Here is a 53,942-nt window from a genome sequence, read left to right on the forward strand (position 1 = left end):
CTGGGTTTCGCTGGTCGGCCTGGTGCGCGCCGAGTTCCTGCGCGGCCGCAATTTCGAATACATCCAGGCGGCGCGCGCGCTCGGCGTCTCCAACGGCAAGATCATGTTCCGCCATCTGCTGCCGAACGCGATGGTCGCGACCATGACGTTCCTGCCCTTCATCGTCTCGTCCTCGGTGATGACGCTGACGGCGCTGGACTTCCTCGGCTTCGGCCTGCCGCCCGGCTCGCCTTCGCTCGGTGAATTGCTGTCGCAGGGCAAGGCCAATGTGCAGGCGCCGTGGCTCGGCCTCACCGGGTTCTTTTCGGTCGCGATCATGCTGTCGCTGCTGATCTTCATCGGCGAAGCCGCGCGCGACGCCTTCGATCCGCGCAAGACGTTCTCGAAGGGCTGACGCATGGACGCGACCAACCAGCCTTTGCTCGATGTCAGCGACCTCTCGGTCGCCTTCGGCCGTTCGGTTGCGGTGGACGGCATCTCGTTCTCGATCAAGCGCGGCGAGTGCGTCGCGCTGGTCGGCGAATCCGGTTCGGGAAAGTCCGTCAGCGCGCTGTCGGTGTTGAAGCTGCTGCCCTATCCGACGGCCTCGCATCCCTCGGGCGCGATCCGGTTCCGCGGCCGCGATCTTCTGGCCGCATCCGACCGGGAGATGCGCGAGGTCCGGGGCAACGACATCTCGATCATCTTCCAGGAGCCGATGACTTCGCTCAATCCGCTCCAGACCATCGAGACCCAGATCGGCGAGATCCTGTCGCTGCATAAGGGCGTCAGCGGTGCGGCGGCGCGGGCGCGGACGCTGGAATTGCTCGGCCAGGTCGGCATCCCCGAGCCGGAGACCCGGCTCAAGAGCTATCCGCACCAATTGTCCGGCGGCCAGCGCCAGCGCGTGATGATCGCGATGGCGCTCGCCAACGAGCCCGATCTGTTGATCGCCGACGAGCCGACCACGGCGCTCGACGTCACCGTGCAGGCGCAGATCCTGGCATTGCTCGCCGAGATCCGCGCCCGGCTCGGCATGAGCCTGCTGTTCATCACCCACGACCTCGGCATCGTCCGCCGCATCGCGGACACGGTCTGCGTGATGAACAACGGCAAGATCGTCGAGCAGGGCCCGGTCGAGCAGGTCTTCACCGCGCCGAAGCACGCCTATACCAAGGCGCTGCTGGCGGCCGAGCCGAAGCCCGATCCGGCGCCGCCGCAGCCGGGCGCGCCGGTCGTGATGTCGGTGGACAATCTCAAGGTCTGGTTTCCGATCAAGCGCGGGCTGCTGCGCTCGACCGTCGGCCACATCAAGGCGGTGGATGGCGTCAGCCTCGCGGTGCGCAAGGGCGAGACGCTCGGCGTCGTCGGCGAATCCGGCTCCGGCAAGACCACGCTCGGGCTGGCGCTACTCAGGCTGATTTCGTCCGATGGACCGATCGTGTTCCTCGGCAGGGACATTCAGGGCCTGCGCTTCAAGCAGATGCGGCCGTTCCGCCGCGACATGCAAATCGTGTTTCAGGACCCCTTCGGTTCGCTCAGCCCGCGCATGTCGGTGGCCGACATCATCGCCGAGGGGCTTGAGGTGCACCAGCAGCAGCTGTCGCGCGAGGAGCGCGAGGCGCGGGTGATCAAGGCGCTGAAGGACGTCGGCCTCGATCCCGACTGGCGCTTCCGCTATCCGCACGAATTCTCCGGCGGCCAGCGCCAGCGTATCTCGATCGCGCGCGCGGTCGTGCTGGAGCCGAACTTCGTGGTGCTGGACGAGCCGACCAGCGCGCTCGACATGCTGCTCCAGGCCCAGATGGTCGACCTGCTGCGCGATTTGCAGCGCAAGCGCGATCTCACTTACATGTTCATCTCGCACGATCTGCGCGTGGTCGCCTCGCTGGCGAGCCATCTGATCGTGATGAAATCCGGCAAGGTCGAGGAGGAGGGGCCGGCCTCCGAGCTGTTCAGGAATCCGAAGAGCGACTACACCCGCGCCCTGTTCGCCGCCGCGTTCCGCATCGAAGCGGATGGTGCGGGGACGGTGGCGACGTAGCCCATGCTCGTCATTCCGGGCTCGACGCTACGCGTCGCCCCCAGGTGCGCAATTGCGCACCGGGGAATGACGGATCCGTAGGATGGGTAGAGCGAAGCGAAACCCATCATGTCTCCGAGCGGTCGCAGCGTGATGGGTTTCGCTGCGCTCTACCCATCCTACGGCATCCCGCTTCTAGTCCCACGTCGTCCTGAGGTGCGAGCGGAGCGAGCCTCGAAGGATGCGTGGCCCGAGTGGGGCCGTCGATCCTTCGAGACGCGCTTCGCGCTCCTCAGGATGACGGGGATAAATTGGCTACGGCCGCTTGATCGCGAGCACGTCGCTGCCGGCGGCCTTGATCCTTGCGATCGCAGCGTGCGTGTTCTCCACCACCGTCGCCATATGATGCGCATTGGCGTGCACGATCGTCGTCGCATCGCGCGCAATTGCGACGTGGCCCTTCCAGAAGATCAGGTCGCCGCGCTGCAGATGCTTGGATTCCGCTGTAGTCAATTCGCGGCCGAGCCCTTCCTGCTGCATGTCGCTGTCCCGCGGGCAGCCGGTGCCGGCGGCCGTCAGCGCGATCTGCACCAGGCCGGAGCAGTCGATGCCGAGGCTCGACTTGCCGCCCCACAGATAGGGTGTGCCGACGAATTGCTCGGCGATGGCGACGAAGTCCTGCGCCATCGCGTCGAGCGGCGCGAGGTGCTGACGCGGCAGATGCCAGCCCTCGCGAGTCACCGCGATGGCGCCGTCCTCGCGGACGATTGCGAGCTTGCTCCCCATCGCAAGCGCCTCGACCGGCGGCAGCTTGATCGACGGTCCCGGGAACGCCAGCGTCCGCAGCGCCGTCACCTTATGCGTGGCCGCGGCACCTGGCTTGGCTAGCGCGGCCTCGGGAAGCCAGCCGACATAGCCGTCATCGGCGAGCTGGCCCCAGGCCCAGCCTTCGCCATTGCGGTCATACACCGTGACGCGCTCGCCTTTCAGCGCCTGCGTCATCTGTTCGGCATCGGCGGCCGGCGATCGCCGCAGCGGGGCGATGGCGTCAACGACCTCGAAGGTCTCGCCTTCGACGAAGCGCGCAGCCTTGACCTTGCCCTCGAGATATTTCGCCGCGACGTCGTCGCGGGCGGGAGTAAGGCGGGGGTCATCCATAGCGCTGGCTCAGCAATTTGTAGATCGCGCGCGCAGCCTGGCACTCGCCGCCTTCGGGGCGGCCGGGCTTTGCCGACGGCGTCCAGCCGTAGATGTCGACATGCAGCCAGCTCCTGGCGTGCTCGACGAAGCGCTGCAGGAACAGCGCGCAGGTGATCGAGCCCGCAAAACCGCCTGACGGCGCGTTGGTGATGTCGGCGGTCTTGGAGTCGAGCCAGGCATCGTAGGCCGGCCATAGCGGCATCCGCCACAACGGGTCGTTCTCGTCCTTTGCGTGAGCTGCGACGTCAGCGGCGAGCGCCTCGTCATTGGTGTAGAACGGCGGCAAATCGGGGCCCAGCGCCACGCGCGCCGCGCCGGTCAGCGTGCCGAGATCGATCAGGAGATCCGGCGTCTCCTCATCGGCCAGCGCCAGCGCGTCGGCCAGCACCAGCCGTCCCTCGGCGTCGGTGTTGCCGATCTCGACGGTGATGCCCTTGCGCGACTTGAAGATGTCCAGCGGGCGAAACGCGTTGCCGGCAACCGCGTTCTCGACCGCCGGGATCAGCACGCGCAGCCGCACCTTCAGCTTCGCATCCATCACCATCTGCGCCAGCGCCAGCACGTTGGCGGCGCCGCCCATGTCCTTCTTCATGATCAGCATGCCGCTCGACGGCTTGAGGTCGAGCCCACCGGTGTCGAAGCAAACACCCTTGCCGACCAGCGTCACCTTTGGATGGGCCGGATCGCCCCAGGTGAGATCGATCAGACGCGGCGCGCGCGTCGAGGCCATGCCGACGGCGTGGATCAGCGGGAAGTTCTGCGCGAGCTCGTCGCCGTCGATGCAATTGAAGGCCGCGCCGAACCGGCTTGCGAGATCGCGCGCCGCCTCGGCGAGCTCGGCTGGGCCCATGTCGTTGGACGGCGTGTTGATGAGGTCGCGCGCCAGCGCCGCGGCATCCGCGATCCGCGCGATCTCGGCGGCATCGACGCCATCGGGCGGCACCAGGCGAACCTCGGGGGCCTTGTTCTTGCGATAGCGGCCGAAGCGGTAGCAGCCGAGCGCAAAGGCGAGCGCGGCAAGCCGCGTGTCATGCGGCGCATTGGCAAAGCGGTAGACGCCCGGCGGCAACAGGCCGGGCAGGGCGCCGGCCCGGAACGGATCGCGCGCCTTGTGGTCTACGTCCTCGAGGCCGAACAGCACCTGCGCGATGCCGCCGTCGGCCGCCGGCAAGGCAAGGGATTTGCCGGGCTTGACCTCAAAGCCATTGGCCTCGGCGAACTGGCGGGCCGGCGCCGGCAACGCGCTGCGGATCGCATCCCATGTCGCCTTGGTAACGAAGGTGATCGGCGTGACGGCGGTCGTGGGTGCGGTCTCGAACACGGATGACATGCGGCTCTCGGCTGTTCTGGCGTCGTTGGTTGGCTACTACACGCCTTTCATGGCGGATGGTAGCGCGCCCGCGGTTGACGGACCTGCGGCATTGGAACCGGGTGCGCCGATCGCTGACCATGCCAGTTAACCAGACGTTAGGGTTAACAGTCTATTGCTGGCACGCTCAGTTGGATCCATTCGCCCGATTTCGTGAGTCACAGTGCCATGCGTCGACAGTCCAATTTGACCCGGCATCTCGCTTCCGCAGCCTTTGTGGCGCTTTTGGGCGCAGGGCTTGGCGGCTGCCAGACCATGTCCGACGTGACCGGATCGATCGCGTCGCGGCCGGATCCCACGCCCGACGATCCGCGTCGCGCCGTCGAGCTCTATGGCGAGCGCTATCGCAAGAACCCCAAGGATGTCGACGCGGCGATCGCCTACGGCCAGGCGTTGCGCATGAGCGGACAGCGCTCGCAGGCCTGCGCCGTGCTGGAGCAGGCCACGCTCGCCAGCCCCGGCAACAAGCCGCTGCTCGCCGCCTATGGCCGTGCGCTCGCCGACAACGGCAATTCGCAGGCCGCGTTCGACGTGTTGAGCCGCGCGCACAGTCCGGACAATCCGGACTGGCGGATTCTGTCGGTGCAGGGCACCACGCTCGACAAGTTGAACCGGCACGAGGAAGCGCGGCGCTATTACGCGAGTGCGCTGCGGCTGGCTCCGGATGAGCCGTCGGTGCTGTCCAATCTCGGCCTGTCCTACATGCTGACCAAGGAATTGCCGAAGGCGGAAGAGACGCTGCGCCAGGCCTATGCCAGCGCCCGCGCCGACACCCGCATCCGGCAGAACCTTGCGCTGGTCGTCGGCCTGCAGGGCCGCTTCGCGGAGGCCGAAACCATCGTCAAGGCCGACCTGCCGGCGGATGAGGCGGCGGCCAACGTCGCCTATCTCCGTGACATGCTGAACCGCAAGGACGGGCCGCGGACCGCATCGCGCGCCGCACCTGTCGTCGCCAAGGACGACTAGCTCTCCACTCCTATTGTGCTTGCTAGCGAAGCTCGCGGTTCGCGCAGCATCGTGCTCATGAGCACACAAAAGAAAACGCCCGGCACTGCCGGGCGTTTTCGCAGGCGCTGCTGTGCAGCTCAGTGCATCGTGGCGATCTTGATGTAGGACGGCCCGAGGATCACGATGAACAGGCAGGGCAGGAAGAACAGGATCATCGGCACGGTCAGCTTGGGCGGCAGCGCCGCGGCCTTCTTCTCGGCCTCGTTCATGCGCATGTCGCGGTTTTCCTGCGCCATCACGCGCAGGCTCTGGCCAAGCGGCGTGCCGTAGCGTTCGGATTGCTGCAAGGCCATGCAGACCGACTTCACGCCTTCGAGGCCGGTGCGGCGCGCGAGGTTCTCGTAGGCCGACTTGCGGTCCTGCAAATAGGACAATTCCGCGGTCGTCAGCGCGAACTCCTCCGACAGCGCGATCGACTGTCCGGCGATCTCGTTGGCGACCTTGCGGAACGCGACCTCGACCGACATGCCCGATTCGATGCAGATCAGCAGCAGGTCGAGCGAATCAGGGAAAGCGCGCTTGATCTGGAGCTGGCGTTTGGAGATCGCATTCTTCAGGAACAGCATCGGCGCCTGCAGGCCGGCATAGGCCGCGCCGACGCAAATGCCGATCTTGAGCGTCAGCGACCAGGTCGCGCCGGCGATGAAGAACGTGTAGATGATTGCGCCGATCAGCATCAGGATCGGCGTGACCGCGCGTGCCGCCAGGAAGTAGACATACGGCGCGTGGCCGCGATAGCCGGCCATCACGAGCTTCTCGATCGCCGCTTCCTGAGCCAGCCATTTGGTGAGGTTCAGGTCATCCACCATCTTGGAGACGGCCTGCCTCGGCGTCTGGCGCAGCGTCACCTTTTCCGACTTGGCCAGGCGTTCGCGTTCGCGCTGCCGAAGGCGTTCGCGCTCGCTGGCGACGGCCTTCATGCGCTTGTTGAGGTCGCCGCCGGCGAGCAGCGGCATCACCAGCGTGTAGACCGTCGCGCTTGCCGCGAAGAAGGCAAGCAGCATGGTCATGAACCTGACGTCGTGAAGCTTGGCGACCAGAATATCAATCATGCTGCACCGTCAGAAATCGAAGTTGATCATCTTCTTCATCACCAGCACGCCGCAGGTCATCCAGAGCGCGCAGCCAACCAGCATCAGCTGGCCCATCGAGTTCGTCCACAGCAGGGCGATGTAGTCCGGCGTCGTGAGGAACACGAGGATCATCACGATCGGCGGCAGCGAGCCGATGATGGCGGCGGAGGCTTTCGCTTCCATCGACATCGCTTGGATCTTCTCGGCCATCTTCTTGCGGTCGCGCAGCACCCGCGACAAATTGCCGAGCGCTTCCGACAGATTGCCGCCGGATTTCTGCTGGATCGCGATCACGATGCCGAAGAAATTCGCCTCCGGCAGCGGCATGCGCTCGTAGAGCCGGGCGCAGGCCTCGCCGAGCGGCATGCCGATCGCCTGGGTCTCGATGATCGCGAGGAACTCGCTGCGCAGCGGCTCAGATGCGTCGTTGACGACTGCCTTGAGCGATTCGAACAGCGGCAGGCCGGCCTTGATGCCGCGCACGATGACGTCGACGGCGTCGGGCAGCGCCTTCAGAAAGGCTTTTTCCCGCCGCTTCTTCAGAAAGCCGAGCAGCCAGCGCGGAGCGCCGAGACCCATGGCGAAGCCGATGCCGGCTGCACCGAGCAGTCCTCCGCCGACCATGAAGGCCGCGCCGAACCCGAACAGGCCGAGGGCGCCGGAGATCATCCAGAATTTCTGCTCGGACCATTCCAGTCCGGCTTGCGAGATGCGGACGCCGAGCGGGACCTTCTTGTCCTTCTGCCGCCGCGCCTCGAGTTCCTTCAGCGATCCCTCGACCTGCTCGCGGCGGGAGCGCTGCGTGCGCTCACTGCCGCGCGTCGTCGACTGCTCGTTGCGCGCCACCGATGCACGGCGCGACTCGGCCTTCTTCTCTCCCGAGAGGTACGGGTACAGGAAGACCCAGGCGATGCCGCCCACCGTGGTGGCGGCGAGGAAGGCCAGAGCAAGCGTTTGCGTTTGCATTCTGTGCTCCCCTAGACCGGCGCCGGCGAGTCGGAGGCATCCAGCGCCGCCGCAAGCCGCTTCTCTTCATTGTAGTAGCGCGCCCGCTCCCAGAAGCGGGGCCGGCCGATGCCGGTCGAGCGGTGCTTGCCGATGATCTTGCCGTTGGCGTCTTCCCCGACCACGTCGTAGAGGAAGATGTCCTGGGTGATGATGGTGTCGCCTTCCATGCCCATCACCTCGGTGATGTGGGTGATGCGGCGCGAACCGTCGCGCAGGCGCGCGGCCTGTACGATGATATCGACCGAGGCGCAGATCATCTCGCGAATGGTGCGCGAGGGAAGCGAGAAGCCGCCCATGGTGATCATGGATTCGCAGCGTGACAGCGCTTCGCGGGGATTGTTGGCGTGCAGCGTGCCCATCGAGCCGTCGTGACCGGTGTTCATCGCCTGCAACAGGTCGAACGCTTCGGGTCCGCGGACTTCGCCGACGATGATGCGCTCGGGACGCATACGCAGGCAGTTGCGGACCAGTTCGCGCATCGTGACCTGGCCCTCGCCCTCGATGTTCGGCGGCCGGGTTTCCAGCCGCACCACATGCGGCTGCTGCAGCTGAAGTTCGGCGGCGTCTTCGCAGGTGATGATGCGTTCGTCGTGCTCGATATAGTTGGTCAGGCAGTTCAGCAGCGTGGTCTTGCCCGAGCCGGTGCCGCCTGAGATGATCACGTTGCAGCGGACCCGGCCGATGATCTGCAGGATGGTCGCCCCTTCCGGCGTGATCGCGCCGAACTTGACGAGCTGCTCCAGCGTCAGCTTGTCCTTCTTGAATTTGCGGATGGTGAGCGCGGGCCCGTCGATCGCCAGCGGCGGCACGATGGCGTTGACGCGCGAGCCGTCGGCGAGGCGGGCGTCGCAGATCGGCGAGGATTCGTCGACGCGCCGGCCGACCTGGCTGACGATGCGCTGGCAGATGTTGAGCAGCTGCTGGTTGTCGCGAAAGCGGATGCCGGTGCGCTGGATCTTGCCGGCGACTTCGATGAACACCGTGCCCGCGCCGTTGACCATGATGTCGGCGATATCGTCGCGCGACAGCAGGGGCTCGAGCGGTCCGTAGCCGAGCACGTCGTTGCAGATGTCGTCGAGCAGCTCTTCCTGCTCGGCGATCGACATCACGATGTTCTTGATCGCGATGATCTCGTTGACGATGTCGCGGATTTCCTCGCGCGCCGACTCGCTGTCCAGCTTGGCAAGCTGGGCAAGGTCGATCGCCTCGATCAGGGCGCCGAAGATCGTCGCCTTGACCTGATAGTAATTGTCCGAGCGGCGGGCTTCGACGGCGGGAGCGGGCGGCGGCTTGGCCGGGGCCAGCGGCGGCGACGATATCGTCGGGGCGGCGGACTCGCGCGCCATCGGCGACGAGCCGGCGGGCTCCGGCGTCTGAAAAGCGGGCTTGGGTGCCCGCACGTCCCCATCGTTTCCGCTACGCTTACCAAACACGACGTCTTGACTCCACGCGGACCACTATTTGGACCGCAGCTTTTCGAGCAGGGGCGACAGGAAGGACCCCCTCGGCTTCTTGGTTTCGCCGCGGCCTGTCAGCCGCTGCGCCATCTGCAGAAACATCTCGACTGCGCGGTGATTGGCGGAGATTTCCGCGATCATCTGGCCGTTATTGGCGGCCGAACCGAAGATCTGCGGATCGAACGGGATGGCGGCGATCGGCTGACTTTCGATCGCCTTGGCGAATTCGCCGGCCGCGATCTCCGGACGCTTCGGCACGCCGACCTGGTTCAGGCAGTACAACGGCGCGCGGTCGTTCGGCCGTGACGCCTTCAGGAGGTCGAACATGTTCTTGGCGTTGCGCAGATTGGCGAGGTCGGGCGCCGCCACGATCAGGATGTCGTCGGCTGCGATCAGCGCACGCTTGGTCCAGCCGGACCATTGATGCGGCACGTCGAGCACGATGCAGGGCATCGTGGTGCGCAGCGTATCGAAGATCGCATCGAACGCTTCGGCGCCGAAATCGTAGACCTTGTCGAGCGTGGCCGGCGCCGCCAGCAGGCTGAGATGGTCGGTGCATTTCGACAGCAGGCGGTCGACGAAGGCGGTATCGACGCGGTCCGGCGAGAACACGGCATCCGCGATGCCCTGCGCCGGATCCTGGTTGTAGTTGAGCCCGGCGGTGCCGAACGCAAGGTCGAGATCGGCGACCACGGAATCGAGCGCCAGATCGCGGGCGATCGCCCAGGCGACATTGTGCGCGATCGTCGAGGCGCCGACGCCGCCCTTGGCGCCGACGATGGCGACGACGCGGCCGACCGCCTTGGCTTCCGGCGCCGAGAACAGGTTGCAGACCGCGCGCACCACGTCGATCGCATGCGCCGGCGCAATCACGTAGTCGCTGACGCCGCGGCGCACCAGCTCGCGGTACAGCGTGACGTCGTTGACCCGGCCGATCACGACAACCCTTGTGCCGGCGTCGCACACCGTGGCGAGCTGGTCGAGGCCGGCCAGAATGTCGCTGCGGCCCTCCGTCTCGAGGATGATGACGTTGGGCGTCGGCGCCGAGCGATAGGCCTCGATGGCGGCCGCCATGCCGCCCATCTGGATCTTGAGGTGAGCCTTGGCCAGCCGGCGATCCTCGCCCGCCGACTGCACGGCGGCGGCGGTCTCGACCGTTTCGCAGAACGCCTGAACCGAAACCCGTGGCGCCGGAGCAATATGGTCGTCCACGGCCTGCGGCGGGGCGTCCGTCTGCTCTTCGGAGTTTTGCTGCGCGTAGGTGATCATTTTCCTGTGTCGCTTAGCTTGGCCCTGTCGGCCTCGGGATAGGTCGTGGCAGTGGTGGTGCCCTTGCGATACTTGTCGAAGGCGATGTTGCGGCGCGACGTGTAGGCAGGGGTCTCCGCGCGCGGCTGCACGAGGTCAGTCGGGTCTTCGACCATGGCGGCAAGGTTGCGCTGATTGGCGCAGCCGAAATTGTAGTACTGCTTGTTCTGGATGTAGGACCCGTTGTGCATCGACGGGCCGAGATCCTCCGGCCAGAGGCCGCACGGCCCAGCCTCCGCCTTCATCTTTGGATAGTTGACGCGGATCGCAGGCATCAGGCGCGGATTCTCGGGATGATACTTGCGAACCAGGATCCCGCGCGGCGGCACGCCGGCCGCGGCAAAGGTCGCCTGAATCTCGCGCAACGATTCCTGTGCAGGCCGGGCGTTCGGCGTGTCGACGGGAACGTCGATGGTGACGGCGCCGGTGCCTTCGCGCATCCAGTCCTGCGCCATTCCCATCACCTCGGCGCGCTGCTCCGCGGTCAGGCCGCCGCGGCTGCGGCCGACGAAGACCACGATCGAGCGGTCGGCCTCGGTAACGGCGATCGGATGCCGCAGGCGATAGTCGGCCGGTGAGTCCACCATCGCGAAACTGTTGTCGGCGGCGTGCTGGCAGGCGCCGAGCGTCATGGCAAGGCCGACGAGCGCTCCGGCGAGACTGACGGTGCGCTTGTGGTCGGCGGATGGTCTGGGTGTGGTCTGTGTCATCGTCCGCCTCAGTCGGTAATGAAGCCGTAGGTGCCGCGGTAATTCCGCGCCGGCTCGGTGCGGCCCGGCACGCCGTAGATGCGATTGAGGCTGCCCAGCAGGTCGGCCTGCGGATCGGACGCGTTGGCGAAGCCGTCATCCGGACGCGACAGGTCCTTCTGGGCCACCGCGCGAACGACATAGGGCGTCACCAGGACCATCAGTTCGGTCTGGTTGTTGACGAAGTCGCGGCTGCGGAACAGCGTGCCGAGCACCGGCAGCGACGCCAGCCCCGGCAGGCCGTTGATCGCCTGCTTGGTCTGGTCCTGGATCAGGCCCGCCATGGCCATCGAGCCGCCCGAGGGAATCTCCAGCGTGGTCTCGGCGCGGCGGGTCTTGATCGAGGGGATCGTCGTTCCACCTGCGCCGCCCGTCAATGCGTTCTCGGTCGAGACTTCCGACACTTCGGTCATCACGCGCAGGCTGATCCGCCCTTCGGTCAGCACCACCGGGGTGAAGTTGAGCGAAATGCCGAATTTCTTGAAGCTGACGGTCTGGACGCAATTCCCGATCGTGCCGGTCGACGAAGTCTGACAGGTCACGCCGGTCGGAATTGGAAACTCGCCGCCCGAGATGAAGGTCGCCGATTCGCCCGATATCGCGGTCAGGTTCGGCTCGGCGAGCGTCCGCACCACGCCGGCGCTCTCCATGGCGCGGAGCGTCGCCGTCACCGACGATCCGAACTGTGTCGTGAGATTGTTGCCCGAGACCAGCGGTCCGCTGTTCGCGGTGAACGGGTTGCTGTTGGCGAATTTCACCACGGTCGTGCCGTAGTTGAGGTTTGCGGTGAGGTCGATGCCGAGCTGCTTGATCAGGCTGCGCGAGACTTCGGCAACCGTGACTTTCAGCATCACCTGGTCGCGGCCGCGAACCGCGATGGAGTTCACGACCTTGTCGGGTCCGCCGACCAGCCGGGTGGCGATCTCGCCGGCCTGCTGCGCGTCGATCGGGCTCGCCGCGCTGCCGGTCAGCATCACGCCGTCGCCGACGCCCTCGATCTGGATATCGGAATTCGGCAGCGCCGCGCGCAGCGCCTGACGGACGCCGTTGAGGTCGCGCTTGACGGCGATGTCGTAGGCAGCGATCTGCTGTCCGGCGGCGTCGAAGAACACGATGTTGGTCTGACCGACCGTCGCGCCGATGATGTAGGCGCGTTGCGCCGAGCGGACCACGGCGTTGGCGATCTTGGGATCGGCCACCAGCACGTCCTTGATGTCCCTGGGCAGGTCGATCACGATCGATTTGCCGACGCCGAGCGAGAGGAAACGGGCATTCATCTGGCCGCCGTCGGCCGACGCGGCAGGAGCAGACGCGGCGCGATAATCGCTCGCCACCACCGGCGTCAGCGCCGGGTTGAGCGAGAGCGCCGTGACGGCCGAGAACGACAATGCGCGGACCATGAAGGCCCGCATCGTCCGTTGAGTTGCCCCGCCCTTCATCACGTGTATCCTCATGGTCACTTCTGCATCGTTGCCTGGTTGGCAACGCCGAAGCGGATGACGTTGATCGTCTCACCGCGCCTCGGGTGGTTGTCGTCGGTCTTGGTTTCCGGCGCGTTGTTGTCGGCGATGCTGCGCAGCGCCAGCGACAGGACGCCGCTCTGGCGCGCGCGCGCCAGCGTTTCGGTCTGTTCGGGCTTCAGCTCCAGCGTCACCGTCTTGCCGATCAGTGCGTTGGTGCCGTCCTTCTCCTTCGGCGCCTGGTCGATCGCAAGCACGCGGATATTGGTCAGGATCACCTCGGAATTGATGAGGTCGGCGCCGTTGCGATCCGGGTTCTTGTCGCGCTTCGACAGCAGGACGTCGACCCGGTCATTCGGCAGGATGAAGCCGCCGGCGCCGGTCTCGGGCGAGATTTCCGTCGATACCGCGCGCATGCCGGTCGGCAGGATCGCGGCCATGAAGCCGCTTCCGTCGGCCTTGACGAGCTTCTGCTCGCGAATCGGCTCGCCCTGGATGAAGGGCGCGCGGGCGATCGAACCGGTGACATCCTTGATCGCTTCGGCGTTGCTGTCCCTGCGCATGAAGCTGGCGCTGGCGGTTGCCGCCGGCCAGGTCTGCCACTGCAGATCTTCGGGCTTCACGGCCTGGCCGAGGCCGATGTCGGTTTTCGCGACCAGGATGTCGACCGTGGGCAGCTGCGCGACCGGCGGAGGCGGCGCCGGCTTGTCGTCGCTTCCACTTGCCAAATAGAGCGCCGCTAGGCCGGCGCAGCCTGCAATTGCCAGGACCAGAATGCGGGCCTTATCCATTACGCTTCACTTTCCACATGACGCCGCGACGCTGCCGCCGCCGTGATGGGAGTTGACCAGCTATTCGTCAAAGCATGGTTAATGAGGCGTATCTAAATCGCCTTAACGAGCGGTTACTGCTGCTTTCTCAGCGCAAGGCGAGGTGCGCGAGATCGATCGTCTTGATCCAGTCCGTCTCCGGATAGATCAGCAGGGCGCCGAGGGCGAGTGCGATGCCGTAGGGAATGCCGGTCTGCTTGTCGTGCAGGCGGCTGAGCCAGGCCTGGGACGCGAGCGGGTAGGGCAGCGGCCATTGCCGGAGCTGCAGCAGCAGCACGGTCAGCGCGCCGCCGAACAGCGAGGCAAAGACCAGATAGGGGAGCAGATGCTCGAAGCCGAACCACAATCCGGCTGCAGCGGCGACCTTGGCGTCTCCGCCGCCGACCCAGCCCATCGCGAACATGCTGAACGCCACCACAAGAACCAGCGCGCCCGCGCCGGCATGGCTGAGGATGTCGTGGACGCCCATCCCGGTCAGCGGCGCGAGGACGAAGAAGCCGGCCACCAGCGCCAGCGAGATCCGGTTCGGGATCGTCATGGTCAACAGATCGCTCGCCGCCGCAAAGGCCATCAGGGCCGGAAACAGCATCAAGCGTGCGATGTCGAGGATCATGGATTCATGCCGTCAAGCTGGAGCTGCGGTCGAGACCCGACGCTAGCGGCCAATGGTGAACAATCGGGAAAGCACTGCCGGCGCCGTGACGGAGGCCGCCGGGCGGCTCCCGTCAAATAGCAAAGGTCCCGGGGTTGCCGGGACCTTTGATGCGAGTTCGTCGGAACCGGCTTACTTCAGCGAACCGGCGATCGTGCTGAAGGTGCCCGAGAGCTTGGTGCCGACGCCGTTGACAGCAGCGATGATCGCGATGGCGATACCGGTGGCGATCAGGCCGTATTCGATGGCGGTCGCGCCCGACTCGTCCTTCACGAAGCGCGAAACGAGGTTCTTCATAAGTAACTCCTGTGTACACGTGGCTGGTCGAACTAGATTTGGTCTCGCCGGCGTTCTCAGCACCGTGACCATTGCCGCACCCTACGGTTCGACAATTTCGGTGCAGTTAATTTGATCGCACAAACACAGCGGGAACCCGCACTTGTTGCGCACAGTAAATTTGGGATTAAGCGGTCCGCTCAAATTGCGGATTGTTGCTGAGGACCGCTGCTTGCACCTGTTCACGGCTCCTTAAGTGCACATCTGTACCCATGGGGCTTCAGTCGAATGAGGCCGTCATGCCCAGCCTTCCCTTTGAAGTCATCGAGATGATCGGCCAGACGATGATGAAGGTGGTGCCGATCACCATCGCACTGGCGCTGTTCTTCACGGTGCTCACCCATTTCTGGGCCTGCAATCCCGGCAAGCCATGGTGGCAGAAGCGTGAGCTGGTCACCGACATCTGCTACTGGTTCTTCGTGCCGGTGTTCGCCCGCGTGCTGCGCATCGGGCTCCTGGTGGTGGGCGCGGCCGTGGTGTTCAACGTTCACGGCGCCGACGATCTGATCGCGTTCTACGAGAACGGGCACGGCCCGCTGGCGCAGCTTCCGCTCTGGCTGCAGTCCATCATCTTCCTCGTCGGCTCCGACTTCATGCTGTACTGGCTGCACCGCATGTTCCACCGGGGTGACTTCTGGAAGTACCACGCCATTCATCACTCCTCCGAGGATCTTGAATGGATCTCGGCGGCACGCTTCCATCCGGTCAATCTTTTGATCGGCACGATCACCGTCGACGTGATCCTGCTGATGGCCGGCATCTCGCCGAACATCATGCTGTGGGTCGGGCCGTTCACCACATTCCACTCGGCATTCGTGCACGCCAACCTGAACTGGACGCTCGGCCCGTTCAAATATGTGATCGCGACGCCGGTGTTTCACCGCTGGCATCACACTGGGCTCGAGGACGGCGGCGACACCAATTTCGCAGGCACCTTCCCGCTCTGGGATATTCTGTTCGGGACGTTCCGCATGCCCGAAGGCAAGCTTCCGGAAGATTACGGCGTCGATGCCGAGCAGGGCGTGCCGACCGAGATCGGCGGACAGCTGGCCTATCCGTTCCGGCAGTGATGCCGATGGCCGTCGGGTGCCATCATGAGCGTTGAGACGGCGACCTTCTCGCGGGCGAAAGCCTCCGTGTTCGCCGAGGTCCCGGCCTGGTTCTGGGTGGCGTGCGGCGTTTATGCGCTGCTGCTGTTCGTCGGCGACCGGCTGCTCGCCGATTCCGATACCTACTGGCAGATTGCCGTCGGCCGCTGGATCCTCGACCATCGCACGCTGCCGTCGGTCGACATCTATTCGTTCACCAAGGCCGGTGCGCCGTGGGTGTCGTCGTCCTGGCTGGCGCAGGTTCTGTTCGCAAAGGCCTATGACCTCGCCGGGTGGACCGGCCCGGCGGCGCTGACCGCGGCCTGTGCCGCCGCCAGCTTCGCACTGCTGACCGCGATCCTCAGCCGCACGCTGCCGGCGATCTACGCGAGCCTGATCGCCCTTGTCGCGCTGGTCCTGACCTGCGGGCACCTGCTGGCCCGTCCGCATGTGCTGGTGATGCCCATCATGCTGGTCTGGGCGAACGGCCTGATGACCGCCAGCGAACGCCGCGAGGCGCCTTCGTTCTGGCTGCTGCCGCTGATCGCGCTGTGGGCCAATCTGCATGGCGGCTTTCTGTTCGGCCTGGTGCTGGTCGGTGCATTTGGCTTTGATGCGCTGTGGAATGCCCTGCCGGCTCAAAGGTGGGCGCTGGCGCTGCGCTGGGGAGCCTTCGGCGTCGGCGCGCTGGCTGCGTGCTGCGTGACCCCCTATGGATGGGGCTCGATCCTCGCCTCGCTGAAGATTCTCGGCCTCGGTGAATTGCTGCATGTCATCCAGGAGTGGAGGCCGGCGACGTTCAGCGAGATCGACCCGTTCGCGCTGTCCATCCTCGGCCTGCTCGGCGCGGCGCTCTATTACGGGGCGAGGTTGCCGCTGCCGCGAATCCTGCTGGTGCTGGGCTTGCTGCACATGGCCCTGTCTCACATCAGAAATCTCGAGCTGTTCGCGCTGCTGCTGCCGCTCGCCGTGCTCACGCCGGTCGCAACCCAGTTCCGCCTGCGTGCCTCTTGCACCGTCCGCCCGAGGGCCGTTCCGGCCACAATCCTCCTCGCCGGACTTTGCGCGTGGACCTCACTCGCTGCGGCGCGTCAGGTCATATCGCCGCCGCCGACCTATTCGCCGGCTGCCGCGGTTGACGCGATGAAGGCGCGCAACGTCAGGCGGGTGCTCAACGATCTGCAGTTCGGCGGATATCTGATCTGGCGTCAGGTGCCGGTGTTCATCGACGGGCGCGCCGAGCTCTACGGCGAGACGTTCGGGATGGGCTTGGCCCGTGCGCTTCAGCTCAAGGACGTCAACGGTTTCCTCAGCCTGCTCGAGACCAATAATATCGATGCGGTGATGCTCGCTCCGGACACGCCGGCTTCCAGATTGCTGGATCATATCGGAGGATGGCAGCGCCTCTATGCCGACGACCGCGTGGTGGTTCACGTCCGCGCCGCCAGTTGAAGCCGTTGCTGTCGTACAACGTGGGTCGCTGCGAAGTGACGCTCAAGTCCTGCTGATGGACGGCCTGGCAGAGCGACGAGCGATGAGGATGGCGGCAATGGTCAGGCCGCCGCCGGCCAGGACGTCGGCGAGGTGATGACCTCCCACGGGCATCGTCGCGACGATCATCGTTGCGTTCACGATGAACACGGGAACGACGAGCCAGCGCGTGTCGCGCGCAGCATAGATCGTCATGACGCCGAGCATGGTGTGGAACGAGGGAAAGCTGACGATGCCGTCGACGCTTGCCATGTCGACGACCGACAGCGATCCGTCGCGCAACATCGAGAAGGTCCGCCCGAACGTCCACATGTCGCCGAGTGCCGCAAAGTGCTCATAGCTGTGCGGGGCGGGCTGGAAGTAGGCGAACGCGCCCGCGGCGAGGATCAGCCACATGCCGATGCACAGTGCGACCGCGCTCAAGCTGAGGACGGCGATGAACTCCGCGAGCCGGTCGCCACGCCGTTGCAGGATCAGCCACCCAAGGACTAGTTGCGACAGCAGGCCGGTGCTTTGGTAGGCCGTCGTCAGCAGCGTCGCGACGAACGAATGCGCGTTCGTCGCGGCCAGGAAGGTCGGCCAGTCGAACCCCAGCAGATGATCGACGCCTGCCAGAACGTCGTCTCTGAGCGGCAGCTTCGATGCTGCGATCAGATAGCTGAGCGTGCTGCCCGCGGTCAGCAGCGCGCTGATCGGCAGCAGCGCGCGCCAGAACAACTCGGTCATGAACAGGCCCCGCCGCAGCAGGACGGCCGGACGTCGCTGGTCGGCGCTGAGCCGGTTGGACGCAATGGCGATGAATGCGGCCGCGATCGCGCAATATGCCATGCCCTGCAGGATCGCGATCCAGTTCGACGATGCGAACGAAAGCCCGGAATTTGGCAGCCAGATCACGTCGGCAAGGGTGCATGCGACGATGCATGACCACGCGATCGCCATGTGGCGCTGCGCGGCGTCGCCGAAGTCGCTGAACATCAACCAGCGCGCCGCAGCGTCACGAATCCGTGCAGGGTCGACAATCAGGCCGCGCGCGCCGGAACCGGCGGCGCGCTTTTCGATTCGCGATATCGACGACACGTGGCGCGTTCAGTGGTTGTGGCTGGCGCAGAAACTGCTTGGAGACTCTTAAGATTGGGATAACCCCGGAAGGTGCGATTCGATCACGCGCCGTCGCTGCGGGCAGGATGACGGCGTCGACGATCCGGGTATTCCCGGGCGAGGTGGCAAACATCAGGCTTGCCGGCTCGGGAAGTCGTGACATCCGCGCAATTCGGCGGTCGATTTTTGCTCTTCTTAAATGAATTGCCGTCAGATTTGCCTGCGTCGGGCGCCGGTCCGCTGCGTATCGCCTTTGCCGGCTTGTGAACGTCCCGGGGTAGAGTATGTCGTTTCAGTCCCAACGCATTCGCGCCGTCGCGCGCATTGGATTCATCTCGCTGGCCGCAGCCCTGCTGCTGGGGCCCGTGCTCGCAACGGCTGCGCCGGATCCGGATCGGATTGCGGTCAATGTCGATCAGGCCAAGCTCGTCAAGCTGCCGGGCGGCATCGCCACGATCGTGGTCGGCAATCCGCTGATCGCCGACGTCACCCTGCAGAACGGCGGGGTCGTCGTCGTGACCGGCAAGGGCTATGGCGCGACCAATTTCATCGCACTCGACCGCACCGGCCAGGTGCTGGTGGATCGCCAGATCCAGGTCGAAGGCCCGACCGACCAGCTCGTCACCGTCTACCGCGGCATCGATCGCGAGACCTATAGCTGCATGCCGGTCTGCCAGCGCCGTATCACCCTCGGCGATGGCGACACCTATTTCAGGGCGACCATGGAACAGGCCGGTACGCTCAACAATCAGGCCACCGGCTCGGGCGGAGCCGCGAAGCCGCAGAACTGACGCGTGTCCGCTCCGGCGCTTCACACGCCGGAGCCTTGGCCGATCGCAGGCCGTTCACCCGGGATGGTTAATGAAGATCTAACGGATCGGGTCACTCTGTCTCGATCCGGCGAAATACTTCGACAATGACTCTTGGGTAGTTGTTGCCGCCATGTTGATCCGGGGTCGTTGATGCCGCTGACCGCTTTCGCCCGCCTGCTCCGTCGCTTTCGCCGAGACCGCCGCGGTGTGACCGTGGTGGAATTCGCGATGGTCGCGCCGCTGTTCTTCGGATTGCTGTTTGCGATCATCGAAGTGGCGATGATCTTCTTCGCCAGCCAGGTGCTCGAGACGGTGACGCAGGATTCGTCGCGTTTCATCATGACCGGCCAGGCTCAGGGCTTGAGCTATACCCAGGCGCAGTTCAAGGCCTACGTCTGTAACAAGATCACGACGCTGTTCGACTGCAACAACGGCATCTACGTCGACGTCCGCAGCTATCCGTCTTCGACGGGCTTCAGCAGCGTCAACATCACGCCGATTACCGATCCTACCCAGGTGAAATGGTGTCCCGGCAAGGACGGCGACGTCGTGGTGGTCCGCCTGTTCTATCAATGGCAGCTGTTTGTCACCCAGCTCGGCTTCAACGCCTCGAACCTGCCTAATGGCAAGCGGCTCCTGATCGCGACCGCAACGTTCAAGAACGAGCCGTCCGGAACCGCCGGGACCACATGCTCATGAGTCAAGTCATGAAAGCCCTGCCTGCGGCCCTGCTGCGCTCCGTTGCCGCTCTCGCGCATGACCGCCGGGGCCTTGCCGCCGTCGAGTTCGCCTTCATCATGCCGCTGATGCTGGTGATGTTCTTCGGCACCGTCGAATTCTCATCCGGCGTTGCGGTCGACCGCAAGGTCACGTTGATGGCGCGCGCCGCGTCGGACCTGACCTCGCAGGCGACGCAGGTGGTGGACGCCGACCTGCAGAACTTCTTCAGCGCCAGCGTCGGCATCATGACGCCCTACGACGCTTCGCCGACCAAGGTCACGCTGTCGGAAATCTACGTCGATAATTCGAACATCGCGCACATCCAGTGGAGCAAGTCCGGGACGATCGCCTCGGGCGCGACGCAGGCCACGGTGACGGCCTCGAGCCGCAGCCAGGGTGACATCGTGACCAGCGTCGTTCCGCCGGCGCTGCTGGTTGCGGGCACCTATCTGATCTTCAGCGAAGTGAGCTACAAATACGTTCCGGCGGTCGGCTATGTGATGGCCAAGGCTGGCCTTACGCTCAGCGACGTCGCCTTCACGCGGCCGCGGCAGTCGATTTGCGTGTACTACGCCCCGACCGCCGCCACCATGCCGACGACCTGCTCGACATACTAAGGCGCGGATGATCTCCGCGTAGACGCTTCGCGTTTGTCGCGGCGCTCCAGGTCACGGCGACAAGACAGCGATGCAGACAAAAAGGGCCGCACCCGAAGGTGCGGCCCTTGATGCTTTAACGACAATTTCCTGGAGCTTCGCGCTCCCGGGAAATCGGCTTATCCAGCGGCGCGCAGATTGTCGGCCGAGGATTTGCCGGAACGGCGGTCAGCAACGATCTCGTAGGAGATCTTCTGGCCTTCACGCAGAGTGCCAAGGCCGGCGCGCTCGACTGCACTGATGTGCACGAACACGTCGTTCCCGCCTTCATCCGGCTGGATGAAGCCGTAGCCCTTGGTCGCGTTAAACCACTTCACGGTTCCCATGCTCACGTGGGTAGTCCCTTCTCAGATATACAAGTTCAAGACCCGCTGATTGGCGGGGTGGTGAGATCGAATTTTTGGAAGGGTCGTCAGCGTCTGAACCGGCTGTACCGGTATTGGCTAATGTCGTCCGGCCGAAAATCGATGGGTAGGATATTATTCGATAGAAGGCTTCAAAACAATCCTGACGTGCGCGCTTTTTTTGGCCGGCGCAGCCGCCGGCCAATTGTTGCGCAGGACACCAGGACGTCATGCGCGCAACGGTTGCAATCCGCCTGTTATCGGCGACGGAACTGGCCGCCGCGCTGCGCGCCGCCCCGCGGCGGGCCGCCGGGCGCACCGCTCGGACGTTCGTCCTTGTGCCGGAAAATCAGGCGGCCCTTCTCCAGGTCGTAGGGCGACATTTCGATCGTGACGCGGTCGCCGGCCAGCGTCTTGATGCGGTTTTTCTTCATCTTACCGGCGGTGTAGGCGACGATCTCGTGTCCGGCGTCGAGTTGGACCCGGTAACGAGCGTCGGGGAGGATCTCGGTCACCAGTCCTTCGAACTGGATCAGCTCTTCCTTAGCCATATGGTTCTCCAGATCGAGCGACGGCTAGTGCTTCGGTCGGTTGTTGCGGTTGTGTTGCGGATTCGGCCGGCTCTCGCGATGCAAGAAGGCGACGCCCTGGATGCCTTCGCTGTTGCCGGCCTGCGACGGACGCGGCGACTCGCCCCGGTTCGTCTGCGGCGCGCCATTATTACCACCCCGACGGCGGCGGCGGCGAGGGCCTTTTGTGCCAGGAGCGGCCTCATTCCCACGGACATTGTGCGCGCGGGGCGCAGAGCGGCCGCCCCGATGCGGATGGGTGGCCTGGGCCGGCGCCGCGGCCTCGCGGTTGCCGCCTTGTGTGCGGCGGTCTTCCCGCGGCACGGCAATTCGGATCAGCCGCTCGATATCGCGCAAATAGCCCATCTCCTCGGCGCCGGCGATCAGCGAGATCGCGACCCCGTCGGCCCCGGCGCGCGCGGTGCGGCCGATGCGGTGGACATAGGTTTCCGGCACGTTGGGCAGGTCGAAATTCACGACGTGGCTGACGCCGTCGACGTCGATGCCGCGGGCGGCGATATCGGTCGCCACCAGGGTGCGGATCTCGCCGGAACGGAACGCCGCCAGCGTGCGCTCGCGGTGGTTCTGCGACTTGTTGCCGTGGATCGCATTGGCCTCGATGCCGGCCTTGGCAAGGCTTTTCACGACCTTGTCGGCGCCGTGCTTGGTGCGGGTGAAGACCAGGGCCCGATTGACCGGTTCCTGCTTCAGGAGCTGGGCCAGAACCGTCGGCTTGGCCGCGAAATCGACCTGGATCGCACGCTGGGCGATGCGATCCACCGTCGAGGCCACCGGCGTCACCGCCACCCGGGCGGGATCGCGCAGCATCGCCTCGGCGAGCTCGGCGATGTCCTTGGGCATGGTGGCCGAGAAGAACAGGGTCTGGCGCCGGATCGGCAGCTTGGCGACGATTTTCCGGATGTCGTTGATGAAGCCCATGTCGAGCATGCGGTCGGCTTCATCGAGCACCAGGAACTCGACCTGGTTGAGCTTCAGGCCGTTGCTCTGGACGAGATCGAGCAGGCGGCCGGGGGTGGCGACCATCACCTCGACGCCTTGCATCACGGCGCGGACCTGGCGGCCCATCGGCACGCCGCCGATGGCGAGCGCCGAGGACAGCCGGATGTGGCGGCCATAGGTGTTGAAGCTGTCGAGGATCTGCCCGGACAGTTCGCGGGTCGGCGAGAGCACCAGCACGCGGCAGCTCTTGGGCTGCGGGCGGACGCGGTTCTCGAGCAGCCGGTGCAGGATCGGCAGCGCGAAGGACGCGGTCTTGCCGGTTCCGGTCTGGGCGATGCCGACGACGTCACGGCCGGCAAGTGCGAGCGGGATGGTCTGGGCTTGGATGGGGGTCGGCGTGAGATAATTTTCTTCTCGAAGCGCGCGGGCGATGGGATCGGCGAGGCCGAAATCCTGAAAGGAGGTCAAAAGGTGGTTCTTTCCATAAAAGCCATCGTCGTCCCGGCCAATATCGGCCGGAATCGCATGAGGCGTTCGGGACACCCGCGTGTCTGGGGCGTCAAGCTGGGTTAGCTGAAAGGCGAGCCAGAAGCCGCTTGGGGCAGCTTGAACACGCAGCTCGCAAAGGCACCGCGACTCTCGCGGGCATGGCGACGATATGGACCAGGAACTGGGCGGTTTCAAGATGATATCGCCGGGATTGGGCCCTGGAATGCGCCGAACCATCGCGCAATCTGTCACAAATCGGTGCCGGAAATTTAGCCAGAAGCGCGATTTTGCCTATAAAATAACCCGGTTGCACTTTCGGCAGTCAAATCAGCGGCTCAATGTTTGAGCAGCCATTCCCCGCATTTGCCCGGAACTCGTGAAATTATCCAGTTGGTTCATCGGCTTACGGTGTCCACGCACCGTGGCACAGTTCTTGCGATTCCCTTAACCGCAGGCGGCCAGGCGGCCGTTCGCAAGCGTTCACGCCTGCGTCAGGGAGACGACATTTCATGCTTACTCAGCTTACTCACGGAATAGCGACGATGACCCGCCGCCGCGCGCTCGCGGCGACGGCCGGCCTGGTTTTGGGCCTGGCTGCGTCCTCGCCCTTCGCGCCCGCGCAAGCGGCCGACGACACCATCAAGGTTGGCATCCTTCACTCGCTGTCGGGCACCATGGCCATCAGCGAAACCACGCTGAAGGACACGATCCTTTTCCTGATCGACGAGCAGAACAAGAAGGGCGGCGTGCTTGGCAAGAAGCTCGAGCCCGTCGTGGTCGACCCCGCCTCGAACTGGCCGCTGTTCGCCGAAAAGGCCCGCGAGCTGATCACCAAGGACAAGGTTGCGGTCGTGTTCGGCTGCTGGACCTCGGTGTCGCGCAAATCCGTGCTGCCGGTGTTCAAGGAGCTGAACAACATCCTGTTCTATCCGGTGCAGTATGAGGGCGAGGAGTCCGAGCGCAACGTGTTCTACACCGGCGCCGCGCCGAACCAGCAGGCGATCCCCGCCGTCGACTATCTGATGAAGGAAGAGAAGGTGAAGCGCTGGGTGCTGGCCGGCACCGACTACGTCTATCCGCGCACCACCAACAAGATCCTGGAAGCCTATCTGAAGTCGAAGGGCGTCGCCCAGGACGACATCATGATCAACTACACGCCGTTCGGTCACTCCGACTGGCAGACGATCGTCGCCGACATCAAGAAGTTCGGCTCGGCCGGCAAGAAGACCGCGGTGGTCTCGACCATCAACGGCGACGCCAACGTTCCGTTCTACAAGGAGCTCGGCAACCAGGGCATCAAGGCGACCGACATTCCTGTCGTCGCGTTCTCGGTCGGCGAAGAAGAGCTCGCCGGCATCGACACCAAGCCGCTGCTCGGCCATCTCGCCGCCTGGAACTACTTCGAGTCGATCAAGACGCCGGCGAACGAGAAGTTCATCAAGGAGTGGCAGGCCTACACCAAGAACCCGAAGCGCGTGACCAACGATCCGATGGAAGCGCACTACATCGGCTTCAACATGTGGGTGAAGGCGGTCGAGAAGGTGAAGTCGACCGATCCGGACAAGGTGATCGACGCTCTCCCGGGCATCGAAGCGCCGAACCTGACCGGCGGCACCTCGAAGATGCTGCCCAACCACCACATCACCAAGCCGGTGTTCATCGGCGAGATCAAGGGCAACGGCCAGTTCGACGTGGTCTGGAAGACCCCGGGCCTGGTGGCCGGCGACGCCTGGTCGAAGGAGCTCGAAGGCTCCAAGGACCTGATCGGCGATTGGGTCGGCAAGAAGTGCGGCAACTACAACACCAAGACCAACAAGTGCGGCGGCCAGGGCTCCTAAGCTCCTGAGCTGATCAACGACACAACACAACCTTCCAACATTGGAGAAGGCGGCACCGCTTGCCGCCTTCTCCTCCCACTCCTGCCGGGGTACTGACGTGTTTGCCAATTGTCTTGATCGCTTTCGCGCGCTTTGTCTCTCGATCCTGCTGCTGAGCTGCCTTGCTGTGCCGGCGCTGGCTGGCCCGTTCGAGGATTCGGTCGCCAAATTCGCCAATGATGAGTTCTCCGACACCGAGGCTGCGATCGGTGAGGTCGCGGCATCAGGCAATGCGCTGGCCTCGCCCATCATCAGCGCGCTGCAGGATGGCCGGCTGTCGGCCGATCCCGACAGCAAGAAGGTCTTCATCACGCAGACCGACGGCAAGATCGTCGACGCCGCGACGGGAGCAGCCGTCGACAAGCTGCCCGACGCCGCCGCGGCCGTTCGCCTCAACAACCGCCTGCGCCGCACGGTGGAGGCCGCGCTCGGCGGCCTGACGCTGCTGTCGCCGGATCCGGCCAAGCGGCTCGCCGCGGCGCAGTCGGTGTTCAAGAGCCACGAAGAGAATCTGCTGCCGACGGTGGAGGGCGCGCTCGCCAAGGAGAGCGTCAAGTCGATCAAGCAGGCCTTCGCCGAGGCACGCGCCGCCATCGTCCTGTTCAAGTCGGATGCATCCGACAGCGACAAGCTCGACGCGGTCGCCGTGGTCAAGGCGCGCGGCGACCAGGAGGCGCTGGCGCTGCTCACCGGGCTTGGCGACCAGCCGCCGCTGGTCGCCAAGGCGGCCGCGAGCGCGGTGTCCTCGATCCAGAGCAATCTTGCGATGTGGTCGATGGTGCAGAATGCCTGGTACGGCCTGTCGCTCGGCTCGGTCCTGCTGCTCGCCGCGATCGGACTTGCCATCACCTTCGGCGTGATGGGCGTCATCAACATGGCGCATGGCGAGATGGTGATGCTCGGGGCCTACACCACCTTCGTGGTGCAGGAGGTGATCCGCACCCGCTATCCCGCGCTGTTCGATTACTCGCTGCTGATCGCGGTGCCGCTCGCCTTCCTGGTCGCCGGCTTCATCGGTGTGCTGATCGAGCGCACCATCATCCGCTTCCTCTACGGCCGTCCGCTGGAGACGCTGCTCGCGACCTGGGGCCTGTCGCTGGTGTTGCAGCAGGCTGTGCGCACCGCATTCGGCCCGACCAACCGCGAGGTCGGCAATCCCTCCTGGATGAGCGGCGCCTTCGAGCTCGGCCAGATCACCATCACCTATAACCGGCTCTGGATCCTCTGCTTCACGCTCGCGGTGTTCGCGATCCTGCTCGCGATGCTGCGCTACACCGCGCTCGGCCTCGAGATGCGGGCGGTGACGCAGAACCGTCGCATGGCGGCCTCGATGGGGATCGCGACCTCGCGGGTCGATGCGCTGACCTTCGGCCTCGGCTCGGGGATCGCCGGCATTGCCGGCGTGGCACTGTCGCAGATCGACAATGTCAGCCCGAATCTCGGCCAGAGCTACATCATCGACAGTTTCATGGTCGTCGTGTTCGGCGGCGTCGGCAATCTCTGGGGTACGCTGGTCGGCGCCTTCACGCTCGGCATCGCCAACAAGTTCCTCGAGCCGGTGGCGGGCGCGGTGCTCGGCAAGATCGCGATCCTGGTCTTGATCATCCTGTTCATCCAGAAACGGCCGCGCGGCCTGTTCGCGCTCAAGGGCCGGGCGGTGGAAGCATGACGCCGCACATCCTCACCCGTTCGCTCGACCGCGCCGCGACCGCGTTCGTGCTGATCGTCGCCGCGGTCGGCGTGCTGATCCCGCTGTCGAACCTGCTGCTGCCGCAGGGCTCGATGTTCCACGTGCCGACCTATCTGGTGGCGCTCTGGGGCAAATATGTATGCTACGCCATCCTCGCGCTCTCGATCGATCTGATCTGGGGTTATTGCGGCATCCTCTCGCTCGGCCATGGCGCGTTCTTCGCGCTCGGCGGCTATGCCATGGGCATGTATCTGATGCGGCAGATCGGCAGCCGCGGCGTCTACGGCAATCCGATCCTGCCCGACTTCATGGTGTTCCTGAACTGGGACAAGCTGCCCTGGTACTGGTACGGCTTCGACAAGTTCGCCTTCGCGGCGCTGATGGTGCTGCTGGTGCCGGGCCTGCTTGCCTTCTGCTTCGGTTGGCTCGCCTTCCGCTCCCGCGTCACCGGCGTCTATCTGTCGATCATCACCCAGGCGATGACCTATGCGCTGCTGCTCGGCTTCTTCCGCAACGACTTCGGCTTCGGCGGCAATAACGGCCTGACCGACTTCAAGGACATCCTCGGCTTCAATGTCCAGGCCGAGGGCACGCGCTGCGTGCTGTTCCTGCTGAGCTGCCTTGCGCTCGTGACCGCCTTCCTGATCTGCCGCGCGGTGGTGACCTCGAAGCTCGGCAAGGTGCTGATCGCGGTGCGCGATGCCGAAAGCCGGACGCGCTTCCTCGGCTATCGCGTCGAATCCTACAAGCTGTTCGTGTTCACGCTGTCGGCCTGCATGGCCGGCGTCGCCGGCGCGCTCTATGTGCCGCAGGTCGGCATCATCAATCCGAGCGAGTTCGCGCCGGGCAATTCGATCGAGGCGGTGATCTGGGTCGCGGTCGGCGGTCGCGGCACGCTGGTCGGTGCCGCGCTCGGCGCCGTCGTCGTCAACTACGCCAAGACGTTCTTCACCTCGGGGCCGCTGGCGCCATATTGGCTGTTCATGCTGGGCGCGTTGTTCATCCTGGTCACGCTGCTGTTGCCCAAGGGCATCGTCGGCACCTTCAACAGCTGGTGGGAGCCGCTGAAGGCACGGCGCAACTCCCCCGACGCCGACAGCGCGGCGCGCGAAGACGGCGTCGGCGCACCGAACCTGGCGGAGTAGGCAGATGAACGTCATGGATACCCGCGCCACCTCGGCCATGCTCTATCTCGACGGCGTGCACGTCTCGTTCGACGGCTTCCACGCCATCAACAATTTGTCGCTGACGCTCGCGCCGGGCGAGATGCGGGCGATCATCGGCCCGAACGGCGCCGGCAAGACCACGATGATGGACATCATCACCGGCAAGACCAAGCCGGACGAGGGCACCGTGCTGTTCGACGGCACCGTCGACCTGACCCGGCTCGACGAGACCCGGATCGCCGAGCTCGGCATCGGCCGCAAGTTCCAGAAGCCGACGGTGTTCGAGAGCCAGACCGTGCAGGACAATCTGCTGCTCGCGCTCAATGTCGATCATTCCGTGCGCGGCACGCTGTTCTGGCGCGGCAGCAAGGCCGAGTCCGAACGCATCGACAAGGTGCTCGAGACCATCCGCCTGACCGATGCGCGCAACCGCCTCGCCGGCAGCCTGTCGCACGGCCAGAAGCAATGGCTCGAGATCGGCATGCTGCTGGCGCAGGATCCGAAGGTGCTGCTGGTCGACGAGCCCGTCGCAGGCATGACCGATGTCGAGACGCATCTGACCGCGGAGCTGCTGAAGGAGATCAACCGCAACCACACCATCATGGTGGTCGAGCATGACATGACTTTCGTGCGTGAGCTCGGCGTCAAGGTGACCTGCCTGCACGAGGGGTCGGTGCTCGCCGAAGGTTCGATCGACCAGGTGTCGTCGAACGAACGGGTGGTCGAAGTGTATCTGGGGCGCTAGCGATGCTGAAGGTCGACAACATCAATCTCTACTACGGCGCGGCGCAGGCGCTGCGCGGCGTCTCGCTGACCGCCGAGCCGGGCAAGGTCACCTGCGTGCTCGGCCGTAACGGCGTCGGCAAGACCTCGCTGCTGCGCGCCATGGTCGGCCAGTATCCGATCGCATCCGGCGCGATCAATTTCGACGGCAAGGACATCACCGCGCTGAAGCCGTTTGAGCGGGCGCGGCGCGGCATCGGCTTCGTGCCGCAGGGCCGCGAGATCTTCCCGCTGCTGACGGTGGAAGAGAATTTGAAGACCGGCTTCGGTCCGCTGAAGCGCGAGGACCGCAACATTCCCGACGACGTGTTCTCGCTGTTTCCGGTGCTGCAGACCATGCTTGGCCGCCGCGGCGGCGACCTCTCCGGCGGCCAGCAGCAGCAGCTTGCGATCGGCCGCGCGCTGGTGATGCGGCCAAAGCTCCTGCTGCTCGACGAGCCGACCGAGGGCATCCAGCCCTCGATCATCAAGGATATCGGCCGCGCCATCTCCTACCTGCGCAACCTCGGCAACATCGCCATCGTGTTGGTCGAACAATATCTCGACTTTGCCTGCGAACTCGGCGACAGTTTTGCCGTGATGGACCGGGGCGCGGTGAAATATGCCTGCGACCGCGCAAGCCTCGATCCCGCCGAGATCAGCCGCCAGATGGCGCTGTGAACAGGATGTGACGCCGCCCTTCGCGGTGTGCATTGAGGGAGCGTCGGGGGAATGCGGAGCGGGATCGCAGGCGCGGCGGCGGCGACGTTTGCGGCAAACCGCGCCCAGGGCGTGGTGCGGTTCGGCGTGCATCGCACGGACGGCGTCACCCGCCGCGGTGATCTCCATGAATCCGGCTCGCTGCGTGTCCGCTTTCCGTCGCCGGAGGACGATGGCCTGTCGGCGATGTTCGTCAACACGGCCGGCGGCATTGCGGGGGGCGATCATTTCGAGGTCGGGATAACGGCCGGCGAGGGCGCCCGCCTGACGCTGACCACGGCAGCGGCGGAGAAGGTTTACCGCGCGTCGGGCGCGGCAGCCCGGCTCGACATCGCGCTCAAGGTCGCTGGTGGTGCACATCTCTCCTGGCTGCCGCAGGAGACCATCCTGTTCGACCGCGCCCGTATTCATCGCTCTTTTGATATCGACCTTGCCGAGGGCGCTTCGCTCTTGCTCTGCGAGATCGTGGTGTTCGGCCGTGCCGCGATGGGCGAGACCATGCGCCATGGCGAGTTCGTCGATCGCTGGCGGATGCGGCGCGGCGGCAGGCTGGTGTTTGCCGAGACCATCCGCCTTGATGGCGAGATTGGCGAGAAGCTCGCGCGGCGCGCGATCGCCGGCGGCGGCTGCGCGATCGGCACGGCGCTGATCGTGCCGGGCGACGAGGCGCTGGTTGAACGGATCCGCGAGGTGTCGGACAGCTTTGGTGGCGAAGTCGGCATATCGGCCTGGAATGGCTTTGCAATGGCGCGCTTCTGTGCCCAAGATGCGGCCCGGCTGCGCGCCGACATGATGGCAGTGCTCGGCCGCGCCTCCATCGTCCCGCTGCCGCGGCTGTGGCTCAACTAGGCATGATCCGGAAAAGTGGGTACCGGTTTTCCGATCAGATCATGCCAACTTAAACGCTTTCAAAGAACGATCAGAGTGCTCGCATGAATTTGTCTCCCCGCGAAAAGGACAAGCTGCTGGTTTCGATGGCCGCTATGGTGGCGCGCCGCCGGCTCGAGCGCGGCGTCAAGCTGAACCATCCGGAAGCCGTGGCGCTGATCACCGATTTCATCGTCGAGGGCGCGCGCGACGGCCGCACCGTCGCCGAACTGATGCAGGCCGGCGCCAAGGTCCTGACCCGCGACCAGGTGATGACCGGCATCCCGGAGATGATCCACGACATCCAGGTCGAGGCGACATTCCCCGACGGCACCAAGCTCGTCACCGTGCACGAGCCGATCCGATAGGAGCGCGACATGATCCCCGGCGAACTCTTCATCAAGGACGGCGAGATCGAGCTCAATGCCGGCCGCAAGACCGTGACGCTGTCGGTCGCCAACACCGGCGACCGCCCGATCCAGGTCGGCTCGCACTACCATTTCTTCGAAACCAACCCGGCGTTGAAATTCGACCGCAAGAAAGCCCGCGGCATGCGCCTCGACATCGCCGCCGGCACCGCCGTCCGCTTCGAGCCCGGCCAGACCCGCGATGTGCAACTCGTCGCCCTTGCCGGCAAGCGCGTGATCCACGGCTTCCGCGCCGAGGTGAAGGGGAAGTTGTGATCTTACGTGACACGATCGAGGCAGCGGAGCAAGCGGCACCCCTCTCCCTAACCCTCCCCCGCAAGGGGGGAGGGAACCCTTCGGCCGGTGGCTCCCTCACATCTGACATCGATGGAACGGAGGACTGGTGATGCCTCCAGGAGGAATCATAAAGCCGCGTGAGGTGAGCAGGCTGCTCAGGCTCCCTCCCCCCTTGCGGGGGAGGGTTGGGGAGAGGGGTAAGCCCCGAACTCCGGCGGCGGATATTGCGCTGGGGAGAGGGGTATGCCGCACACTCAAGTGAGCGACGTCCAGCGCGATCGCGCCAAGCAGCTTCGCCGGACGATGACGCGCGCGGAGACTTTGCTGTGGCGTCACCTGAAGGCCGATCGGCTGGCTGGTCTCAACTTCCGCCGTCAGGCACCGATCGGCAATTACATCGCCGATTTTGTCGCGCACGCCTGCAAGCTCGTCGTCGAGGTTGACGGAGAGAGTCACGATTTCGCCGAGCGCCTCCGTCATGATGAGCGGCGGGATGCGTGGCTCCGATCTCGCGGTTACCGCGTCCTTCGTTTCACTAACGACGACGTGCTGAAAAATCTGGAGGGGGTCGTTCTCAGCATCGCGGAAGCAGCTGAGCAAGCGATACCCCTCTCCCTAACCCTCCCCCGCAAGGGGGGAGGGAACCCTTCCGTCGGTGCGTCCCTTACATCTGACATCGATGGTGAGGACAAACCGTGATGGAAGGTGGAAGGACAACGACGCCAAGTGAGGTGTGCACACTCGCCAGGCTCCCTCCCCCCTTGCGGGGGAGGGTTGGGGAGAGGGGTAAGCCCCGGGCGCTGGCAGACGTCGTTTTTCACCCCTGCGGCTGCGATGAAAAGGGAGCCTTGTAACCCCATGCTTCCTGCAATCCGCCTCATCTCCGAAGCCGCCGAGCTTGCCGCGCGCCGTCACAACGGGATGGCGCGGAAGGGGCGAGGAAGCGAGCCGTATATCAACCATCTCGCCGAGGTCGCGAACCTGCTTGCGATCGCGACGGATGGTACGGATGCCGAACTCGTGGCGGCCGGCTGGCTGCACGATACGATGGAGGACACCGACACCACACGCGAAGAGCTCTCGGCGAGGTTCTCTGATCGCGTGGCCTCCCTCGTCATCGAATGCACCGATGACATGAGCCTGCCAAAGGCCGAGCGGCGGCGGCTGCAAGTCGTCGACGCGCCGAAGAAGTCGGCCGACGCCAAGCTGATCAAGATTGCCGACAAGATCAGCAATATCGGCGCGCGTATTCACTCTGATCCGACGACGGAGGAGCGCGACGACCTGGTCGACTACACCGATTGGGCCGAGCAAGTGGTCGCGGGCTGTCGTGGCGGCAATTCCTGGCTTGATACGAAGTTCGACGACGTGGTGCGAAGGGCGAGGCGCTCGCTGTGACCGCCGGTCAACAATTCAAACACAAACGGGGCTGATATGTCCGTGAAGATCAAGCGTTCCGTCTACGCCGACATGTTCGGCCCGACCACCGGCGACAAGGTGCGGCTTGCCGACACCGATCTGATCATCGAGGTCGAGAAGGACCTCACCACCTATGGCGAAGAGGTGAAGTTCGGTGGCGGCAAGGTGATCCGCGACGGAATGGGGCAATCGCAGGTTACGAACGCGCAGGGCGCGGCCGACACCGTGATCACCAACGCGCTGATCGTCGACCACTGGGGCATCGTGAAGGCCGACGTCGCGATCAAGGAGGGCATGATCGCCGCGATCGGCAAGGCCGGCAATCCGGACATCCAGCCCAACGTCACCATCATCATCGGCCCCGGCACCGACGTGATCGCTGGCGAGGGCAAGATCCTCACCGCCGGGGGATTCGACAGCCACATCCATTTCATCTGCCCGCAACAGATCGAGCACGCGCTGATGTCTGGCGTCACCTCAATGCTGGGTGGCGGCACCGGCCCGTCGCACGGCACCTTCGCCACCACCTGCACGCCCGGCCCGTGGCACATGGGGCGGATGATCCAGTCGTTCGACGCCTTTCCGGTCAATCTCGGCATCTCCGGCAAGGGCAACGCGTCGCGTCCGGCGGCACTGGTCGAGATGATCAAGGGCGGCGCCTGTGCGCTGAAACTGCATGAGGATTGGGGCACCACGCCGTCGGCGATCGACACCTGCCTCTCGGTCGCCGACGATCACGATGTCCAGGTGATGCTGCATTCGGACACGCTGAACGAATCGGGCTTCGTCGAGGATACGGTCAAGGCGTTCAAGGGCCGCACCATCCATGCCTTCCACACCGAAGGCGCCGGCGGCGGCCATGCGCCTGACATCATCAAGATCGCCGGCCTGAAAAACGTGCTGCCGTCCTCGACCAATCCGACGAGGCCGTTCACCCGCAACACCATCGACGAGCATCTGGACATGCTGATGGTGTGCCATCACCTCGATCCGTCGATCGCCGAAGATCTTGCCTTCGCCGAAAGCCGGATCCGCAAGGAGACCATCGCGGCCGAGGATATCCTGCACGATCTCGGCGCGCTCTCGATGATGTCGTCGGACTCGCAGGCCATGGGCCGGCTCGGTGAAGTCATCATCCGCACCTGGCAGACCGCCGACAAGATGAAGAAGCAGCGCGGTTCCCTGCTGCAGGACAAGGGCAACGACAACGACAATTTCCGCGTCAAGCGCTACATCGCCAAATACACCATCAATCCGGCGATCGCGCATGGCGTCTCGAAGCTGATTGGCTCGGTCGAGAAGGGCAAGCTTGCCGATCTCGTGCTGTGGTCGCCGGCGTTCTTCGGCGTCAAGCCGGACTGCATCATCAAGGGCGGCTCGATCGTGGCGGCGCCGATGGGCGATCCCAATGCTTCGATCCCGACGCCGCAGCCGGTGCATTACCAGCCGATGTTCGCCGCCTTCGGCAAGTCGCTCACTGCTTCTTCGGTGGTGTTCACCTCGAAGGCCGCGGCGAGCGGCGGCCTCGCCCGCAAGCTCGGCATCTCCAAGAAGCTTTACGCGGTGCAGAACACCCGCGGGAAAATCTCCAAGAAGAGCATGATCCACAACGACGCCACGCCCGAGATCGAGGTCGATCCCGAGACCTATGAGGTACGCGCAGACGGCGAGCTCCTGACCTGCGCGCCGGCCGAGGTGCTGCCCATGGCACAGCGCTATTTTATGTTCTAAAACCGCTCCCGGTAGCCAGGGCTTTTTCGAACGAAGCCGATTTCCGGCTTGCGGAAAGAACACGCGCCCACAACAAGGCTCGAGACAAAAGAGAAAACCGGGAGGAATTTCCGTGATTTACGTCGTTGCTACGCTGACCATCAAGCCCGAGACCCGCGCCGAATTCATCGCCGCGGCGACGGCCTGCATCAAGGAAACCCGCAAGGAGCCCGGCAACATCGCCTACGACCTGCATGAGAGCGTCACCGACCACAGCAAGATGGTGTTCGTCGAGCAGTGGGAGAACGCCGAGGCGCTGGTGCCGCATCGCACCGCCGAGCACATGAAGACGTTCGGCCGGGTCGCGGTGAAGTGCATGGCCGCGCCGCCGAAGATCGAGGTGATCACGCCCGAGAAGGTCGACGTCCGCTAATAAAAACAAGAACGGGAGACACATCATGATCTACGTCATCGCCACCACGCCGATGAAGCCGGAAAACAAGGACGACTTCATCAAGGGGCACAAGGCGTGCATCGCCGAGACCCACAAGGAGAAGGGATGCCTCTCCTACGAGGGCCATGTCAGCGTCAACGATCCCAATCTGTATGTGGTGGTGGAGCGCTGGGAGACCCGCGACGACCTGACCGCGCACAGCAAGGCGCCGCACATGAAGGTGTGGCGCGAATATTCTGCCGACATGAAGACCGGGCCGACGGTGATCGAGATCATCAGCGACGCCAAGGTTCAGAAGCTCTGAGGCATCGATGATCCGCGCAACCAAGGTCCTGGGACAGCATCGCTTCAAGGAAGCGGCAGCCGACACCGTCGTGCTCGATTTCGACGACCGGCACCGGCGGCGCATGGCCATGACCGGGACGCGCGGGCTCGAATTCCTGCTTGATCTCGAAAACGCCGTTGCGTTGCGCGGCGGCGATGCCTTGGTGCTGGAGGACGGCCGCCTCGTCGAGGTCGTCGCGGCTCCCGAGCCGCTCGCGGAAATCCGCGGCAGCGATCCGCATCATCTGATCCGGGTCGCCTGGCATCTCGGCAACCGCCATCTGCCGACCCAGATCATGCCGAAGGGCCTGCGCATCCGCAGGGATCACGTGATCGAGGCGATGGTGAGGGGCTTAGGCGCCCGGGTCATCGAGATCGAGGCGCCGTTCGATCCCGAAGGCGGCGCCTATGCCGAGCATGCGCATGCCGACGCGCACGCGCATGGTCACACCGGGCACGATCATGCCCATAGCCATGCGCACGATCATGCTCACCACCATGGTGATGGACATCACCACGATCATCACCATCATCATGATGAGCATTGCGAGCACGCTCATCATCACCACGACCACTCCCATGCTCATGACCACAAATGAGCCCGATCCTGCCGCGTTGCGCGGCGGGATGGCTGAGAACGAGGCGGCCGCGCTGTACCGGCTGCTGACGTGGCTGTCGCCGTCATTTCCGGTGGGGGCGTTCGCCTATTCCAGCGGCATCGAATGGGCGGTCGAGGCCGGCGACATCACCGATGCCGCGACGTTGCGGGACTGGCTCGCCGCGATGCTCACCGACGGCAGCGGATTTTGCGACGCCGTGTTTCTCGCGCAGAGTTTTCGCGCGGCGATGCAGCAAGACTACGCCGGGCTGAGGCAGATCGCCGAGCTTGCCGCGGCCTTCGTGCCGTCGCGCGAGCGGCAGCTCGAGACCACGACACAGGGGCGCGCCTTCATCGAGATATCTCGCGCAGCCTGGAATTCGCCCGGCCTCGACGCGATGATCGCGGCCTGCGACGGACCGATCGTCTATCCGATCGCAGTCGGCATCGTCAGCGCTTCGCATGGCATCCGGCTGGCGCCGTCGCTGCATGCCTTCCTGCACGCCGTGGTCTCGAACTGGATTTCCGCAGGCGCCCGGCTGATCCCGCTCGGGCAGACCGACAGCCAGCGCGTGCTGGCCGATCTCGAGCCGGCCGTCGCCGCGACCGCAGCGCGCGCCGATGTGGCCGCGCTCGACGATCTCGGCAGCGCGACCTTCTGGGCCGACCTTGCAAGCCTGCGTCACGAGACTCAGTACACGCGGTTGTTCCGGTCATGATGCGCCTTCCGCTGTCGTCCCGGCGAAAGCCGGGACCCATAACCACCGGCCTTTGTGGTTATGCACGGCTGTGGCCCCAGCGCGTCGCAACAATTGAGTTCGGTGGCTATGGGTCCCGGCTCCCGTGCGCAATTGCGCACTAGGCCGGGACGACGATAACGGAGAGAGCTTCGCACATGCCCACTTCTCACGGCCCGCTCCGCGTCGGCGTCGGCGGCCCGGTCGGCTCCGGCAAGACCGCGCTGATGGACCTGCTCTGCAAGTCGATGCGCGAGCGCTACGACATCGCCGCGATCACCAACGACATCTACACCAAATGGGATGCCGAGTTTCTGGTGCGCTCCGGCTCGCTGACGCCGGATCGCATCGCGGGCGTCGAGACCGGCGGCTGCCCGCACACTGCGATCCGCGAAGACGCCTCGATGAACCTCGCTGCGGTCGCTGACATGCGCGCGAAATTCCCCGACCTCGATCTGGTCCTGATCGAGTCCGGCGGCGACAATCTGGCGGCGACCTTCTCGCCGGAATTGGCCGACCTCACGATCTACGTCATCGACGTCGCTGCCGGCGACAAGATCCCCTCCAAGGGCGGCCCGGGCATCACGCGATCCGACCTCCTGGTGATCAACAAGATCGACCTCGCGCCCCATGTCGGTGCGTCGCTTGAGAAGATGGACACCGACGCCAGGCGGATGCGCGGCGAGCGGCCCTTCGTGATGACCAATCTGAAGAAGAGCGACGGCCTCGACCGCATCATCAGCTTCATCGAGACCAAGGGCGGCCTTCGGTCGCAGGGCACCGGCAAGGCGGCCGGCCGTTAATCATTGTGGCGCACGGCCGGCCTTTCTTTCCAGCGGAGCAAGCGGCACCCCTCTCCCCAGCCCTCCCCCGCAAGGGGGGAGGGAGCCCTCTCATTGGTGCTTCCCTCACGGGCGGTTGCGGACGTTCGGAGTCGGGGCGTGCATCACGAAGTGAGGCGAGCACGATGGTCAGGCTCCCTCCCCCCTTGCGGGGGAGGGTGGGGAGAGGGGTGTGCCCCGAACTCTGGCGAAAGTGATTTCGGCATCTGTGTTTCTCCGCCGCAAAAAAGCTGCGCAATCGCCGGAACAAATTCCAACTTTGACGATTAGCAACCTTTGGCGCCGCCAAAGACCGCCGGGTGGCGTCGTCGTTAATGTTGCCGACCGGCTCCTGTTGCGTACCGATGATCGCCATTCCATATTGCTTTGCGGCTGGCGTTCATCGCTCCCTGATTTGTCGCCGCCCCCGCAGAAAACAGATGCCTTCAGTCCCCTTTCGCCACCCCCTGATTGCCGAGTAAGCGTGTGGTTCGACTGGGCTTCATCGTTGCGTTGATTGCGTTGATCGGAGTTCTGCTCTCCGGTCTTGCCGCCTATCGGGTGCACGATCAGGAGCTCGCGATCGACGGCATTGCGCTGGCGCGGGCGATCGACGTCCATGCCAGCCTGGTGCAGGACCGCCTGACCGAGCGCGAGCTGCTGGCGCGGGTGGCCTCGGGGCTGTTCAAAACGCCCTCGATGGTGAAGGCCAACATGCTGCAGCCGCTGCGCTCGGCGATCTATGCCTTCAAGACCGATTTCGTCGTCGCCGCCTGGATCGCGCGGCTCAAGCCGAACGAGCTAAGCGCAGCGGAGGCCGAGCTGAAGGCCAACGGCTTCACCAATCCGACCATCCGGGATTTCGACGACCAGGCGCTCGACCTCAAGGCGCTCGACAAGCCGATCAACGTGCTGATGGACGTCGAGCCGCGCAATCCGGAGACCTTGAGCATCCCGGGCCGCGCCTTCGACCGTCACTCGGTGGTCGGCCCGATGCTGGCGAAGGCGATGGCCAACGCCAAGCCGGTGGCCTCGGACCCGGTGCCGCTGCTGCGGCAGAACGGCCCGGTCGGCGTCGTGCTCGCCGCGCCGGTGTTCCAGGAAGGCGCCTCCGAGCCGGCCGGCTTCATCACCTTCTCGTATGAATTGTCGGCGCTGATGCTGACCAACGACGACTCCTCGCTGTTCGCGGTGGCGCTGAAGGATCCGCGCGATTCCAACGACGAGTTCACCGCCAACGAGCAGGGCATCGTCACCTCGCGCGCGGTGCGCCAGGACGGCCCGTCGCCGTCGATGGTCCGCACGGTGACGTTCGGCGGCCGTGACTGGTCGCTCGACTATTACGCCAAGAGCAACGCGACGGTGCGGGCCCAGCAGACCGCGACCATCGTCGCGGCGATCGGCCTCGCGCTGACCGGCATCGTCTGCGGCCTGTTCGGCTACGTCGCCTACAACAATTTGCGGCTCAGCCGCGAGATCGAGGTCCGGATCGGCTTCGAACGCCGGCTGACTGCTGTCATCGACGAGCTCAACCATCGCGTCAAGAACATCCTCGCGGTGATCCAGTCGATCGTGACCCGCACGCTGCGGCACGGCGCCGATATCGATGTCGCGCGCGAACTCCTGATCGGACGCATCCACGCGATGTCGAATGTCGTCACGCTGCTGAGCGAGAGCCAGTGGCAGGGCGTCAAGCTGAAGGGCCTGTTCGAATCGCGCGCGATTCCGCATGCCGACCGGATCGCGGTGAACGGCCCTGACATCACCGTCAGCGCCCGCGCCGCGCAATCGCTGTCGCTGCTGTTCTTCGAGTTGGCCTCGCACTCCGATGAAGGGCTGTCGCTGGTCGGCAAGCATCCGCACATCGTCGCCAATTGGGAAGTGGTCGGCGAGAATGCGGACGCGGTCTTCCATTTCCGCTGGGAGGAGTTCAACACCAGCCAGGCGACGCGGCGGGCCGACAGTGATTTCGGCCTGATCCTGCTCGACCGTGTCGCGCCCGAAGCGCTCGGCGGCACCGCCAAGCGCTACTTCACCGACGTCTCCTATGTCTACGAGCTGACCGCGCCGATGGACACCGTGGTCGACATGACAGAGCGCGACCGCACCGAGCAGTTCTCCGCGCCGCTGCGTCCGGCGAAGAAGTAGCGGCCGAAAGCCGCCGCAAGTTGTGCAGATCGATCGCTGCGCGGATTGATCGTATTCACGTTGATGGGAATACGCCGGCCCCATTCCGGGACCGACACCCGGCATCCGTAATATCCCGCAACCGAGCGTTAAAACTTCGTTGAACATGCTTGGGCATATAGCGAGCAGGATACCGTCTGAGGACCCCGATGAGGCTTTGGGTCAGCCTGACTTTGCTCGCGGCAGTTTTGCCGGTAGGGCTGTCGCTTGCCTTGACCCCGGCGACCGAGCCCCGTGACCCCGCGGCCGTCAGGGCCAGCTATCGCCGGCCGGACGTCGTTCCCTTCCCGAGCAGCAATCCCTATTCCGAGGCGAAGTCCGCGCTCGGCCAGATGCTGTTCTTCGATCCGCTGCTGTCGCGATCGAAGACGCACGCCTGCGCGAGCTGCCACAAGCCGAGCCTGTCCTGGGCCGACGGCCTTCCGCGCGCCATCGGCGAGGATCCGAAGGGCCTGCCGATCCGCTCGCCGACGCTGATCGACGTGGCCTTCTTCGAGCCGCTGGGATGGGACGGCAAGTTCAAGGATCTCGAATCCGTCGCGTTCGGGCCGATCCTCAGCCCGATGAACCTGAACATGACCGAGGCGGAATTGGTCGCGCGGCTCTCGGCGATCCCAGGCTATGTCGATGCGTTCGCCCACGCGTTCGGAGACGGCGCGATCACGCGGCCGAGGATCGAGCAGTCGCTGGCGACCTTCGAGCGCTCCATCGTTGCCGGCGAGGCCCCGTTCGACCGCTGGATCAAGGGCGACGATAGCGCGATCAGCGCATCGGCCAAGCAGGGCTTCGAGCTCTTCAACGGCAAGGGACGCTGTTCGTCCTGCCACAATGGCCCGTCCTTCTCCGACGGGTCGTTTCAGGATATCGGCACCGCCAAGGGCAATGACATCGGGCGCGGCCGTTTCTTCCCGACGTCGGCGAAGCTGAAATACGCGTTCAAGACCCCGACATTGCGCGACGTCGCGCGCCGTGCGCCCTACATGCACGACGGATCGGTCGCAACGCTGGAAGATGTCATCGAACTGTACAACAAGGGCGGGATCGAGCGGCCGAGCCGGTCGCCCGACATCAGGCCGTTGTCCCTGACCGCGGGCGAGAAGCAGGACCTGATCGCCTTCCTGCAAACCCTGACGGCCACCGCCCCGCCGGTGGCGGGGGTCCCCAAACTGCCGCGCTGACCGCTGCAGAGGGTTTAGAACGGGGCTCGTCAGCCCAGATGCGGCAGTGCGGCCCCCAGGAGGCCGAGCCCGACGATCAGGAACGCGCCCGCGCAGGTCTCCAGCGTCGCCGCGTGCGCAGCGGATGGTTTTGTCAGGTAGGCGAGGGCCGACCCCACCCCGATACTCACGACACTCAACGCTCCGAACATCTAACCGGCCTCCCGATCCGATTTGTCCGGGTTTCACTACGACAGTTGAATTGAGCCCCCGTGCCGGAATTAGCTAAAATTCGATGGAACCGGCCGAAAAGGCCGCACTGAGGGACAGGCCGGGGCTTGCCTGCCGCAATTAACCACAATGCAACCGGCGGGTGTCACGGGCAGGCGCAAAGCCTAAAATTTGATATAAGTTAAACAAGTCCTTAAGTGTGTGTGGGCGGTTGGTTCAATGTTTAGTGGGCAGGAGCGAAATGCCGGCTCGGCTGTGCGCTCCTATTTCGCCACGTGCTTTGCAGCGGTTTTGTTTTGCGTCACAGCCGCGCGCAGTGCCGAGGCACATGTCAAATGGTTCTGCGCCTACGATGTTGCCGGTCAGCCCCGGGGACTCGAGAACGTCCTTTGCCTCGACTTTGAACTGCTGCTCGGCGTCGCCGTCTTCTGGCTGTTCGCGGGCTGCCTGATCGAGCCCACATCGCTGGGCGATGCGACGATCCGGGTGCTCGACCGCATCACCGAGCCATTGCGGCTGCGCACCGAGTTGATGATGCGCGCCGTCTGCGCGTTTTTCTTTATCTCGATCTGGGCGGTGGGCGGGATCCTGCTGACACCCGAGTTGAAGACGACGTCACCCTACGTGGGCGCGTTGCAGCTCGGCATCGCCGCCGGCATGCTGTCGCGGCGCACGTTGCCATTGTCGGCCGCGGGGATGGCGATCCTGTTCGGGATCGGTGTCCGCGGCTACGGCGTCTTCCATCTCGCCGATTACCCGATTTTTCTCGGCGTTGCCGCCTATTTTGCGCTTATCGGGCTGAACAAGGACCTGTTCGGCATCCGGCCGATCGACGTGATGCGGTACGCCGCGGCGGTGACGTTGATGTGGGCCTCGATCGAGAAATGGGCCTATCCGGAGTGGAGCTTCCCGCTGCTGATCGAACACGCCTCGATGACCCTCGGCTTCGACAATGAGTTCTACATGCGCGCCGCCGGCATGGTGGAATTCACGCTCGCCTTCGCCTTGATCTGGACGCCGTTGATCCGGCGCTGCGCAGCGACGGTGCTGACCGGGATGTTCATCAGCGCATGCTTCGAATTCGGCAAGATCGACACCATCGGGCACTCGGCGATCATCGCCGTCCTGCTTGCGATTATCGCCGACAACAAGGTGTTGCCGCGCGATCGTCGCGCGCCGTGGCTTGCTCCGGTCGCGCTCTGTGCCGCGCTGTCGCTGACGTTGTTCGTCTACTATTTCGGCCACGCCGCGATCTTCAAGACCTCGGTCCTGTAGATCGTCGTTGCCTCGAATGGGCTATTTGGCGACGTGGACGGCGAGCTTCATCTTCGGATGAATGCCGCACAGCACGGTGTAGTCGCCGGGCACGGAGAAGGTGACGTCGAACTTGCTGCCCGGCTGCTGGTCGCCCGAGTCGAAACTGAACGTATCGGTGCTCAAATAAGCGTGATGCAGCAGCTCGCCATCATCGTTAATGAACCGTAAAACCTCGCCGCGCTTGATCGAGATCTCGGCGGGCTTGAATTCGCGATCTTTCTGCGAAATGACGTAAGGGCCTGCGCCCAAAGCTGCTCCGGCTAGCGCTCCGGTGACGATCGCCGCCGCAAATGGCACGCGGCCGAACCGGCCCAGGCGCACAGCGCGCAACAAGGCTGACTGCATAAGACCCCCGCTTGAACCTCGAACGCCCGACATCGGCACCCCCAGGGTGCAAGTGGCGCCCCCCGGATTACCTGTAACGGTGATTATCGCCAGCTGATCTTAACGATTTCAGCATGAGTTCCAGTCACTACTAAGGCAATTTTGAGCAGACAGTCATTTTTCCGCAGCGCTGCGCGTTTCTGCGTAGCTTGAACATCGAGCACTACGGCGAAACGCGGGTATGGATAGCCTATTAGGCAACCTCAAGACGAAGACCGGTGCAGCCATTCGGTTCGCCACCGGCCGCCTGTCGCGTCTTGCCCTGACCACGGGTTCGATCCGCACCCAGATCCTGATTTTCTGCCTCGCGATGAGTGCCGTTGCCGTCGCGCTCGGGGGATACTCGATCCTCGGCATCCGCCATGCCGGCGATCTGGTGGCCAAGACGTTCGACGAATCCCTGATGTCGATCAATTATGCCCGCGCCGCCGGTGCGGACTTCGCCTCGATGCGGGTCGCGTCGTCGCAGCGCCTCTTGACCACCGATCTTGAGATTCGTGCCAGCCTCGACAGCCAGATCGAGAAGCTTGCGAAGACGCTCTCGGAGGATTTGACGATCGCGGCCGACCGGTCGCAGTCCGCACGGGCTGCGCAAGCCGCGGCAAAGGTTCAGGAGGCCGCCGACGCCTGGATGGCGCTGCATCGCCGCGCGATCGGATTGTCCGTGGAGGAAAATCCGGCGGTCGATCCGCGCGCATCGAGCACTACGGTCGGCGACGTCGATCGCTACTCCAAGATCGTCAGCCAGCAGGTTGAGCTATTGGTCAACTATACGGCCGGTGACGGCTTTTTGTTCCGGCAAAAGGCGCTCTCGACGATCAAGCGGGACCTGCAGCTCAACGTCGCCGGGCTGACGGTTGCGCTGTTCCTGTCGGCGCTGTTCTCGTGGGTGCTGGCGCGCCGCATCATCGGCCCCGTCGCCATTGCGTCGCGGGCCGCGCGCAGCATCGCCGGCGGCGACCTCGACGCGACCGTCCCCAAGGGCGGCACCGACGAACTGGGCACGCTGCTGACGGCGATGGAAACCATGCGCGACAATATCAGGCGGATGGTCGATCAGGAGGTGTCGCAACGCCGCTCCGCGCAGGCGCGGCTGTCCGATGCGCTCGAAACGTCGCGCGAAGGCGTCGTGCTGCTCGATGCGGACGGCCAGATCGCGCTGGCCAATTCGCGGGCCAGTGAATTCATCCTTCTCTCGCCGCAGCTTCTGCAGTCGGATCGGCTCGATGCCGCGAGCCTGGCGCCGGCCGACGGCGACATCGATGGTTTTGCCAGCGAGGCGCAGCTTTCGGACGGACGCTGGCTGCGCGTCAGCCGCAGCGAGACGCAGGAGGGCGGCGTCGTCCTGGTCTACAGCGATATCTCCGCGCTGAAGCAGCAGAAGGCGGAGCTGCATGAGACCAATCTGCGGCTCGATGCGGCGCTCACGCACATGTCGCAAGGGCTGTGCCTCTACAACAGCGAGGCGCGGCTGCAGGTCGCCAATCGCCGGTTCTGCGAAATCTTCGATATTTCGCCGGAGCTCGTCATTCCCGGAATGACCATGGAGGAGGTGCTCGGCCTCAGCGTCGCCGCCGGCAATCATGGCGAGCGGACCGTCGCCGACCTGCTGATGGAACGCGAGCGGTCGATGGCCCAGCACGAGGGCAACTATCTGCAGCATCTCAGCGATGGACGGATCATCGCCATCGCGCAACGGCCGACGACCGACGATGGCTGGCTGGTCACCTGCGAGGATGTCACCGAACAGCAGCGCGCCGAGTCGCAGATCGCGTTCATGGCCCGGCACGATGCCCTGACCAAGCTGCCGAACCGCACGCTGCTCGCCGAACGGATCGAGCTCGCGGTCGCTCAGGTCGGCCGCGGATCCGGCTTTGCGGTGTTCTGCCTCGATCTCGACAATTTCAAGCAGGTCAACGACACGCTCGGGCATCCAGTCGGCGATGAACTGCTGTGTGCGGTCGCGGACCGGCTCAACGCCTGCGTCCGCGAGATCGACACCGTTGCGCGATTGGGCGGCGACGAGTTCGCGGTCATCCAGTGTGGCGTCCAGGGCGGCGAGGAGGCCGAACGTCTGGCTCGCCGCATCGTGGAATGCGTCGGCGCACCCTATGAGCTGAACGGGCATCGCGTCGTGGTCGGCTGCAGCGTCGGCATCTCGATGTCGCCGGGCGACGGCACCACCGGCGAGAAGCTGCTGAAGAATGCCGACGTCGCCTTGTATCGCGCCAAGATGGAGGGCCGCGGCACCTGGCGCTTCTTCGAGCCTGCGATGGACGCCAGCCTGCAGCGGCGGCGGGCGATCGAGCTCGACCTTCGCGAGGCGATGGCCAAGGACGAGTTCTCGCTGTTCTACCAGCCGCTCTATGATCTCCATCTCGACCGCATCTGCGGCTTCGAGGCGCTGCTGCGCTGGCATCACCCGAAGCGCGGATTGGTGCCGCCGGACCAGTTCATCCCGATCGCGGAGGAGATCGGCCTGATCGGTCCGCTCGGCGAATGGGTGCTCGACCGCGCCTGCGAGCAGGCCGTCACCTGGCCGAGCGAGATGAAGCTCGCGGTCAACGTCTCCGCGGTGCAGTTTCGTGATCCCAACTTCATCGACGTCGTCGTCAATGCGCTGGCGGCGTCAAAATTGTCGCCGCGCCGGATCGAGCTCGAGATCACCGAATCCGTCTTCCTTGCCAACAGCAGCGAGACGCTTGCAACGCTGCACAAGCTGAAAGCGCAGGGCGTGCGGATCGCGCTCGACGATTTCGGCACCGGCTATTCGTCGCTGAGCTATCTGCGCAGTTTTCCGTTCGACAAGCTCAAGATCGACAAATCCTTCGTGCGCGACGCGACCGCGACGCATGGATCGAAATCGATCGTGCGCGCCGTCATCAGCCTTGGCCGGAGCCTTGGCATGACCACGATCGCCGAAGGCATCGAGACGGTCGAGCAGCTCGACCACATGCGCGCCGAAGGCTGCAACGAGGCCCAGGGCTTCCTGTTCAGCCATCCGGTCCCGGTGACCGAGATCGCGGCCAAGATCCTCGAATTGAGGAACGGCTTCAAGCCGGCGGCCGTCAAGCAGGCGATGGCGGGCTAGACCCAGGCATCATATGGCGGCGACGTAGATCGGTCGCGTGAACGTGATCTGTCGCTTCCGAAAGCAAAAGAGGCGGCCCATCGAGGGCCGCCTCTGGTGTATTCAGTGGCGCTCGCGCCTTTCTATCCGCCATTGCCGCCGATCACGGCGCGCACGGTGTTGTCGGGGCCGAAATCCTCGGCGCTGTCGACATAGAGCAGCGCTGACAGCTTCGAGCGCGCGCGGTTGACGCGGCTCTTGATGGTGCCGACCGCACAGCCGCAGATCGCCGCGGCATCCTCGTAGGAGAAGCCGGAGGCACCCACCAGGATCAACGCTTCGCGCTGGTCCTGCGGCAGCTTTTCGAGCGCCGCGCGGAATTCCTCGAACTCCAGATGCGCGGCTTGCGACGGCTGGCTCTTCAGCGTCTTGGCATAGTTGCCCTCGGCGTCCTCGACCTCGCGCCGCCGCTTCCGGTAGTCGGAGCGAAACAGGTTGCGCAGGATGGTGAACAACCACGCGGGAAGGTTGGAGCCGGGCTGGAACGAGTCGATGTTGGCGATCGCCCGCAGCAGGGTCTCCTGCACCAGATCGTCGGCGCGGTCACCATTACCGGACAGCGAGATCGCGAACGCGCGCAGGCTCGGGACCGACGCCAGGATGTCGTCGCGAAGTTCATTCGTGAGAGGCATTAGTCCCCTCCATTGTTCTTGTCGGTATCGCCCCCGGCCACGGCCGCCGCGGCGGCCTCGGGCCCGTCGAGTTTGCGGATCAACTCCGCAAAGCGGTCGGGCACTCCCTGCCGCACCACATCGTCGTACATGGCGCGCAGCTGGTGGCCGATTCTCGATTGAATCTCGGCGTTGAGACCGCCCTGCTTCTTTACTTCCTTCATGATCTGATCCACGCTTCCCCGGGAGTTAAGTCTCTGATTTCCAAGATGTTTCCTCGAAAAAAGAGGCTGGCCGCGTTGCCTCGTCGGTCAGGAGCTAATGCAAAGTTGCGCAGAAAGTTCCGGAACGCTGGAACTATTTCGTGGAACTTTTCCGGCTTTCGCGCGTAGTCGGGCATGCAGGGGAACCGGGGTCGCCCCAGAAACTGGATTCTCGGAGCGGGATTCTGTCGTCCCCAGACAACGGGTTTCAGGCCAAAAGGCCCAACAACCCAGGCCTAAGAACAAGGATGGAGTGGGAATGTCCCGATCGCAGATCGTTGCCGAACACCTTCCGCTGCTGCGCCGTTACGCTCGCGCACTGACCGGAAACCAGGCGTCGGGGGACGCCTATGTCGGGGCCATGCTCGAGGCCCTGTTGCAGGACGGATCATTGCTGGACCAGACCCACGGCCCGCGCGCCGGTCTGTTTCGGCTGTTCACCCAAATCTGGAATTCGGTCTCGGTGAACAACAACGACAACGCCGACGTGGCGACGCTGTCGCTGCCGCCGGAGCGCCGGCTCTCCAACATCACGCCGCTGCCGCGGCAGGCCTTCCTGCTGCTGTCGCTGGAAGGCTTTTCGGAGGAGGAGGTCGGCTACATCCTCGGCACTGACATCGCCGAGACGCGCAAGCTGACCGACGCCGCCGGTCGCGAGATGGCCGCCGAGATCGCCACCGACGTCCTGATCATCGAGGACGAGACCTTCATCGCCATGGACCTCGAGAGCCTGGTGAAGAATCTCGGCCACAATGTCATCGGCGTCGCGCGCACGCATTCCGATGCGGTGGCGCTCGCCAAGAACAAGAAGCCCGGCCTGATCCTCGCCGACATCCAGCTCGCCGACGGCTCGTCGGGCCTCGATGCGGTGAACGAGTTGCTGCGCACCTTCGAGGTGCCGGTGGTGTTCATCACCGCCTATCCGGAGCGCTTCCTGACCGGCGAACGGCCGGAGCCGGCGTTCCTGATCTCAAAACCGTTCCAGCCGGCGATGGTGTCGGCTGTGGCGAGCCAGGCGCTGTTCTTCCAGCGCAACTCGCGCAACCGCACGCCGCGCGCGGCGTCGGCATGACCTGAGTTTACGCAAGCGGGCAAAATGCAGACCGGCGTGCCGCAAGGTGCGCCGGTTCTGTTTTTGGGCAAGCCCCGGTTCGCCGCCCGCGATGCTATTTCGGCGTGACGCGGACCGGCATGGTGCTGAGCGCCCGCAGCCCCGAGCTGTCGCGGAAGGCGACCGGGCCCGCAATGTCGAACTGCTTCACGCGGCTGGCGAGCGCTGCGATCACGGCCTCCGCCTCCAGTCGCGCGACCATCTGCCCGACGCAGCCGTGGATGCCGACGCCGAAGCCCATGTGTCCTGACAACCGCCGTTTGATGTCGAACCGGTCGGGATGCTCCCAGCGCGTTTCGTCGCGGTTGGCGGAGGCGAGCAGCAACAGCACCTTCTCGTGCTTGCCGATCGCAACGCTCGCGATCTCGGTGTCGTGCGGCGTGGTGCGGAACACGAACGGCGCCGGCGAATCGAACCGCAGCGTCTCGTCGAACGCCGCGCGCGCCAGCGACGGATCGGCCGCGAGCAACGCCCATTGCTCGGGATGGCGCGCCAGCGTGTACAGCGCCATACCGATCGCACTGATCGTGGTGTCGAGCCCGGCGGAGAGCAGCGAGCGCACCAGCAGCGGAGCCTCTTCCGCGCTGATCTCGCCGGTGTCGGCCGCCTCGTAAACCTCAGCGCCAAAGCTGCCCGGCCGCAGCGCCTCGCGCTGGCAGCGTGCCGCGACCCAAGGCAGCACGCGCGGCGCCTCTTTCATCAGGTTGCGAAAATAGTCGTTCTCCGGTCCGAAGCCGGCGAACACCATCGCGCCATAGGTCAGGAAATTCTCGCGGCCCTCCTGATCGATGCCGAGCGCGTCGGGGAATACGCTGACCGGAAACACCTCCGCGATGTCCTTGATGGCGTCGAACGATCCGCGTTCGACCAGCCCGTCAATGAGCGTTGCAGCCTTTGCCTTGAAGTCATCGGCGAGCCGCCGCATCGCGCCGGGTGAGAGGATCCGCGCCAGCACCGCGCGGGTCCGGGTATGCAGCGGCGGATCGGCTTCCAGCACGATGCTCGGCGGCCGCCACGGCTTTTCCTTGAAGTGGTTCGCAAGCCCGGCGCCGCCGGCGTTGCTGAAATTGACGTGGTCTCCGAAGATCGCCTTGACCTCGGTAAAGCGCGGCACCGCCCAGATGTCGTAGCGCGTCAGGCGAACGACCGGCGCTGCGGCACGCAGCTCCGCGTAGGTGCCATAGGGATCGGCCCGCGTCGCCGGGCTGAACGGATCGAAATCGCTGCGGACGATGTCGCCGGCAAGGGGGCTCGCATGCGCGCTCATTGCATCCTCCCGTCTTGTAATCAGTTAATTGACCATAGTCAATTAACTGGAGTAAAGCAAGGGGGCCTCGTTTCGATTCCATCGGAGCGGAAAAGGCTCTAAAGCGCGAATGAGATACGGTTGAATCGGCTTGGCGCGGTCTCGGTTCACCTCTCCCCGTTGGGGAGAGGTCGGATTGCGAAGCAATCCGGGTGAGGGCTCTTGCTCCCTCGATGGGCCGCAACCCCTCACCCGATTTGCTGCGCAAATCGACCTCTCCCAAGGGAGAGGTGAAGTTTCGACGCTGCTCCAGCTCGACCGGATCTCATCATGCTCTAGGAGACGGCCATGTCGATCGAGGAGCGACCCAGCAAGGGCGCGCGGCGCTTTCAGCGCAGGGCGCGCCAGGAGGCCGACAAGGAGGCGTTGAAGGCGCTGATCCTGGAGACCGCGCGCAAGGAATTCGCCGCCGGCACGCTCGAGACCGTCTCGATCCAGAAGATCGCCGACGCGATCGGCTATTCGAAGGGCACCGTCCTCAAATACTACCCGACCAAGCTGCTGCTACTGCTCGCGGTGAAGCAGCAGAACCTCGAAGCGGTTGCCGAAGCACTCGAACAGGTCCGCGCACAGACCGCCGACAGCGATTTGCGGCTGCGGCGGGTGATGGAAACCTACCTCGACTACTGGGCCGACAATCCCGATCACTTCCGCTCGCTGTTCTCGATGTCCGGCACGGTCGAGGACCGCCGGTTTCCCGACGGCGTCTATTTCGGCGAGACCGAGATCGCGCGCCGCAGCTACGAGCTGTTCGTGGTCTCGGTGCGGGAATTTCTGGCGGCGCATGGCGCTGAAGCCGCGCCGGGCCTGCCGCAGCGGCTGGCGACCGCGCTGCTGGCCGCGACCCACGGCGTGGTCGCGCTGACGCTCGGAACGCCGACCATGAAACTGCCCGACATGCGCGGCACCGGCCGTCTCCTGATCGCAAGCCTGATCGATGCCTGGACCAGCAAGCTTGCCGCCGCGCGGAAAAGCGGGGGCTGGCCGCGGGTTTCGACCGGCACCTTTGCCTGACGGTACTGTCCGTATTTAAGCCCCAGTGTCCTAAGTTCTCGGTAGGATTACCGAATGGCGGTCACCAAATGTTCTAGGAAATGTTCTAGGGCTATCACTGCTGGAGCCAGCTTTTTGGCGCGAGCGCGCAGAAGAAACGCGCGCCAAGGCTGAGGCCTTTCTCATATCCGCAGCGCAGCAGGAAAAACTCTTGAAGGCAGCTTTGGAATACGACCTGCTAGCCTCGCGCGCGGAGCAGTGGCAAATCCAGTTGGCTGAGACACCCCGGCCTTAAAGCCCGGCTTTCCTGATAATTGACGCGCAACCCCGAGCCCTTTTGCGTTATGCTTAAGCTAGGTCCGCTTCATCCGGTCCTTGCCATGTTCGAACGACTACAAGCTCAGGCTCTTTGAGTTTCGCAAGGCAGCGCTCGACCAAATCGAGCGTGTCCACGAGGGCACCGACATTACACGCCCGATGATAGCCCGATCCAGGAACGTGCTTGAGCAGGCCGAGAAGGTGCTGCAAGAGTGCAAGCCGCCGGAGAAGTAAGGCCGCCGCAGTTTTGGATAACCAACATTGCGCGTGAGACCTTGCGTGTACTTTAGGCCCCGCGACAGCGAAGCGCTCCAATTCCTCCCCAAGTTGATCGCGGCAAACAAGCCCAACTGATGAAGGATGGAGCCTCGCATAATGCTCTGTGAGGCTCCGCCCCAAAAGGAACGGCCCCAGCGAGGGGGCACAAGCTGAGGCCAAAAGTGTTCGATCCATCCACAGAGAACAGGCTCAGCCGATCAGTAGCGCACTCACGCCTACGATCAGCGCAACGAATGAGATCAGCGCCAAGATCATGAAGCTGTTCTCGATGCCGTCGTGGTGATTGAGCCTGTACATCCGCGAAGTATCGCACCAGCTCCGGGCAACCGCTTTCACTTATGTATGGCAGTCTACGTGACCTAAAGAAAAGGCCCGGCGCGGGAGCCGCGGCCAGTTGTTCCTATGCTGTCGGGCGCGTGACCCGATGGGTTCCATCGTAAACGGGCCGGTTCCATGCGGCCAACAGTAATTGCCACTTTATCCCGACCATTGAGAGGGTGTCCTGATTCCCCTTTGCGAGTGTCCTAACTAGGACAGCACCTGCCTGACGGATGGTATTCGAAGCCACGCGCCGGAGCATTCGCGCGTGCCACGCTCCGGCATATGCGATGCGGCGCGCGCGAGGCGAAGTGGAATCGCATGGCTCCGCCTGCTAAGCGCGGCCGATGGACACGACTCAGCGCGACAGGACAATCGGCTTCCTCTGCCTGGTGGTGACGGCGCTCGGCTGGGCGCTGAACTGGCCGCTGATGAAGCTGCTGTTGCAGCAATGGCCGCCGCTGTTCGCGCGCGGGCTCGCCGGCACCTGCGCGGCGGTGATCCTGGGTACGCTGGCGCTGGCCCGCGGCCAGTCGCTCGCGGTGCCGCGCGAGGCGATCCCGCGGCTGCTGTTCGCCTCCTTTACCAATGTCTTTGCCTGGATGGGCTTCGGCACCATCGCGATGAAGTTCGTCACGGTCGGCGAGGGCGCGCTCCTCGCCTACACCATGCCGATCTGGGCGATGCTGTTTGCATGGCCGGTGCTGCACAGCCGCCCGACGCTGCGGGACCTGGCCGCGCTGGTGCTCGGTATCGCCGGCGTTGCGCTGCTGCTCGGCGGAGGCGGCTTTGCGTTCAGCGTCGGCAAGCTCACCGGCATTGCGCTCGCGCTCGCCTGCGCGATCCTGTTCGCGCTCGGCAATGTGCTGAACCGCAAGCCGCTGCCGATGCCGCCGCTCGCCGTGGTCGCCTGGCAGGTCGGCATCGGCTGTCTCGTCATGCTGTTGCTCGGCGTTTGCTTCGAGCAGCCGAACTATGCCGCGATCACGCCGCTCGGCCTCGGCTGCTTCGCCTATATGACGCTGATGCCGATGGGCATCTGCTATCTCACCTGGTTCGAGACGCTGCGCCGCCTGCCGCCGACCTCGGCATCGACCGGCATGCTGCTGGTGCCTGTCATCGGCGTGATCTCGGCTGCGATCATCCTTGGCGAGCCGCTGGGCCTGCGCGAGATCGGCGCGATGGCGCTGACGCTCGGCGGCGTGACGCTGGCGCTGCAACGCGCCTGAGGCTGCGCTGGAACGGAGATCGGCGCATCGCGTTCTCCTGAAAAGGGAGCTTGGCCATGCGCAAGGCGATCGCGCGGCTTGATGCGGAGCAGAAGGCGCAGCTGCTTTATCTCGCGGACCTCGGCACGGCGATGTTCACGTCGGCACTCGTGGTCTGCACGTTGAAAGCGGTTGTAGATCTGTTCGTGGGCTGAACCGCCGCCCGTAACTACGCGCCGTCACTTGCCGTTTGGCGCGTCCTCTCCCTGCGTGTGGCCTTCAGGCCCTCGATCGAACACCCCGTAATCGCTGGACTTCACTCCGGCCGCCGCATCGGTGCCGATGCCGGCAAGGCCGAGCTTGAGCAGTTCGCGGACTGCCGCGGCGCGGGTCGGCATACGGTGCTTGAAGCGGAAATCATCGAGGGCGGCCAATTCCTCCGGCGAGAGCATGACCTGGAGCCGCTCGGCGCGTAACTCATTCATCGCAATACACCCAGACTTAGCTTGTTGAGTAATTCGCTAAACGAACCAATTCGTGGCGAGTTCCTCAAGCTCATAAAAAAACGTCGAGTGAGTAATTTTACCAAGTAATATCAATATGTTATGTGAAAAAACAAAGGAACAATCGAGGCGCCCGTTTCGTTACATTGCGGGAGTGATGCCATGACCAACGACGTCAAGCTGCCCCGCAAACTATCCGAGGAGCCGAGAGCTCCGGAACCGCGGCGCCCGAGCCACGCAAGGGTCATCGAACAACTGGACCGTTGGGCCAATAGTCCCGGTCTGCAACCGCCAAGGATGGACGATGCAGAGGACGATTCAACGACGGAAGCGATCTGAGCCCCACACATTCGAGCAGCGCCTCGAGGAACATCGGGTGCGACTCGAGAACCGGCTCGCGCAGCTGCCGCGCGGCGCCGAGCGTGAGCAGATCGTCGCGCGGATCGATCAGCTGAAGACAGCCGTCGAGCTGAACGCGATGCTGTCGATGCGCGAATGACGCGACGGCAAGCCGACGGGAGCGCCCGCTTGCTCGCGCCACCCACTTTGCTCGCCTACCTACCGGGCGCGACGAGAAGGGGGCACAATCCGGGAACAGTTGGCAATTTCGGAATATTAGAAGAATATCTCCGAGTTGCCCGACGTGTCAAGTTGCCTGGCTCGAACGCCGGCCGCCGGTTGCTTTGCATGGGGTTGTTTTCGATATTTTGGCAGCGCCCCGCGACGGCCGCATAACCTCATATCGCTTTAGCTAGTCGGTCGGATGGCGCCCGGTGCGCGGGTTGATCGGCGACGTCGGCCGTCGCCGCAACGCCTCGGGCAGGAATGCCTCGCCGCTCCTGGGCGAGGCGTCGGCGCGGACGTCGGCGGCCCATTGCGCGCGTTCGTGCGGCGTCTGGTTGTCGTTGAAGGTCCGCTTCACGTCGACCCCGCCGACCGGGTCGTTGACGCCGTTTTGGCTCGCGGGATGGTCGACGCCATTGTGGATGTCACTGGAGTTGCCCATCGCGGCCTCCGGGCTCGGTTTGTTTATCGGGACAACATTGCCCGCGCGGGCGCCGTTCCAAAAAAGTGAAGGGCCGGAGGTATTGGCTGCCGCCGGAATCCTTGGCGCATGCAGGGCCAGCCGGTAGGATGGAACCCGGAACGATCAAGGAAAGACCGAGGGAATGAAGCATGTCGACGTCGCGGTGATTGCTGCCACGCTGTGGCTGCTGGCGTCGATGGTGCTGGACATCCTGACGCCGAAGTCGATCACCGTGTTCATGATCGCCGCCGCGCTCGCCCCGCCGTTCCTGATCGGGATCGGCATCCATTTCGCGCGCGAATATTTCAAGGCCAAGCGGCGCAGCTACCAGCCGCCGCAATGGGACGAACGCTTCAGGAACTAAACCGGACTCTGGCGGGGCAGGGCTGCGTCAGCTGCATTGAACTGCGCGGATGGCTTGCTAAGCTTGCGCCATGACCGAGCATCTCACTGACACGATCAGCCGCCTCTACACCGACCCCGGCGAATATGTCGACAGCGACCATCCCGCCGTCGAGGCGTTCGCCCGCGCCGCTGTGCCGGCCAACGCGGGCGCGCGCGAGATCGCGAGCAGGCTCTACACCGCGGTGCGCGACGGCATCCGCTACAACCCCTATGTCAGCATGCGCTCACCGGAGAGCTATCGGGCCTCCAGCGTGCTCGCCGCCGGCAACGGCTACTGTGTCGGCAAGGCGGCGCTCTATGCCGCCGCCTGCCGGGTCCACGGCATCCCGGCCCGCGTCGGCTTCGCCGATGTCCGCAACCATCTCACCACCGAGAAGCTGCGCCAGAGCATGGGCTCGGACCTGTTCACCTGGCACGGCTTCACCGAAGTGTTCGTCGACGGCGCCTGGCGCAAGGCGACCCCGACCTTCAACGACACGCTGTGCGCCAAGCTCGGCGTCAAGCCGCTCGATTTCGACGGCCATTCGGATGCGCTGCTGCATCCCTTCGACGGTGAAGGGCGCACCTACATGCAATATGTCAACGACCACGGCAGCTATCACGACGTCCCGGCCAAATTCCTGATGCGCGAGATGGCGCGCGAATACGCCAACATGCAGGGCGAGG

Annotated in this window: 58 protein-coding genes (2 of these 58 cut by a window edge); 36 read left to right on the plus strand and 22 right to left on the minus strand. The window is 64.6% G+C overall.

The window, feature by feature from the left end; all coding sequences use genetic code 11:
• Window positions 1-394, plus strand: partial view of an ABC transporter permease gene (locus tag FBZ93_RS23865; protein WP_146989021.1) — the 3' end only. It extends 791 nt beyond the left edge of the window; only the last 394 of its 1,185 coding nucleotides appear in the window; its start codon lies beyond the left edge, outside the window; the stop codon is at window positions 392-394.
• Window positions 395-397: 3 nt separating this feature from the next.
• Window positions 398-2,023: an ABC transporter ATP-binding protein gene (locus tag FBZ93_RS23870; protein WP_146989023.1), complete on the plus strand. Its 1,626-nt coding sequence runs from the start codon at window positions 398-400 to the stop codon at window positions 2,021-2,023.
• A gap of 294 nt (window positions 2,024-2,317) precedes the next feature.
• Here the strand turns inward: FBZ93_RS23870 and FBZ93_RS23875 are convergent, their stop codons facing one another.
• Together FBZ93_RS23875 and FBZ93_RS23880 are read right to left on the minus strand one after the other, a co-directional pair.
• Window positions 2,318-3,160: a C40 family peptidase gene (locus tag FBZ93_RS23875; protein ID WP_146989024.1), complete on the minus strand. Its 843-nt coding sequence runs from the start codon at window positions 3,158-3,160 to the stop codon at window positions 2,318-2,320.
• Window positions 3,153-4,532 (minus strand): leucyl aminopeptidase family protein, encoded by a 1,380-nt coding sequence (locus FBZ93_RS23880; protein ID WP_146989026.1) that lies wholly within the window; start codon window positions 4,530-4,532, stop codon window positions 3,153-3,155. Before FBZ93_RS23880 ends, FBZ93_RS23875 begins: the two co-directional genes overlap by 8 nt.
• Window positions 4,533-4,739: 207 nt before the next feature.
• Here FBZ93_RS23880 and FBZ93_RS23885 point away from each other — a divergent pair, with 207 nt between their 5' ends.
• Entirely contained in the window at window positions 4,740-5,537 is a 798-nt protein-coding gene (locus tag FBZ93_RS23885) for a tetratricopeptide repeat protein (protein ID WP_146989028.1), read from the plus strand.
• A gap of 119 nt (window positions 5,538-5,656) precedes the next feature.
• On the opposite strand, the gene FBZ93_RS23890 is transcribed toward FBZ93_RS23885, so the two are convergent.
• The 9 genes from FBZ93_RS23890 to FBZ93_RS23930 form a co-directional block, all read right to left on the minus strand.
• The gene (locus FBZ93_RS23890) at window positions 5,657-6,631 is read right to left on the minus strand and encodes a type II secretion system F family protein (RefSeq protein ID WP_050422181.1); all 975 of its coding nucleotides are present in this window, start codon (window positions 6,629-6,631) and stop codon (window positions 5,657-5,659) included.
• Window positions 6,632-6,640: 9 nt separating this feature from the next.
• Window positions 6,641-7,618 carry a type II secretion system F family protein gene (locus tag FBZ93_RS23895; RefSeq protein ID WP_146989030.1) on the minus strand — a complete coding sequence of 326 codons (978 nt, stop codon included), beginning with the start codon at window positions 7,616-7,618 and terminating at the stop codon, window positions 6,641-6,643.
• A gap of 11 nt (window positions 7,619-7,629) precedes the next feature.
• The gene (locus FBZ93_RS23900) at window positions 7,630-9,093 is read right to left on the minus strand and encodes a CpaF family protein (protein ID WP_146989032.1); all 1,464 of its coding nucleotides are present in this window, start codon (window positions 9,091-9,093) and stop codon (window positions 7,630-7,632) included.
• Between the two features lie 24 nt (window positions 9,094-9,117).
• Window positions 9,118-10,386: an AAA family ATPase gene (locus FBZ93_RS23905; protein ID WP_074126886.1), complete on the minus strand. Its 1,269-nt coding sequence runs from the start codon at window positions 10,384-10,386 to the stop codon at window positions 9,118-9,120.
• On the minus strand, window positions 10,383-11,135 hold the full coding sequence (locus FBZ93_RS23910; RefSeq protein ID WP_095731405.1) for a CpaD family pilus assembly protein: 753 nt from the start codon (window positions 11,133-11,135) through the stop codon (window positions 10,383-10,385). Before FBZ93_RS23910 ends, FBZ93_RS23905 begins: the two co-directional genes overlap by 4 nt.
• A gap of 8 nt (window positions 11,136-11,143) precedes the next feature.
• Window positions 11,144-12,613, minus strand: a complete 1,470-nt coding sequence (locus FBZ93_RS23915; RefSeq protein ID WP_146989034.1) for a type II and III secretion system protein family protein — start codon at window positions 12,611-12,613, stop codon at window positions 11,144-11,146.
• A 17-nt stretch (window positions 12,614-12,630) separates the two neighbouring features.
• Complete coding sequence (cpaB, locus tag FBZ93_RS23920; RefSeq protein WP_146989036.1) at window positions 12,631-13,425, minus strand: Flp pilus assembly protein CpaB; 795 nt, start codon at window positions 13,423-13,425, stop codon at window positions 12,631-12,633.
• A 127-nt stretch (window positions 13,426-13,552) separates the two neighbouring features.
• Complete coding sequence (locus tag FBZ93_RS23925; RefSeq protein WP_146989038.1) at window positions 13,553-14,077, minus strand: A24 family peptidase; 525 nt, start codon at window positions 14,075-14,077, stop codon at window positions 13,553-13,555.
• Window positions 14,078-14,248: 171 nt separating this feature from the next.
• Window positions 14,249-14,413, minus strand: coding sequence for a Flp family type IVb pilin (locus tag FBZ93_RS23930; RefSeq protein ID WP_050422174.1), 165 nt, complete (start codon window positions 14,411-14,413; stop codon window positions 14,249-14,251).
• 278 nt (window positions 14,414-14,691) lie between these two features.
• On the opposite strand from FBZ93_RS23930, the gene FBZ93_RS23935 reads away from it, so the two are divergent.
• Both FBZ93_RS23935 and FBZ93_RS23940 read left to right on the plus strand, forming a co-directional pair.
• Entirely contained in the window at window positions 14,692-15,522 is an 831-nt protein-coding gene (locus FBZ93_RS23935) for a sterol desaturase family protein (RefSeq protein ID WP_050422242.1), read from the plus strand.
• Window positions 15,523-15,546: 24 nt separating this feature from the next.
• Window positions 15,547-16,992 carry a hypothetical protein gene (locus tag FBZ93_RS23940; protein WP_146989040.1) on the plus strand — a complete coding sequence of 482 codons (1,446 nt, stop codon included), beginning with the start codon at window positions 15,547-15,549 and terminating at the stop codon, window positions 16,990-16,992.
• 42 nt (window positions 16,993-17,034) lie between these two features.
• Here FBZ93_RS23940 and FBZ93_RS23945 read toward each other — a convergent pair whose 3' ends face one another.
• A complete protein-coding gene (locus FBZ93_RS23945; protein ID WP_167529186.1) occupies window positions 17,035-17,748 on the minus strand; it encodes a phosphatase PAP2 family protein in 714 nt (237 codons plus the stop codon).
• A 73-nt stretch (window positions 17,749-17,821) separates the two neighbouring features.
• On the opposite strand from FBZ93_RS23945, the gene FBZ93_RS40735 reads away from it, so the two are divergent.
• The 4 genes from FBZ93_RS40735 (at window position 17,822) to FBZ93_RS23960 (ending at window position 20,278) form a co-directional block, all read left to right on the plus strand.
• Window positions 17,822-18,160, plus strand: a complete 339-nt coding sequence (locus tag FBZ93_RS40735) for a hypothetical protein (RefSeq protein WP_167529187.1) — start codon at window positions 17,822-17,824, stop codon at window positions 18,158-18,160.
• Window positions 18,161-18,413: 253 nt separating this feature from the next.
• Window positions 18,414-18,920 carry a pilus assembly protein N-terminal domain-containing protein gene (locus FBZ93_RS23950; RefSeq protein WP_167529188.1) on the plus strand — a complete coding sequence of 169 codons (507 nt, stop codon included), beginning with the start codon at window positions 18,414-18,416 and terminating at the stop codon, window positions 18,918-18,920.
• Window positions 18,921-19,091: 171 nt separating this feature from the next.
• Window positions 19,092-19,640, plus strand: coding sequence for a TadE/TadG family type IV pilus assembly protein (locus FBZ93_RS23955; protein WP_146989044.1), 549 nt, complete (start codon window positions 19,092-19,094; stop codon window positions 19,638-19,640).
• A complete protein-coding gene (locus tag FBZ93_RS23960) occupies window positions 19,631-20,278 on the plus strand; it encodes a TadE/TadG family type IV pilus assembly protein (protein ID WP_146989046.1) in 648 nt (215 codons plus the stop codon). Before FBZ93_RS23955 ends, FBZ93_RS23960 begins: the two co-directional genes overlap by 10 nt.
• A 158-nt stretch (window positions 20,279-20,436) precedes the next feature.
• Here FBZ93_RS23960 and FBZ93_RS23965 read toward each other — a convergent pair whose 3' ends face one another.
• The 3 genes from FBZ93_RS23965 to FBZ93_RS23975 all read right to left on the minus strand — a co-directional run bounded on the left by FBZ93_RS23965 (window position 20,437) and on the right by FBZ93_RS23975 (window position 22,658).
• Complete coding sequence (locus FBZ93_RS23965) at window positions 20,437-20,649, minus strand: cold-shock protein (protein WP_016842648.1); 213 nt, start codon at window positions 20,647-20,649, stop codon at window positions 20,437-20,439.
• Between the two features lie 269 nt (window positions 20,650-20,918).
• Window positions 20,919-21,212, minus strand: coding sequence for a translation initiation factor IF-1 (gene infA, locus FBZ93_RS23970; protein ID WP_016842649.1), 294 nt, complete (start codon window positions 21,210-21,212; stop codon window positions 20,919-20,921).
• Between the two features lie 24 nt (window positions 21,213-21,236).
• Entirely contained in the window at window positions 21,237-22,658 is a 1,422-nt protein-coding gene (locus FBZ93_RS23975) for a DEAD/DEAH box helicase (protein WP_146989048.1), read from the minus strand.
• 530 nt (window positions 22,659-23,188) lie between these two features.
• Between FBZ93_RS23975 and urtA the strand changes: the two genes are divergently transcribed.
• The 18 genes from urtA (at window position 23,189) to FBZ93_RS24065 (ending at window position 39,893) form a co-directional block, all read left to right on the plus strand.
• The gene (gene urtA, locus FBZ93_RS23980; RefSeq protein WP_146989050.1) at window positions 23,189-24,517 is read left to right on the plus strand and encodes an urea ABC transporter substrate-binding protein; all 1,329 of its coding nucleotides are present in this window, start codon (window positions 23,189-23,191) and stop codon (window positions 24,515-24,517) included.
• Window positions 24,518-24,668: 151 nt separating this feature from the next.
• Window positions 24,669-26,225: an urea ABC transporter permease subunit UrtB gene (gene urtB, locus FBZ93_RS23985; protein WP_433995442.1), complete on the plus strand. Its 1,557-nt coding sequence runs from the start codon at window positions 24,669-24,671 to the stop codon at window positions 26,223-26,225.
• Window positions 26,222-27,391, plus strand: coding sequence for an urea ABC transporter permease subunit UrtC (gene urtC / locus FBZ93_RS23990; protein ID WP_146989054.1), 1,170 nt, complete (start codon window positions 26,222-26,224; stop codon window positions 27,389-27,391). Before urtB ends, urtC begins: the two co-directional genes overlap by 4 nt.
• A 4-nt stretch (window positions 27,392-27,395) precedes the next feature.
• Window positions 27,396-28,157 carry an urea ABC transporter ATP-binding protein UrtD gene (urtD, locus tag FBZ93_RS23995; protein WP_146989055.1) on the plus strand — a complete coding sequence of 254 codons (762 nt, stop codon included), beginning with the start codon at window positions 27,396-27,398 and terminating at the stop codon, window positions 28,155-28,157.
• A gap of 2 nt (window positions 28,158-28,159) precedes the next feature.
• Complete coding sequence (gene urtE / locus FBZ93_RS24000; RefSeq protein ID WP_146989057.1) at window positions 28,160-28,855, plus strand: urea ABC transporter ATP-binding subunit UrtE; 696 nt, start codon at window positions 28,160-28,162, stop codon at window positions 28,853-28,855.
• Between the two features lie 51 nt (window positions 28,856-28,906).
• On the plus strand, window positions 28,907-29,743 hold the full coding sequence (locus FBZ93_RS24005) for an urease accessory protein UreD (RefSeq protein WP_146989060.1): 837 nt from the start codon (window positions 28,907-28,909) through the stop codon (window positions 29,741-29,743).
• A gap of 83 nt (window positions 29,744-29,826) precedes the next feature.
• The gene (locus FBZ93_RS24010) at window positions 29,827-30,129 is read left to right on the plus strand and encodes an urease subunit gamma (protein ID WP_139480291.1); all 303 of its coding nucleotides are present in this window, start codon (window positions 29,827-29,829) and stop codon (window positions 30,127-30,129) included.
• Between the two features lie 9 nt (window positions 30,130-30,138).
• Window positions 30,139-30,444, plus strand: a complete 306-nt coding sequence (locus tag FBZ93_RS24015; protein ID WP_016847280.1) for an urease subunit beta — start codon at window positions 30,139-30,141, stop codon at window positions 30,442-30,444.
• 264 nt (window positions 30,445-30,708) lie between these two features.
• Window positions 30,709-31,164: an endonuclease domain-containing protein gene (locus FBZ93_RS24020; RefSeq protein WP_146989061.1), complete on the plus strand. Its 456-nt coding sequence runs from the start codon at window positions 30,709-30,711 to the stop codon at window positions 31,162-31,164.
• Window positions 31,165-31,323: 159 nt separating this feature from the next.
• On the plus strand, window positions 31,324-31,863 hold the full coding sequence (locus FBZ93_RS24025) for an HD domain-containing protein (protein WP_146989408.1): 540 nt from the start codon (window positions 31,324-31,326) through the stop codon (window positions 31,861-31,863).
• Window positions 31,864-31,899: 36 nt separating this feature from the next.
• A complete protein-coding gene (gene ureC / locus FBZ93_RS24030) occupies window positions 31,900-33,615 on the plus strand; it encodes an urease subunit alpha (protein ID WP_146989064.1) in 1,716 nt (571 codons plus the stop codon).
• A 112-nt stretch (window positions 33,616-33,727) separates the two neighbouring features.
• Complete coding sequence (locus FBZ93_RS24035; protein ID WP_024581875.1) at window positions 33,728-34,027, plus strand: putative quinol monooxygenase; 300 nt, start codon at window positions 33,728-33,730, stop codon at window positions 34,025-34,027.
• 25 nt (window positions 34,028-34,052) lie between these two features.
• Window positions 34,053-34,352, plus strand: coding sequence for a putative quinol monooxygenase (locus FBZ93_RS24040; RefSeq protein WP_074126864.1), 300 nt, complete (start codon window positions 34,053-34,055; stop codon window positions 34,350-34,352).
• Window positions 34,353-34,359: 7 nt separating this feature from the next.
• Entirely contained in the window at window positions 34,360-34,971 is a 612-nt protein-coding gene (locus FBZ93_RS24045) for an urease accessory protein UreE (protein ID WP_146989065.1), read from the plus strand.
• Entirely contained in the window at window positions 34,952-35,689 is a 738-nt protein-coding gene (locus FBZ93_RS24050; RefSeq protein ID WP_146989409.1) for an urease accessory protein UreF, read from the plus strand. Before FBZ93_RS24045 ends, FBZ93_RS24050 begins: the two co-directional genes overlap by 20 nt.
• Before the next feature lie 176 nt (window positions 35,690-35,865).
• Window positions 35,866-36,510, plus strand: coding sequence for an urease accessory protein UreG (ureG, locus tag FBZ93_RS24055; protein WP_146989067.1), 645 nt, complete (start codon window positions 35,866-35,868; stop codon window positions 36,508-36,510).
• Between the two features lie 504 nt (window positions 36,511-37,014).
• Window positions 37,015-38,676 carry a CHASE domain-containing protein gene (locus FBZ93_RS24060; RefSeq protein WP_146989069.1) on the plus strand — a complete coding sequence of 554 codons (1,662 nt, stop codon included), beginning with the start codon at window positions 37,015-37,017 and terminating at the stop codon, window positions 38,674-38,676.
• 188 nt (window positions 38,677-38,864) lie between these two features.
• The gene (locus tag FBZ93_RS24065) at window positions 38,865-39,893 is read left to right on the plus strand and encodes a cytochrome-c peroxidase (RefSeq protein WP_146989071.1); all 1,029 of its coding nucleotides are present in this window, start codon (window positions 38,865-38,867) and stop codon (window positions 39,891-39,893) included.
• A gap of 29 nt (window positions 39,894-39,922) precedes the next feature.
• On the opposite strand, the gene FBZ93_RS40740 is transcribed toward FBZ93_RS24065, so the two are convergent.
• The gene (locus FBZ93_RS40740; RefSeq protein ID WP_167529189.1) at window positions 39,923-40,084 is read right to left on the minus strand and encodes a hypothetical protein; all 162 of its coding nucleotides are present in this window, start codon (window positions 40,082-40,084) and stop codon (window positions 39,923-39,925) included.
• A 310-nt stretch (window positions 40,085-40,394) separates the two neighbouring features.
• Between FBZ93_RS40740 and FBZ93_RS24070 the strand changes: the two genes are divergently transcribed.
• On the plus strand, window positions 40,395-41,378 hold the full coding sequence (locus FBZ93_RS24070; protein ID WP_146989072.1) for a hypothetical protein: 984 nt from the start codon (window positions 40,395-40,397) through the stop codon (window positions 41,376-41,378).
• A 21-nt stretch (window positions 41,379-41,399) separates the two neighbouring features.
• Here the strand turns inward: FBZ93_RS24070 and FBZ93_RS24075 are convergent, their stop codons facing one another.
• A complete protein-coding gene (locus tag FBZ93_RS24075; protein ID WP_146989074.1) occupies window positions 41,400-41,765 on the minus strand; it encodes a methylamine utilization protein in 366 nt (121 codons plus the stop codon).
• A 220-nt stretch (window positions 41,766-41,985) separates the two neighbouring features.
• On the opposite strand from FBZ93_RS24075, the gene FBZ93_RS24080 reads away from it, so the two are divergent.
• The gene (locus FBZ93_RS24080) at window positions 41,986-44,895 is read left to right on the plus strand and encodes an EAL domain-containing protein (RefSeq protein ID WP_146989076.1); all 2,910 of its coding nucleotides are present in this window, start codon (window positions 41,986-41,988) and stop codon (window positions 44,893-44,895) included.
• Window positions 44,896-45,017: 122 nt separating this feature from the next.
• Here FBZ93_RS24080 and FBZ93_RS24085 read toward each other — a convergent pair whose 3' ends face one another.
• Together FBZ93_RS24085 and FBZ93_RS24090 are read right to left on the minus strand one after the other, a co-directional pair.
• A complete protein-coding gene (locus FBZ93_RS24085; RefSeq protein WP_016847265.1) occupies window positions 45,018-45,566 on the minus strand; it encodes a sigma-70 family RNA polymerase sigma factor in 549 nt (182 codons plus the stop codon).
• On the minus strand, window positions 45,566-45,769 hold the full coding sequence (locus tag FBZ93_RS24090) for a NepR family anti-sigma factor (protein ID WP_018269610.1): 204 nt from the start codon (window positions 45,767-45,769) through the stop codon (window positions 45,566-45,568). The genes FBZ93_RS24085 and FBZ93_RS24090 overlap by 1 nt, the downstream gene beginning before the upstream one ends.
• A 298-nt stretch (window positions 45,770-46,067) precedes the next feature.
• Between FBZ93_RS24090 and FBZ93_RS24095 the strand changes: the two genes are divergently transcribed.
• Complete coding sequence (locus FBZ93_RS24095; RefSeq protein WP_016847263.1) at window positions 46,068-46,880, plus strand: response regulator; 813 nt, start codon at window positions 46,068-46,070, stop codon at window positions 46,878-46,880.
• A 94-nt stretch (window positions 46,881-46,974) separates the two neighbouring features.
• Here the strand turns inward: FBZ93_RS24095 and FBZ93_RS24100 are convergent, their stop codons facing one another.
• A complete protein-coding gene (locus FBZ93_RS24100; RefSeq protein ID WP_146989077.1) occupies window positions 46,975-48,186 on the minus strand; it encodes a cytochrome P450 in 1,212 nt (403 codons plus the stop codon).
• Between the two features lie 327 nt (window positions 48,187-48,513).
• On the opposite strand from FBZ93_RS24100, the gene FBZ93_RS24105 reads away from it, so the two are divergent.
• From FBZ93_RS24105 to FBZ93_RS40745, 3 genes are all read left to right on the plus strand, one after another.
• A complete protein-coding gene (locus tag FBZ93_RS24105; protein WP_146989079.1) occupies window positions 48,514-49,239 on the plus strand; it encodes a TetR/AcrR family transcriptional regulator in 726 nt (241 codons plus the stop codon).
• A 1,241-nt stretch (window positions 49,240-50,480) separates the two neighbouring features.
• Complete coding sequence (locus FBZ93_RS24115; RefSeq protein WP_146989081.1) at window positions 50,481-51,362, plus strand: DMT family transporter; 882 nt, start codon at window positions 50,481-50,483, stop codon at window positions 51,360-51,362.
• Window positions 51,363-51,418: 56 nt separating this feature from the next.
• Window positions 51,419-51,556 (plus strand): hypothetical protein, encoded by a 138-nt coding sequence (locus FBZ93_RS40745; protein ID WP_167529190.1) that lies wholly within the window; start codon window positions 51,419-51,421, stop codon window positions 51,554-51,556.
• A gap of 24 nt (window positions 51,557-51,580) precedes the next feature.
• On the opposite strand, the gene FBZ93_RS24120 is transcribed toward FBZ93_RS40745, so the two are convergent.
• On the minus strand, window positions 51,581-51,826 hold the full coding sequence (locus tag FBZ93_RS24120) for a hypothetical protein (RefSeq protein ID WP_146989083.1): 246 nt from the start codon (window positions 51,824-51,826) through the stop codon (window positions 51,581-51,583).
• Between the two features lie 394 nt (window positions 51,827-52,220).
• Here FBZ93_RS24120 and FBZ93_RS41775 point away from each other — a divergent pair, with 394 nt between their 5' ends.
• On the plus strand, window positions 52,221-52,343 hold the full coding sequence (locus tag FBZ93_RS41775; protein WP_283810838.1) for a hypothetical protein: 123 nt from the start codon (window positions 52,221-52,223) through the stop codon (window positions 52,341-52,343).
• A gap of 252 nt (window positions 52,344-52,595) precedes the next feature.
• On the opposite strand, the gene FBZ93_RS24125 is transcribed toward FBZ93_RS41775, so the two are convergent.
• Complete coding sequence (locus FBZ93_RS24125; protein WP_050425827.1) at window positions 52,596-52,850, minus strand: hypothetical protein; 255 nt, start codon at window positions 52,848-52,850, stop codon at window positions 52,596-52,598.
• A 163-nt stretch (window positions 52,851-53,013) separates the two neighbouring features.
• Between FBZ93_RS24125 and FBZ93_RS24130 the strand changes: the two genes are divergently transcribed.
• Entirely contained in the window at window positions 53,014-53,235 is a 222-nt protein-coding gene (locus FBZ93_RS24130; protein ID WP_050425834.1) for a hypothetical protein, read from the plus strand.
• 70 nt (window positions 53,236-53,305) lie between these two features.
• On the plus strand, window positions 53,306-53,942 hold the 5' portion of the coding sequence (locus tag FBZ93_RS24135) for a transglutaminase-like domain-containing protein (protein WP_146989084.1). Its footprint extends 44 nt past the window's final position; only the first 637 of its 681 coding nucleotides appear in the window; it begins with the start codon at window positions 53,306-53,308; its stop codon lies beyond the right edge, outside the window.

This window comes from Bradyrhizobium macuxiense (assembly GCF_007993935.1).
GTDB lineage: Bacteria > Pseudomonadota > Alphaproteobacteria > Rhizobiales > Xanthobacteraceae > Bradyrhizobium > Bradyrhizobium macuxiense_A.

Excerpts from the sequence above, each read along its gene's own strand:
- FBZ93_RS24130 (WP_050425834.1), top strand. The coding sequence starts at position 53,014 with ATGAAGCATGTCGACGTCGCGGTGATTGCTGCCACGCTGTGGCTGCTG.
- FBZ93_RS24025 (WP_146989408.1), top strand. The coding sequence starts at position 31,324 with ATGCTTCCTGCAATCCGCCTCATCTCCGAAGCCGCCGAGCTTGCCGCG.
- FBZ93_RS40740 (WP_167529189.1), bottom strand. The coding sequence starts at position 40,084 with ATGTTCGGAGCGTTGAGTGTCGTGAGTATCGGGGTGGGGTCGGCCCTC.
- FBZ93_RS23885 (WP_146989028.1), top strand. The coding sequence starts at position 4,740 with ATGCGTCGACAGTCCAATTTGACCCGGCATCTCGCTTCCGCAGCCTTT.
- cpaB (WP_146989036.1), bottom strand. The coding sequence starts at position 13,425 with ATGGATAAGGCCCGCATTCTGGTCCTGGCAATTGCAGGCTGCGCCGGC.
- FBZ93_RS24100 (WP_146989077.1), bottom strand. The coding sequence starts at position 48,186 with ATGAGCGCGCATGCGAGCCCCCTTGCCGGCGACATCGTCCGCAGCGAT.
- FBZ93_RS23925 (WP_146989038.1), bottom strand. The coding sequence starts at position 14,077 with ATGATCCTCGACATCGCACGCTTGATGCTGTTTCCGGCCCTGATGGCC.
- FBZ93_RS23890 (WP_050422181.1), bottom strand. The coding sequence starts at position 6,631 with ATGATTGATATTCTGGTCGCCAAGCTTCACGACGTCAGGTTCATGACC.
- FBZ93_RS24115 (WP_146989081.1), top strand. The coding sequence starts at position 50,481 with ATGGACACGACTCAGCGCGACAGGACAATCGGCTTCCTCTGCCTGGTG.
- FBZ93_RS23915 (WP_146989034.1), bottom strand. The coding sequence starts at position 12,613 with ATGAAGGGCGGGGCAACTCAACGGACGATGCGGGCCTTCATGGTCCGC.
- FBZ93_RS23930 (WP_050422174.1), bottom strand. The coding sequence starts at position 14,413 with ATGAAGAACCTCGTTTCGCGCTTCGTGAAGGACGAGTCGGGCGCGACC.
- FBZ93_RS24125 (WP_050425827.1), bottom strand. The coding sequence starts at position 52,850 with ATGGGCAACTCCAGTGACATCCACAATGGCGTCGACCATCCCGCGAGC.
- FBZ93_RS24020 (WP_146989061.1), top strand. The coding sequence starts at position 30,709 with ATGCCGCACACTCAAGTGAGCGACGTCCAGCGCGATCGCGCCAAGCAG.
- FBZ93_RS23895 (WP_146989030.1), bottom strand. The coding sequence starts at position 7,618 with ATGCAAACGCAAACGCTTGCTCTGGCCTTCCTCGCCGCCACCACGGTG.
- ureC (WP_146989064.1), top strand. The coding sequence starts at position 31,900 with ATGTCCGTGAAGATCAAGCGTTCCGTCTACGCCGACATGTTCGGCCCG.
- FBZ93_RS24120 (WP_146989083.1), bottom strand. The coding sequence starts at position 51,826 with ATGAATGAGTTACGCGCCGAGCGGCTCCAGGTCATGCTCTCGCCGGAG.
- FBZ93_RS24050 (WP_146989409.1), top strand. The coding sequence starts at position 34,952 with ATGCTCATGACCACAAATGAGCCCGATCCTGCCGCGTTGCGCGGCGGG.
- FBZ93_RS23875 (WP_146989024.1), bottom strand. The coding sequence starts at position 3,160 with ATGGATGACCCCCGCCTTACTCCCGCCCGCGACGACGTCGCGGCGAAA.
- FBZ93_RS24085 (WP_016847265.1), bottom strand. The coding sequence starts at position 45,566 with ATGCCTCTCACGAATGAACTTCGCGACGACATCCTGGCGTCGGTCCCG.
- FBZ93_RS24005 (WP_146989060.1), top strand. The coding sequence starts at position 28,907 with ATGCGGAGCGGGATCGCAGGCGCGGCGGCGGCGACGTTTGCGGCAAAC.
- urtD (WP_146989055.1), top strand. The coding sequence starts at position 27,396 with ATGAACGTCATGGATACCCGCGCCACCTCGGCCATGCTCTATCTCGAC.
- FBZ93_RS24015 (WP_016847280.1), top strand. The coding sequence starts at position 30,139 with ATGATCCCCGGCGAACTCTTCATCAAGGACGGCGAGATCGAGCTCAAT.
- FBZ93_RS40735 (WP_167529187.1), top strand. The coding sequence starts at position 17,822 with ATGGCGATGAATGCGGCCGCGATCGCGCAATATGCCATGCCCTGCAGG.
- FBZ93_RS24040 (WP_074126864.1), top strand. The coding sequence starts at position 34,053 with ATGATCTACGTCATCGCCACCACGCCGATGAAGCCGGAAAACAAGGAC.
- FBZ93_RS23950 (WP_167529188.1), top strand. The coding sequence starts at position 18,414 with ATGTCGTTTCAGTCCCAACGCATTCGCGCCGTCGCGCGCATTGGATTC.
- infA (WP_016842649.1), bottom strand. The coding sequence starts at position 21,212 with ATGGCTAAGGAAGAGCTGATCCAGTTCGAAGGACTGGTGACCGAGATC.
- FBZ93_RS24080 (WP_146989076.1), top strand. The coding sequence starts at position 41,986 with ATGGATAGCCTATTAGGCAACCTCAAGACGAAGACCGGTGCAGCCATT.
- FBZ93_RS23910 (WP_095731405.1), bottom strand. The coding sequence starts at position 11,135 with ATGACACAGACCACACCCAGACCATCCGCCGACCACAAGCGCACCGTC.
- FBZ93_RS23870 (WP_146989023.1), top strand. The coding sequence starts at position 398 with ATGGACGCGACCAACCAGCCTTTGCTCGATGTCAGCGACCTCTCGGTC.
- FBZ93_RS24065 (WP_146989071.1), top strand. The coding sequence starts at position 38,865 with ATGAGGCTTTGGGTCAGCCTGACTTTGCTCGCGGCAGTTTTGCCGGTA.
- FBZ93_RS23940 (WP_146989040.1), top strand. The coding sequence starts at position 15,547 with ATGAGCGTTGAGACGGCGACCTTCTCGCGGGCGAAAGCCTCCGTGTTC.
- FBZ93_RS24045 (WP_146989065.1), top strand. The coding sequence starts at position 34,360 with ATGATCCGCGCAACCAAGGTCCTGGGACAGCATCGCTTCAAGGAAGCG.
- FBZ93_RS40745 (WP_167529190.1), top strand. The coding sequence starts at position 51,419 with ATGCGCAAGGCGATCGCGCGGCTTGATGCGGAGCAGAAGGCGCAGCTG.
- FBZ93_RS24090 (WP_018269610.1), bottom strand. The coding sequence starts at position 45,769 with ATGAAGGAAGTAAAGAAGCAGGGCGGTCTCAACGCCGAGATTCAATCG.
- urtA (WP_146989050.1), top strand. The coding sequence starts at position 23,189 with ATGCTTACTCAGCTTACTCACGGAATAGCGACGATGACCCGCCGCCGC.
- FBZ93_RS24105 (WP_146989079.1), top strand. The coding sequence starts at position 48,514 with ATGTCGATCGAGGAGCGACCCAGCAAGGGCGCGCGGCGCTTTCAGCGC.
- urtE (WP_146989057.1), top strand. The coding sequence starts at position 28,160 with ATGCTGAAGGTCGACAACATCAATCTCTACTACGGCGCGGCGCAGGCG.
- FBZ93_RS23960 (WP_146989046.1), top strand. The coding sequence starts at position 19,631 with ATGCTCATGAGTCAAGTCATGAAAGCCCTGCCTGCGGCCCTGCTGCGC.
- FBZ93_RS23905 (WP_074126886.1), bottom strand. The coding sequence starts at position 10,386 with ATGATCACCTACGCGCAGCAAAACTCCGAAGAGCAGACGGACGCCCCG.
- FBZ93_RS23935 (WP_050422242.1), top strand. The coding sequence starts at position 14,692 with ATGCCCAGCCTTCCCTTTGAAGTCATCGAGATGATCGGCCAGACGATG.
- FBZ93_RS24075 (WP_146989074.1), bottom strand. The coding sequence starts at position 41,765 with ATGCAGTCAGCCTTGTTGCGCGCTGTGCGCCTGGGCCGGTTCGGCCGC.
- FBZ93_RS24095 (WP_016847263.1), top strand. The coding sequence starts at position 46,068 with ATGTCCCGATCGCAGATCGTTGCCGAACACCTTCCGCTGCTGCGCCGT.
- ureG (WP_146989067.1), top strand. The coding sequence starts at position 35,866 with ATGCCCACTTCTCACGGCCCGCTCCGCGTCGGCGTCGGCGGCCCGGTC.
- FBZ93_RS23955 (WP_146989044.1), top strand. The coding sequence starts at position 19,092 with ATGCCGCTGACCGCTTTCGCCCGCCTGCTCCGTCGCTTTCGCCGAGAC.
- urtC (WP_146989054.1), top strand. The coding sequence starts at position 26,222 with ATGACGCCGCACATCCTCACCCGTTCGCTCGACCGCGCCGCGACCGCG.
- FBZ93_RS23880 (WP_146989026.1), bottom strand. The coding sequence starts at position 4,532 with ATGTCATCCGTGTTCGAGACCGCACCCACGACCGCCGTCACGCCGATC.
- FBZ93_RS24010 (WP_139480291.1), top strand. The coding sequence starts at position 29,827 with ATGAATTTGTCTCCCCGCGAAAAGGACAAGCTGCTGGTTTCGATGGCC.